Source organism: Gordonia sp. AC31, assembly GCF_031844505.1.
GTDB classification, from domain to species: Bacteria; Actinomycetota; Actinomycetes; order Mycobacteriales; family Mycobacteriaceae; genus Gordonia; species Gordonia hongkongensis.
In genome coordinates this window covers 1-56667 of record NZ_JAUZVK010000008.1, presented here as the reverse complement: position 1 = coordinate 56667, position 56667 = coordinate 1, and the positions used below count along the sequence as shown (strand labels likewise).

The following is a 56667-nucleotide window of genomic DNA, read 5'->3' as shown; positions in this document are numbered from 1 at the left end:
ATGTACCGGCGCTGATCCCGGACGGCTATTACACGGGGCTGTACGTCAAGACCCGCATCACGTGGCTCAACTGGTTCACGGTCAGCCCCTATCTGTGGGCCTACCTCGGCGTGCTCGTCGCGACGGTCGTCGGCCTGCGGATGGTCGGCAGCCGTGGCTACTCCACGCCGACGCCCGCCGACCCGATCATCCCGCCCGGCGTCGCGGCTGCGGTGATCGCCGAGGGCGGGCTGCCGACCGGCGATGCGGGCGGCACCGGCAGTGAGGGCACACGACGGCCGGACACGGGTGGCGAGGAGTCCGGGCCGCGCGACTCGCGAGGCACGTCCGGGCACACTTTGCGTCCTTCGGAAGACACCCGCGGGATGGCCGATGACCTGGTCGGAACCGATGGCGAACCCGTCACCGAGACACCCGATCAGGGGCCCGCTGCACCAGTGTGAGGCACACTCATCGACTGTCACGGGTCGCCGGTAGTCTCGACGCGTGGCTCTGTATCGCACCTATCGCCCGGCTACCTTCGCCGACGTCGTGGGGCAGGAGCACGTCACCGATCCGTTGAGCCGTGCCCTGGATTCCGGTCGCATCAATCACGCGTATCTCTTCTCCGGTCCCCGCGGTTGTGGCAAGACGTCGTCGGCGCGGATCCTGGCTCGTTCGCTGAACTGTGTGCAGGGCCCCACCTCCACACCGTGCGGAACGTGTGTCTCCTGTGTGGCGCTCGCGCCGGGGGGTCCGGGCAACCTCGACGTCATCGAGCTCGATGCCGCCAGTCACGGCGGTGTCGACGACACCCGCGAGCTGCGTGACCGCGCCTTCTATGCGCCCGCCGAGTCGCGCTACCGCGTGTTCATCGTCGACGAGGCGCACATGGTGACGAACGCGGGATTCAACGCGCTCCTCAAGATCGTCGAGGAGCCGCCGGAGCATCTGATCTTCGTGTTCGCGACCACCGAACCCGAGAAGGTGCTGCCGACCATCCGGTCGCGCACCCACCACTACCCGTTCCGGCTGCTCGCGCCGCCGGTCATGCGCGGTCTCCTGGAGACGATCTGTGAGCGCGAGGGCGTGACCGTCGCGTCCGAGGTGTACCCGCTCGTCATCCGGGCGGGTGGCGGTTCGCCTCGTGACTCGCTGTCGATCCTCGATCAGCTGCTGGCCGGCGCCGACGACCAGGGTGTCGCCTACGAACGCGCACTCGCGCTGCTCGGTGTCACCGACGTGGCGCTGATCGACACCGCGGTCGACGCTCTCGCCGACGCCGACGGTTCGGCATTGTTCGGCACGGTGGAGAAGGTGGTCGACGCCGGGCACGATCCTCGACGGTTCGCCGTCGACCTGCTGGAACGTCTGCGCGATCTGATTCTGCTGCAGGCTGTTCCGGACGCCGCGGACCGCGGACTCGTCGAGGCGCCGGGTGACCAGCTCGCCCGCATGCGCGCCCAGATCGAGACCCTTGGGCCCGCGTCGCTGACCAGGTTCGCCGAGATCGTGCACAACGCGCTCGGGGAGATGCGCGGCACGACGTCGCCGCGACTCCTGCTCGAGGTGATGTGCGCGCGGATGCTGCTGCCCGCGGTCTCCGACGACGACGCAGCTCTGTTGCAGCGACTCGAACGACTCGAGTCGGGGATCGGCACGACGTCGATCCCGGTACCCGCGAAACCGGCTGAACCGGAACCGGAACCGAAGTTCGTTCGACCCTCGCAGCGCAAGGCGATGGAAGAGGCCAAGGCTGCTGAGGCGTCCGAGCGCGCGGCCGCGGAAGCCGTCGAGGCCGACGCCGCGCAACCCGACGCCGGCCGGGTGCCGGAACCGGTGGTGTCTGAGCCGGTTGCGCCAGAGATGGTGGTGGAGACTCCTGCGCCGGAACCCGTCGTTGCTGAAGCGGTCACGGCAGACGCGGCGCCCGAGGCGGTTGATCCCGACTCGACCGGCGTCGCAACGGGTTCGGGGGCCGAGGCGGAGGCCGTGCTGCCCGCGGAGGAGCCCGCCGACGACGAGTCGATGCTCGACGAACTGATCGCCGACCAACCGAGTGCCGAGGCGGCAGAGGTCGAACCGGCGCCGGCCGCTGACGCCTCATCGGACGACGAGACGGCATCTCTGATCGAGGTGCCCGCCCCGCCGACGCCGCCGACTCAGCCGCCGGCACGGTCCGACCGGACCCCGTCCGCGCCCGAACCGCCGTCGCGCCATCGGACCCCGTCCGCGCCCGAACCGGAACCGATTGCCGAACCGGCGTCGACCGCGGCGTACGACGACATCCCGCTGCCCGATGAGCCCGTCGACGAGGACGACGTCCCGCCACCCGACGCGATGCCGGTCCGTGCCCGTCGGCCCGAGCCCGAGCCGGTGCCCGAACCGGAGCCCGAGCCCGAGGCGACCGCCGGGCTCGACGCCGACTCGGTTCGCAAGCGGTATCAGGACATCCGGGCCGCGGTGCGGGAACGGTCGAAGAGTCTCGAGCCGATGCTGTCGGCGGCGGTCATCGCCGACGTCGACGGGACGACCGTCGTGCTCTCGCATCCGGTCGAGGTGCTGGTCGGGCGGTTGTCCGCACCGCACGCCGTGACGATCATCCGCGAGGCGCTCACCGAGGTCTTCGGCACCGAACTCGACGTGCGTACCGTGCACCAGGCGCCGGGCGCCGCCGCACCCTCCGCCACGTCGACCGCGCCGCCGACGAAGCAAGCGGCCAAGGCTCGGCAGTCGTACTCACGTCCGAGCCGCGCGCGTGACCAGTCGGCGACGCCGGCCCCCACACCGGAGCCGGTCGCCGAACCGGAGGAGCCCGAGCCGCCACGTGCCGACGAGGACATCCCGCACGACGAACGCGCGGAGATGGTGGCCGATGCACGCACCGGCAGCCCCGAGCAGCGGCTCGACCCCGACCAGGTGGCGCTGGAACTACTCAAATCGGAGCTGGGGGCACGGCCGCTCGAGTGACCGGGTGCGCTCGGGAAGCTTTGTCTGAAAACCGCCCCGCGCAACAGGTTCGACGACGATACGCCGCGTGTCCGATTTCTGAGGGCGGTTTTCAGAGGCGGGTCGGGCTCAGGCGTCCCACCACGGCCGGAGTGGCACCTGGTGGCCGCCGTCCTCGTCGAGTTTGGTGGCGAGCACGTGGTGAAGCTGGATGATGTTGCGGTCGAAGCCAATTCGGCAACCGGCCATGTAGAGGCCCCACAGCCGCGCGGTGCCCTCGCCGACCTCGGCCACCGCTTCGTCCCAGTGCTCGACGAGGTTGATGTTCCAGTCGCGCAGCGTCATCGCGTAGTGCTCGCGGAAGTTCTCCTCGTGGATGACCTCCATGCCGCCGATGTCCTGCAGCTTGGAGATGATCTTGCCGGAGCCGGTGAGCTCGCCGTCGGGGAAGACGTAGCGGTCGATGAACGATCCCGCCTTGCTGCGGCTCGCGTTGTCGGGGCGCGTGATGCAGTGATTCAGCAGCATGCCGCCGGGACGGAGCTTGTCGCGCATGAACCCGAAGTAGGACGGGTAGTTGTGGACACCGATGTGCTCGGTGAGCCCGATGGACGACACCGCGTCGAAGCCGCTCTCGGCAACGTCGCGGTAGTCGCTGTGCCGGACCTCGGCGAACTCGCCGAGCCCTTCGTCGGCGATCGCTTTCTGGGCCCACTGTGCCTGTTCGGCGGACAGCGTCGCCCCGATCGCGTGGACACCCCTACGCGCGGCATAGCGGACCATTCCGCCCCAGCCACATCCGATGTCGAGGAGGCGGTCGCCGGGCTTGAGGCGGAGCTTCTCGAAGATGAGGCGGTACTTGTTCTCCTGCGCGGCTTCCAGCGATGCGTCGCGTTCCGGGTAGACGGCGCAGGTGTACGTCATCGAAGGTCCGAGCACCCACTCGTAGAACGTGTTCGAGACGTCGTAGTGGTAGTGGATGACCTCGGCATCACGAGACTTGCTGTGCCGCAGTCCTTCCGCAAATCGACGCCAGCGCGGCAAGGCCTCCTGCGGCGGCGGTGCGATCGGCTTGAAGTGATCGATGCCCAGCGACCGCGCGATGTGGGCGAGCGACAGGGGGGAGGGGCGGTGGAACTGCAGGTTGCTGGCCAGTGCCTTCAGCGCGGGGTACGGATCACCGGGGTGCGCGCCGATGAGTTCGAGATCGCCTGCGATGTAGGCGCGCGCGAGTCCGAGATCGCCGGGTGCGGTCACCAGATACGTTGTTCCGCGCGGGGTCTTCAGGTCGAGGCCGTACTGGGCGTCGACGGGTCCGGCGCTGCTGCCGTCGTAGGCGGTGATCCGGATCGACAGGTTTCCGCCGAGGAGTGTTTCGAAGATCTCGGCGAGGGTCATCTTGCCGGCGTGCGAGTCCACACTCGACGCCGAACTCTCCTTGAACGTGGTCATTGGCGTTTCACCGCTTTCGAGTAGAGGTCCAGCAGACGACCCCGCGGGTCGTACCGCTTCTTGAGGAGCCGATAACTCTCTCCGCCGTAGAGTTCGTCGAACTCCTCCGGCGTGTAGAAACTCTCTGAATACAGCGACTTGTGGCCGTCGAGTTCGGCGACCTTGCGTTCGATGGTCTTGTTGGTGTGCCCGGGATCGCCCGGGGTGACCGGCACGGCGGACCAGAAGCCTACATTGACGTACGTGCGTTGCGGGGCAAGGGGATACAGCGGCCAGGGGCGTACCGGATCGGCGCCGGGGAGGGCGGGCTCGCGAAGCCGGAGGGGGCACAGCCAGATCGGTTCGATGGGAATCTCGGAGAGGAACCACTCGACGTAGTCGGCGGTCCGGTCGATGGGAACCTCGATGTCCTGCACGACGCGTTCACCCGCCGGTAGTCCCTTGCGGGCGTTCAACCGGTCGCCGATGTCGAATCGCTGGTCGAGACCGATCAGCTTCCAGTAGAAACTGCTGCGGAGGTACCGCTTCGGCCACCAGCGCCGGATTCGCGGATTCTGTGCGCCGAAGGCGCGTGAGCACCAGAACCAGTCGGTGTCCCAGCGCCAGAGGTAGTCGTGGATCGTCAACCTATCGGTCGTCTTCTGTTGGATGGATCGATAGAAGATGTCCATCCCGGTGTAATCGCTGACCGGTCCGTCCTCGCCGGTCTGGCGGCCGAGCGTCAGATAGGACTCGTTGGCGGAGAACACGACTCCGTCGAGGTAGTCGACCGGTTCGCCGTCGTGCGACTTCGTGGTGACGATCGTGTCCATCGCCGACTGGAGGTCGACGATGCTCGTGAACCGAAGATGGCGCAGTGCCACATACGGCTTCACCGGCTCCAGCTCGATGCGTAACCGCACCGAATAGCCGAGCGTGCCATAGGAATTCGGGAAACCGAAGAAGAGGTCGGCATGTTCGTTGGTGGGCGTCGCGGTCAGGATCTCGCCGTCGCCGGTGAGGATGTCGATCTCGAGAACCGACTCATGGGGCAGTCCGGAGCGGAAGGACGTGCTCTCGATGCCGAGTCCGGTGACCGCGCCGCCGAGGGTGATCGTCTTGAGCTGTGGGACTACCAGCGGTGCGAGGCCGTACGGCAGAGTGGCCGCGACGAGGTTCTCGTAGGTGCACATGCCGGCGACGTCGGCGGTCCGCGCTTCGGGATTCACCGAGATGACCCGGTCGAGCCCGGAGACGTCCAGTCCCGGATGCGGATTGGCGGCGCGCTTACGAAAGAGGTTGGACGTCTTCTTCGCAAGACGCACGGTTGCCTGCGGCGGGATGGCACGATAGCTGGCCAGAAGGTCGGCAACCCCCTGGTCGAATGCCGCTCCCCCCATCTCGAGCCCGTTGGTCACCCGGTTAGCCTAGGACTTGATCAGTTCGCCCGCCAATCGTTTCGTAACTGAGGAGTGTCCAATCGTGGGTCAGGTTTCCGCATCGCAGTCGCTCGACATCGCCGCCGCCCCGGACGCCGTGGTCGGAGCTCTCGCCGACTATGAGGTCGTGCGGCCGGCCATCCTCCCGGAGCAGTACCGCGACTACAAGGTGATCAGCGGCGGCAAGGGCGACGGCACCGTCGTGCACTGGATTCTGCAGGCCACGTCGAAGCGGCAGCGCGACGTGCAGGCGACCGTCAGCGTCACCCCGGACACCGTCACCGAGCGCGACGCCAACTCGACGATGGTGACCACCTACTCCGTCGCGGCATCGGGCAGCGGTTCGCGCGTCACGACCACCACCACGTGGCAAGGGGCCGGCGGCATCGGTGGGTTCTTCGAGAAGACATTTGCGCCGAAGGGTCTCAACCGGATTCAGGCCGAGGTCCTCGGCAACCTGAAGAAGCGCCTCGAGAGCTGACGGCTCGGCATCTCCGACCGCGGCGCTCGATGACCTGCTCACCCGACAGCGTGCGATGACCGGCGCGGGATCGACCGATCCCGTCCGGCGCCGCCGTGGCCGGGCAAGGCCGTCGCCCTTGCCCATGCGCGACGGCGTCGACGCCACGCGCGTGGTGTTGCGTTCGGGGCCGGAGCTGACCGTCGGTCAGGCGCTGCTGGCCGCGCCCGTGCTGGCGGGGCTGACCGCCGACGATCTGGGTCGACGCGCCGCCGCGGGCGAGATCGTCGATGCCGACGGCCGACCCGCGGATCTGGCCGCGCCGTCGAGCCGCAATGTCTCGCTGTACCTCTACCGCGACCTCGACGACGAGATCGCGGTCCCGTTCGACCTGCCGGTGATCCACCACGACGAGAACATCGTCGTGGTGGACAAGCCGCACTTCCTCGCCACGATGCCGCGGGGCCGTCACGTGACCGAGACCGCGCTGGTGCGGCTGCGTCGAGAACTGGGCTCCGACACCGTCTCGCCGGCGCACCGCCTGGACCGCCTCACCGCCGGGGTGCTGCTGTTCACTCTGCGGCCCGAGGTGCGCGCGGCCTATCAGGACCTGTTCGCGTCCCGGACCGCCCGCAAGGAGTACCTCGCGCTCGCGCCGGCCGACGAGGCGCTGGCGTCGACCGTGACCGTGCGGGACCGGATCGAGAAGACCGCGGGCGACCTGCGCGCCCTCGTGGTGGACGGGCCGGTCAACGCCATCAGCGACATCACCCTGACCGAGGTCGTCGGCGGCCTCGGCGTCTACCGAATGGTGCCGCACACCGGCCGCACCCATCAGCTCCGGTTGCACATGGCGTCGCTCGGGGTGCCCATCGTCGACGACCCGCTCTACCCCGACGTGCGGCCGGGACTCGCCGCGCTTCCCGATCACGGGGACTTCACCCGGCCGCTACGCCTGGTCGCCCGGGCGCTGGAGTTCACCGACCCGCTGACCGGCGAGGAGCGCCGGTTCGAGAGCCGACGCCCGGTGGTCGGGATAGGGCCACGATCTACCCTGGCGCCATGACCATCCGCGCGTCCTACGAACGGCATCCCGACCTGGGCTGCGAGGCCGTGGTCTTCATCGACGACGAGTCGCTGGCCTGTTTCCAGATCCAGCGCGATCTGGTCGGCGGGCCGCGCGCCGACGAATACTGCGTCACCACGGGAGCCAGTGCGCCTGTCTACGGCGGGATCACGCAGTGGCGTCGCATCGACGACCGATTCGAGTTCGCGCTCACCGCGCGCGCCGGTCGGCTGTTCGGCGACGAGGTCCTGTCCTTCGAGGTGGCCGCCGTCGAGGAGTCGACCGTCGACGACATCGCCGCGCATGTCGATCGGTTGCTGCGCTGACGCTGCGACTACCCTGGGCCGGGTGACGCAACCATTCGATCCCAGCGCGTTGTTCGGCGGCGGTCAGGGCGGGGAGAACCCGATGGCCGGACTGCTGGCCCAGGCGCAGCAGATGCAGGAGAAGCTCCTGTCGGCGCAGAACGAGATCGCGGCGGCGGAGGTGGTCGGCAGTGCGGGCAACGGGCTCGTGACCGTGACCGGCAACGGCACCGGTGAGGTGACCGCCGTGTCGATCGATGCGAAGGTCGTTGATCCCGACGACGTGGAGACCCTGCAGGACCTGTTGCTCGGTGCGTTGGCCGACCTGTCGGAGAAGCGCGAGCAGCTGGCCAGTGAGAAGATGGGCCCGCTCGCCGGGGGTCTCGGCGGCGGCCTCCCCGGATTGGGCGGCTGAGTACGCCCACCCGCGTACGACGCCGAACGACGAGTAGGAATCCCGGACACCGTGGACGCAGATCAGCATGTATGAGGGACCGATCCAGGACCTGATCGACGAGCTGGCCAAACAGCCGGGCCTCGGTCCGAAGGGCGCCCAGCGCATCGCGTTCCACCTGCTGGCCGGGGAGAAGTCCGACATCGATCGACTTGTCGCCGCGCTGGGACGGGTCCGCGACGACGTCGTCTTCTGCGCGGAGTGCGGGAACGTCTCGGCCAATCGCCTGTGCCGGATCTGTTCCGACGCCCGCCGCGACGCCAGCAAGATCTGTGTCGTCGAGGAGCCGAAAGACGTGCACGCGATCGAACGGACCAAGGAGTTCACCGGGCGCTACCACGTACTCGGTGGTGCTCTCGACCCGTTGTCCGGGATAGGCCCGGATCAGTTGCGTATCCGTGAACTGCTGCGTCGGCTGGCCAATCAGGAAGACGGCGTCGACGTCTCCGAGGTGATTGTCGCGACCGACCCGAACACCGAGGGCGAGGCGACCGCGACCTACCTCCAGCGCATGCTGAAGGACTTTCCCGGCCTGTCGGTCACCCGGCTCGCGTCGGGGCTGCCGATGGGCGGCGACCTCGAGTTCGCCGACGAACTCACCTTGGGTCGTGCACTGTCGGGTCGTCGCATCCTGGCGTGAGGTCGGTGGCCGTCGTACCCGGCAAACCGGACGGCTAGGGTCATGTGGTGATCTCGCGTACTGGGTGGCGTCGTCGTGTCCGGGGTGTTGCAGCAGGCCTGACGGTGGTGGTCGCGGGCGGCCTGGTGGGTGCCGTACAAGGCGTGCAGCCGCCCGAAGCATCCGCTGCGCCGGCGCTCGATTGGCAGGCATGCCCCGCGGTGCACGGCGTACCGGCGACGGTCCGGTGCGCGACGGTCGAAGTTCCGCTCGACCACTCCGAGCCGAACGGCGAGACCATCGAGATCGGCGTGAGCCGTATGCAGGCGCGCGACCAATCCCGGCGTCGCGGTGTCGTGATGGGCAACCCGGGCGGCCCGGGCGGCGACGGCATCGCGATGTTCAGTCAGCTGCGCCCGCCGGCGGCCATGCTCGACGAATGGGATCTGGTGGCCGTGCAGCCGCGTGGTCTGGTGTCGGGCACACCGCTGCGCTGCGATCCGATCACCGGCGACGAGCCCGAACTGATGACGGCGCTGGGCAAGCTGAATCGCGATCGCTGCGAGGCGCGTACGCCGGGCCTCGGGGCGACGCTCACCACCGAGAACACCGCCCGTGACATGGAGGTCGTCCGGCGGCTGCTCGGCGAACCGAAGGTCAGCCTCTACGGCATCTCGTACGGCACCCTGCTGATGTCGACGTACGCGACACTGTTCCCGCAGCGCGTCGACCGGATGGTCCTCGACTCCGGTTTCGACCCGGGCGTGGTGTGGAACAGCCTTCTCTCCGTGCAGACACCCGGCTACAAGGCGCGGGTGCACGAGATGATGGCGTGGATCGCGCGCCACGACCGGATCTACCATCTCGGCACGACGCCACTCGCCGTGTACCGGAAGTGGAGCGACCGGGTCAGTGCCGAGGCCGGTGTGCCGCCATCGCTGCTGGCACCTCCCGCGCAGGTCGGGGACGTGCCGCCGGGCCTGCGGGCGGTCGCGCAGCAGTACATCGCGGGAACCGATCTGACCGCCGACGCGCGTGCCAGGTTCGAGAACCTGGTGTTCACCTTGCTCCGGCCCGGGTCGCTACAGCTGACGTCGCAGCTACTGGTGCTCACCCGCGCGCTCGCTCCTGATCGCAACTCCTGGCCGACGGTGGCGCTGATGACCGCGACCCCCGGCCGGAAGCTGCCCACCCCGGGCCCCGCCGCGCTCGAGGCCGCCCAGGTCTCGCAGGACATGCAGGCCGCGGTCCTGTGCAACGAGAACCAGGTCCCCGCGCAGCCGTCGCTCGGCTTCCAGGCGTTCGTCGCGAACTACGTGACCGGGGATCCGTTCGAAGCGCCTGGTCTCGCCTACGAGTCCGGCCTCGCGTGTGCCGGAGCGCCGGCGCTTGCGCGGCCGGTCGAGATCCGCAACCGCGGGCTGGCGGTGGCGCCCCTGCAGATCCAGAGCGTCGGCGACCCGCAGACCCCGTATCGCGGGTCGCTGAAGATGCGTGAACTCATGCGCAGCCACCTCATCACCGTCGGTGGTGGCGACCACGCGCAGCTCGGTCGCGCCAACAAGCCACTCGACGACGCCATCGTCGAGTACTTCCGCACCGGCCGGACCTCGGTGCAGCGCGTCCCCGAAGCCCCGATCACGGCTCCGCTCACCCGGTTGCCCTCGGCGTTCGCGTCCGGGGCGGCCGGTCGGTGACCCACCCTGATCTGGTGAGCCCGCAGACCCGCGCCCGTGTGACCGAACTGGCCGCTCGCCTCGACGCCGGGATCGTCGCGATCGACGGACCGTCCGGAGCGGGCAAGTCGACGATCGCCGATCTCCTGGTCGCGGACCTGCGCGCTCGGGGAGTCGGGGTGACCCTGGTCCGCACCGACGACTTCGCGACGTGGGACGATCCGGTTGCGTGGTGGCCGGAGCTGGAAACCGATGTGCTGCACCCCTTCACCCGACGACGCGACTACCGGTACCGGCCCCGCGTGTGGCAGGACGGCGTCCCGGCCCCCGGGCCCCGCGTGTGGATCGAGTGGCAGCCGCTCCTGATCATCGAAGGGGTGTCGTCGGCGCGGCGCCGGATCGCCGGCCGCCTGTCCCACGCGCTGTGGCTCGACGGCGGGACCCCGAGCGAACGGCTCGAGCGGACGGTCGCCCGCGACGGCGAGGACGCGCGAGGTCATCTTCAGGCGTGGCAGGAGTTCGAGCGCGGCTGGTTCGGCGTGGATCGCACGCGGGAACGGTGCGTCGTACTGGACTGAGCCGGCTTGGACTGAGGGGTCTCGGACTGACGGTCCCGTCGGCCGACCGGGATGCCGAGCGGACGCCGCGGTTAGTGTCGAGGGATGGCCACCCGACGACGCTTCCGTGATCTGGCGGAGCTCGACGCGCAGCTGATCGAGTGCCGTGCATGCCCGCGCCTCGTCGAATGGCGGGAGTTGGTCGCGCAGGAGAAGCGACGCGCGTACGCCGACGAGGAGTACTGGGGGAGGCCGGTGGCCGGTATCGGTCCGGCGGATGCGCGACTGCTGATCGTCGGCCTCGCCCCCGCGGCGCACGGCGGGAATCGGACCGGGCGCATGTTCACGGGTGACCGCAGCGGCGATGTCCTGTTCTCGGCGCTGTATCGCGCCGGCCTTGCGAGCCAGCCGCTCTCGGTCGCGATCGGCGACGGATTGGAGCTGTTCGACACGCGGATCACCGCACCGGTCCACTGTGCACCACCGCAGAACAAGCCGACGGTCGAAGAGCGCGACACCTGTTCGTACTGGCTGCACGCCGAACTCGAGTTGCTCGCGCCGACGGTCCGTTCCGTGATGACACTCGGTGGATTCGGTTGGCAGTCAACGCTTCGTACCTTCGCGAGGCTCGGCTGGACGGTCCCGAAGCCGATGCCGAAGTTCGGTCACGGTGTCTCCACCACCCTCGTCCGCGACGGTGCCGAACTCGAGGTCTTCGGCTGCTACCACGTGAGCCAGCAGAACACCTTCACCGGACGGCTCACTGTGGAGATGGTCGTCGACGTACTCACCGCGGCGGCGCGGTCGGCGGGGATCGAGAGTGCTTGAGGGAGCCCTCGGTCAGCGGAAGGCCGTCGTCGACGTTACCGACGCCGTCCCGCGGCGAGGCGTTCCCGGCGGAGCCGGTCTACCTCGGGGAGGTCAAGCGGGGCAAGGGATTCGACGCCGAGCGCGGTGGCCAGGAGGTGATCGGCGAGTTCGGGGTTGCGGGCCAGTGCCGGACCGTGCATGTAGGTGCCGATGACGCTGCCCTGGACGACGCCCTCGGTGCCGTCGCCGACGCCGTTGCCCACGCCGTGCCGTACCCGACCCAGTGGGGCCGCGTCGGACCCGAGAGTCGTTCCGCCGCGGTGGTTCTCGAAACCGGTGAGGGACTGTGACAGTCCTGGGAGGGTCGGATCGACGAGCAATTCGCCGATACTCCGCTCCGCCTGGGGCGCCGTCGTGAGATCGAACAGGGAGATGCCGTCGACGCGTTCGCCCGCCGATGTCTCGTACCAGTGGCCGAGCACCTGGATGGCGGCGCAGATGGCCAGCACCGGCCGTCCGGCCGCCGCCGCCTGCTGCAGACCCGGGTAGCGCGTCAGGTGCCGGGTGGCGAGCCGCTGCGCGTAATCCTCGGCGCCACCGAGGGTGTAGACGTCGAGCGAGTCGGGGACCGGATCGTCGAGGGTGATGTGGATGACCTCGGCGTCGATGCCACGCATCAGTGCGCGGCGCTTCAGGACGAGGGCGTTCCCACCGTCCCCGTAGGTACCCATGACGTCGGGCAGGACGAGGCCGATCCGCAGGGTCGATTCGCTCACTGCTCCGCCTTCCGTGATCGTGCTGCGCGTTCCAGGGCGGTGCCGAGATCGCGGAACGCCGTGTAGTTCGCCAGGACCTCGACGCGTCCCGGCGGGCAGGATGCGATGGCGGCCATGGGATCCGGGATGGTGGTGTGTTCGGCGCCCGCGTAGAGCAGCCGGACCGACAGGTCGGCGGCGCGCTCGCCGGCCGCGACGACCTGCATGGTCTCGAATGCCTCGAAGCGCACGTCCCACAACCAGGACAGGTCCTCGCCGTCGGGCACCTGGCCGTTGACCGCGATCACCAGCCCGTCGGCGTCCTGGTCGATCATCGACATCGCTTCCTGCCATCCGGCCGGGTTCTTCGCGAGAAGTGTTCGGATGGAGTGGTTTCCGACCTGGTGGATGCCGTACCGGCCGGCGACCTCGCCGACGGTGCCGACGGCGGCCACCGCGTTGCGCGGGTCGGCGCCCATCGCGACGGCCGCGGCCACCGCCTGGGTCGCGTTGCCGCGGTTGGCCCTGCCCGGCACCGCGAGCTCCAGGGGAGCGCTGAAACCGTCGGGGCCGTAGATGTTCTCGTCGTCGAACCACCAGTCGGGGGTGGGGCGGCGGAAGTTGTCGTCGCCGGTCGACCGCCACCCCTCCTCGGAACGGACGATGGGCTCGCCGGTACGGGGGCAGCTGACGGAATCGCCGACCCAGCTCGCGCCGGCGGCGACCCAGACCACGTCCGGGGCGTCGAAGGCGGCCGACGTCACCAGGACGTCGTCGCAGTTGGCGATCACCGTGGTCTCGGGATGACGTGCGATGCCTTCACGCAGCCGACGCTCGATCATGTTGATCTCCCCGACTCGGTCGAGCTGATCCCGGGAGAGGTTGAGCATCACGAGGACCTCGGGGTCGACGGCGTCGCTGACGTGCGGGACGTGCAGTTCGTCGACCTCGAGCGAGCAGAACGGCGCCGTCCGGCTCAGGGTCAGCGTCGCGATGATGCCGGCGTCCATGTTGGCGCCGTCGGCCTGGGTGGCGACCTCGCCGAGTTCGGCCATCGCGGCCGCGGTCATCCGTGTGGTCGTCGACTTCCCGTTGGTGCCGGTGACGATCGCGGTGCGTTTGCCCGCGGCGAGCCGACCCATGATCTGGGGGTCGATCTTCGCGGCGACCAGCCCGCCGATCATCGACCCCTTGCCCCGTCCCGCGGTGCGCGACGCCCACCGGGCCGCGGCCGCAGCACCCAGGGCGACGGCGGTACGGGCGGGAACACGGGTGTTCGTGCGGGTTGCGGAACCGGCGGAAGAGAGTCGGTCGGGCATGCGCACGAGTGTGTCACAGGCCGATCCGACGGGAGTGGTCGTGCCGTGCGCCGACGCCGCGTAGGCTCGGCGGCTGTGAGTCGCGACACCCATCTGCGCCTGTCCCTGCCCGCCCGAGTGCAACGCGGACTGTTGCTCGCCGTCGCACGAATCCCGGCCGGAGCGTTGGCCGTTCTGGGGCGACGGGCACCGGTCAACTCCGACGGTGAGCGGGTCGCCCCCGAGCTTGCCGCGATCGGCTGGGCCAACGACAACGTGCCCGGGCTGAATCCCTTCCAGGGCGAGGTGGCGCAGTCGCGTGCGCAGACCGACGAGGTCGGCGCCGCCATGGCCGAGGCGCTGCCGCCCATGGCGGTGGAGGAGGACCTCGTCATCGACGGACCCGCCGGCCCGATCCCGGCCACCCGGTATCGCTCCACCACCGACTCGGCCGGGCTGCTCGTCTACTTCCACGGCGGCGGCTTCGTCACCGGCAGCCGGATCAGCCACGACACCTTCGTCCGGCGTCTGGCACATGGCACCGGCCTCGACGTGCTCTCCGTCGACTACCGGTTGGCCCCCGACGCCCCGTTCCCCGCGGCCGTCGAGGACGCGGTGGCGGCGTGGCGCTTCGCTGTCGAGGTGGCGCCGCGGTGGGGTCTCGATCCGGCGCGGATCGTCGTCGCCGGTGACAGCGCGGGCGGAAATCTCGCGACCGTCGTCGCCCGGGAGGTCCGTGGCGAAGCGGTCACCCCGGCTTTCCAGCTGCTCATCTACCCGGTGACCGACCAGGCCGCCGACACACCCTCGCGCCGGGAGTTCGCGTCGGGGTACTTCCTCACCGCCGACGGCATCGGCTGGTTCACCGATCGCTACCTGCCCGACGCCGCGCAGCGGAGCGACCCGCGCTGCTCGCCACTGCTTGCCGACGATCTCAGCGGTCTCCCGCCCGCGCATGTCATGGTCGCCGGCTTCGACCCGCTGCGTGACGAGGGCCTCGCGTACGCGCGCAGGCTCGAGGAGGCCGGCGTGCCGGTCACGGTCCGGCGAGAGGGCGCGATGATCCACGGGTTCGTCAACATGACCTTGATCAGTCCGGGTGCCCGGGCCGCGGTCGACCGTCTGTGCGCGGTGGTGCGCGAGGCCCTTCCGCCGGCCGGGTCCAGCTCAGCCGCCTGAGCGCACCGGTGTTCCGGCGCCCTCCCGAGCGCCCGTCACCGCCGACACGGAATCGGCCGGCGCCGGGGTGGCACTTGGAACGGTCGGGCGCCTACGGGTTCGCGGCCGGGCCATCACCCCGGCAGCGCACCCCGCGACGACAATGACCGCACCGACGATCTCCCCGACGCTGGGGACTTCGCCGAGAACGAAGAATGCTGCCGAGATCCCAACCACGGGCACGAGCAGCGACATGGGCGACACCCGGCTTGCGTCGTTGCGTCCCAGCAGCGTGGTCCACAGACCCGCACCGATGACGGTGCCGAAGATCGCGAGGTAGGCGAGGCCACCCAGGGCACGGAGTCCACTCTCGGTACCGAGCGTGGCGAGCGCGTCGAAGCCGGCGGAGGGTCCCTCGACGATCAAGCTCACCGCATACAGCGGCGGAGTGGCGACGACGGCCATCCACAACGTCATCCGCAAGGAGTCGTCGGGACGGGCGAGTCTGCCCCCGATGTTGCCCGCTGCCCAGCTCAGACCACCGAGCACGGTGAGACCGATCGGGAGCAGAGCGGCCACGCCGAGGTCGCTGCCGCGCATCCGGTCGATCGCGATGACCGCCATGCCGAGGACCGCGACCGCCAGGCCGAGGATCTGTCCGGTCGTCATCCGTTCGCGGAGGAACAGCACGCCGAGCATGACCGTGAAGGGCGCCGAGGTCTGGAGGACCAGCGAGGCGAGCCCGGTCGGCATGCCCAGGTCCATGGCCAGGAACAGCATGATGAACTGCACGCTGCCGAAGCCGGCGACGTACAGCAGGAACCACTTCAGGCGAACTTTGGGGAACCGGACGAACAGCATGACCGGTATCGCCATCACCGCGAATCGCAACGCCGCCAGGAAGAACGGCGGGAAGTGATCCAGCCCGAGGCGGATCGCGATGAAGTTCAGTCCCCACAGGACGACGACGAACAACGCGAGAAGGCGATCACGAGTGGACATGGCCCCATGGTCAACGCTGTCGAAGTGAAGAACAATCTAATTTAGACGGATTGACCATTCAGTTTTACTGAATATTCTGCGCCTCACTCCTGCGCGGCGGCGACCTTCGCGCGCACCTCGTCCATGTCGAGACCTTCGACGGCACCGATCAGTTCCTCGAGTTGCGCCGCGGGCAGCGCGCCGGGCTGATTGAACAGCAGGATGCCGTCACGGAAAGCCATGAGGGTGGGGATGGAGCGGATGCCGAGGCTGCCGGCGAGCTGCTGCTCGGCCTCGGTGTCGATCTTGCCGAACACGATGTCGGAGTGTGCTTCGGATGCCTTCTCGAAGACCGGCGCGAACTGGCGGCACGGACCGCACCAGCCGGCCCAGAAGTCGAGCAGGACGATGCCGTCCGAGGCGATGGTGTCCTCGAAGGTTTCCAGGGTGATGTCTTGGGATGCCATGCCCCCAACAACCGTATGAACGGCCCGGACATTCCTGACCGGCCGAAATGCGGTGGCCCATGGCACCGCCGGCCGGTGATGCCGGGCTGAGTACCGTTGTCGCATGGAGGTCCGGCGTCTGCGTCTGCTGCGGGAGTTCGCCGATCGGGAATCGATCGGCGCCGTCGCCGACGCGATGCACATGACCCCGTCGGCGGTGTCGCAGCAGCTGAAGGTCCTGGCCGACGAGGCGGGCGTGGCGCTGTTCGAACCCGACGGCCGCCGAATCCGCTTGACGGAGGCGGGACGTGCCCTGGTACTGCGCGCCGACGACGTGATCGCGGCGGTGGACCGGGCGCAGGAGGAGATGTCGTCGTACCGGTCCGGCAAGGCGCGTGTCCGGCTGGCGATGTTCCCGTCCGGTGCGACCCTGCTGCTGCCGGCGGTCCTGGAGCGGGCCACCGCATCGGGCATCGACGTACATGCGGTCCATCTCGACGTCGGATACCACGACGCGGCACCGGCTCTCGCCGACCACGACATCGTGGTCACCCACCGCGACGAACGGACCCCGGCGATCAACATCCCGCGGGTCCGGGTCACTGAGCTGATGCGTGAACCCGTCGACGTGATCGTCGCCGCCGGCAGCGAACTCGCCGTGCGCGACCAGGTCGCGGTCACCGAACTCGCCGATCACGACTGGATCAGCGTCGAGGGCGGCTTCCCGGTCGACGATGTGCTGCAATCGATCTCGGCGGCGACCGGGGTGGCGCCCCGGGTGACACAGCGGATGCTGGACTTCACCACCATCGAGGCGCTCGTGGCCCACGGCCACGGCATCGCGCTGATGCCGCGTTTCGCGGTCCGGCACCCGGAGGTGAAACGACTGGTGCTCAAAGGAGTTCGCGCCGCACGGGTCTACGAGGCGCTGGCCCGGCCGCGTTCGCGGGCGGCCGTGCAGCAGGTCGTCGATCACCTGCGTGCGGTGGGTGCCGAACAGGGCTGACGGCCCGACGCCACCTGAGCGGGCCCGGATACGCCGACAGCCCGGGGCTTGTGCCTCGGGCTGTCGACGATTTCGAGAACTCAGACGCCGAGACTCTTGCCGACGATGTCCTTCATGATCTCGGTGGTGCCACCGAAGATCGTCTGGATACGAGCGTCGGTGTAGGCGCGGGCAACCCGGTACTCGTTCATGTAGCCGTAGCCGCCGTGCAGCTGGAGGCAGCTGTCGATGACCCGCTTGGCGAGCTCGGTACACCACCACTTGTTCTTCGAGGCGTCGACGGCGTTCAGTTCACCATCGAGTACGCCCTGCAGGCAGCGGTCGATGTAGACCTCGGCGATGTCGAGCTCGGTCGCCATCTCGGCGAGGCTGAAGCGGTTCGCCTGGAAGGTGCCGATCGGACGGCCGAAGGCCTTGCGATCCTTGGTGTACTGCAGGGTCTCGTCGAAGATCGCACGCGCACCGGCGATGGCGCCGATGCCGATCGACAGCCGCTCCGACGGCAGGTTCTGCATGAGGTGGTAGAAGCCCATGCCCTCCTGGCCGAGCAGGTTCTCGACCGGGACGCGCACGTCGTTGAAGTGCAGCTCGGCGGTGTCCTGGGCCTTGAGGCCCATCTTGTCGAGCTTGCGACCGCGCTCGAAGCCCTCCATGCCGCGCTCGACGACGAGCAGCGAGAACGCCTTGTGGCCCGCCTCGGGATCGGGGTTGGTCCGGCAGACCACCACCACGAGGTCGGAGTTGATGCCCGACGAGATGAACGTCTTGTTGCCGTTCAGGACATAGTGATCGCCCTCGAGCTTGGCCGAGGTCTTGATGCCCGCCAGGTCGGAGCCAGCGCCCGGCTCGGTCATCGCGACGGCGAGGATCGTCTCGCCGGTGGCGATCCCGGGCATCCAGCGCTTCTTCTGCTCGTCGTTGGCGAGGTGCACGAAGTACGGTGCGACGACGTCGTTCTGCAGGCTGAGGCCGGGTGCCGCGCCGTCGAACTTCGCGAACTCCTCGACCACCACGGCGTTGAACCGGAAGTCGTCCATGGCACCGCCGCCGCCGTACTCCTCGGGGATGTTGAATCCGAGAAGACCTGCGTCACCGGCCTTCTTGAATGCGATGCGATCGACCTGACCGGCTCGCGTCCACTCCTCGGTGTACGGGGCGCATTCGCGCTGCAGGAACTGCCGCGCGGTTTCCCGCAGGGCCTCGTGCTCGTCTTCGAAGATGGTGCGTTTCATGGCTTCTGCCTTTCTGCTCTACTCGATCGTCGTTCAGGAGTTGTCGGTCGGTCAGTTGTCGTTCTGGTCGGCGTCGCGCGCGCCGACGACGCGCAGTGAGAGCAGCGCATACGACGCCGCGACCTCGGCCGGTGTCCGGGCACCCGAGGGGCGGTACCAGGTGGTGATCGCCTGGCATGCGCCGAACAGGTAGCGCAGCACGTCTTTCACGTCGTCGTCGAAGTGGAACTCACCGGATTCGACGCCACGCTCGATGACACTGGCGAGCAGCTCCTCGGTCTCGGTCCGCATCGCGACGTAGGTCTCCCGTCGCGGATCCTCGACGTCGAGGTGGCGGAACTCGCTTGCCACGCTGGCGAGTTCGACGTCGTTGGTCATGTGCAGGACGATCGACTCGATCGCGTTGGACAGCTGCTCGCTCGGCGTCCGTCCGGACTCGATGGCCGCACCCACCCACGCGAGCACAGCGGTCATCGCCGCCTCGAGCAGTTCGACCAGGATCCCCAGCTTGTTGTCGTGGTGGTAGTACAGCGTCGGCAGCGACACCCCCGCTCGCGAGGCGATGTCGCGGATCGAGGTGCCGTGGTAACCGCGTTCATAGAACGCGTGTTTCGCCGCGACGAGAGTGGCCGGCAGCGGAACCTGTTCGCGCAGCCGCCAGTCCAGACCGTCGGTCTCGATCGTGAATTTCCGGGCGGGAACCGCCCGGGCCGGCTCAGACACGTTCGATGATGGTGGCGTTGGCCATGCCCGCGCCCTCGCACATGGTCTGCAGGCCGTACCGGCCACCGGTCGCCTCGAGATGGTTGACGAGCGTGCCCAGCAGGCGGGTGCCCGACGATCCGAGCGCGTGGCCCAGCGCGATCGCGCCGCCCCGCGGGTTCAGCTTGGCCGGGTCGGCGCCGAACTCGTGGGCCCAGGCCAGGGGCACGGAGGCGAAGGCTTCGTTGACCTCGTAGGCGTCGATGTCGTCGATGGACAGTCCCGAGCGCGCGAGGATCTTGTGCGTGGCCGGGATGGGAGCGGTCAGCATGAAGATCGGATCGTCGCCGGCGACCGAGAACGAGTGGAACCGTGCGCGGGGGGTCAGGCCCAGCTTCGAGGCCATGACGTCGCTCATGATCAGTGCGCCCGACGCGCCGTCGGTCAGCGGCGACGAGTTACCGGGGGTGATGTGCCAGTTGATCTCCGGGAAGCGAGCCGCGAAGTCCTCGCTGTAGAACGACGGCTTCAGGCCCGACAAGCCCTCGGGAGTGGTGGTCGCGCGCACCGTCTCGTCGGTCTTGTGCGTGAACGTCGTGCCGTCGGCGTCAGCGACGTCGATGGGCAGGATCTCGCGATCGAAGAAGCCCTCGCCGGCCGCCGCGGCGGCACGCTGGTGGGACTGCGCGGCGAAGGCGTCGAGCGTGTCGCGGTCGAACTTCCACTTGGCGGCGACCAGTTCAGCGGAGATGCCCTGTCCGACAAGTCCATCCGGGTACCGTGCTTCGATGCTCGGGCCGTAGGGGCTGCGCCCGGCGGTGGTGAAGCCCATCGGGACGCGACTCATCGATTCCACGCCGGCGGCGATCACCACGTCGTAGGCGCCGGCGATGATGCCCTGCGCGGCGAAGTGGGCGGCCTGCTGGCTCGATCCGCACTGCCGGTCGACGGTGGTGGCGGGTACGGATTCGGGGAAGCCGGCGGACAGCAGCGCGGTCCGCGAGATGTTCAGGGCCTGCTCGCCGGCCTGACCGACGCAGCCGCCGATCACGTCGTCGACGAGTGCCGGATCGAGGTCGTTGCGCTCGACCAGGGAGCGCAGCACATGCGCGAGGAGCTCGACGGGCTTGGTCTCCGACAGCGAGCCACCGGGCTTGCCCTTTCCAGACGCGAGGCGGACGACGTCGACGATGACGGCTTCGGGCATGTGGGTTCCTCTCGGGAGCGGGTCACGGCGCAGCGCACCGCTTCGCGCGGCGTACTGTATCTAACGATCGTTATACCGGTCTAGCACGCGCCCGGCAGGGGAATCAACAACACTGGCCGCGGAAATGCGCGAAGCCCCCACCCGACAGGTCGGGTGGGGGCAGATGTCGCGGTGGGTCAGATGGTGCCTTTGTCCGGCTGACCTGCAGGAACGGCGGTGAAGGTCCGGACGTCCAGCGGTCCGGAAAGCAGGCCCCCGATCGCCTTGCCGAGCGTGGTGAGCGCCGGAGCGGAGCCGTGCGTCGCCAGGGCCTCCGTGGATTCCCAGCGCTCGATCATCACCAGGTCGGTCGAGTCGCCGGTGGCCTCGTGCAACGCGTACTTCCCGCATCCCGGCTCGCCGTGGACTTCGGGGATCGCGGCGAGCACGGCCTCCCGCACGGCCTGTTCCTCACCGGGTTTGGGGGAGATGGTGGCGACGACGATGACTTCGGACATTCGTGGAACTCCATTCGCGTCCAGCGGGTCGTGGACTCGGGACATGCCTGGCACGTGGACGCCGGACACCCCGGTGACGTTAGGTCAGCGAGACGACCCGGTGTGGCGGTTTCGTCAGGACCGCGGGTCGTCGGAGGTCAGCGCCAGCCGAGAGCCGGTGCGACGTGCGTGAGGATCGACTCGAGGACGTGTGCGTTGTACTCGACCCCGAGTTGGTTCGGCACCGTCAGCAGCAGTGTGTCGGCCGCGGCGATCGCCTCGTCCTCACGCAACTGCTCGATGAGCTTGTCCGGCTCGTCGGCGTAGCTGCGTCCGAATCGGGCCACACTGTTGTCGATGACACCGACCTGATCCGATTCAGCACCACCACGTCCGAAGTAGGCGCGGTCGCGGTCGTCGACAATTGCGAAGATGCTGCGGCTCACCGATACTCGTGGCTCACGCGGGTGTCCGGCATCGGCCCAGGCCTTGCGGAACCGCTGGATCTGTTCGGCCTGTAACTGGTGGAACGGCACCCCGGTGTCCTCGGTCAACAGCGTCGAGCTCATCAGGTTCATGCCCTGCTGGGCGGTCCATTCCGCGGTCGCCCGGGTCCCGGCGCCCCACCAGATGCGGTCCCGCAGGCCGGGGGACTGCGGCTCGATGGGCAGGAGTCCCGGCGGGTTGGGGAACATCGGACGGGGATTCGGCGTGGCGAAGCCGCCGCCCTCGATGACCTTCAGGAACACCTCGGTGTGCTGTCGCGCCATGTCCGCATCGGTCGACCCCTCGGGCGGTACGTAGCCGAAGTACTTGTAGCCGTCGATGACCTGCTCGGGGGACCCACGACTGATCCCGAGCTGCAGCCGACCGCCGGAGATGAGATCTGCGGCGCCGGCGTCCTCGGCCATGTACAGCGGGTTCTCGTAGCGCATGTCGATGACCCCGGTGCCGATCTCGATGTGACTGGTCTTCGCGCCGATCGCCGCGAGCAACGGGAACGGCGATGCGAGTTGCCGTGCGAAGTGATGGACGCGGAAGTACGCACCGTCGGCGCCGAGCTCCTCGGCGGCCACCGCGAGGTCGATGGACTGCAGCAGCGTGTCCGCGCCGGACCGCACCTGGGACCCGTGGGCGTCCGACCAGTGACCGAACGACAGGAAACCGATGTTCTTCATGCCCTCTAAATGAAACTCTGGTCCGTTTTGTTCCCGTCAGAACGATTCCGTCCCGCCGATCGGCGCGATCGACGGGACGGAATCGGGTCTTCGAAGGGGGAGGGTCAGGGCGCCCAGGTGCCCGGGGCGGCCTCGCCGTCGGCGACCGGAACCGAGGTGACCCGGTAAGCGCGGTTCACCGCCGAGACGACTGCACGCAGGCTGGCGGTGGTGATCGACGACGCGATGCCGACACCCCAGACCGTCTCGCCGTTGACCTCGGTCTCGACGTACGCCGCGGCGCTGGCGTCGCCGCCGGCGGTCAGCGCGTGCTCGCTGTAGTCGAGGACCCGGACCTCGTAGCCGACGGCGCCGAGCGCGTCGACGAAAGCCGCCAGCGGACCGTTGCCGGAGCCGGAGATCTCCCGCTCGTTGCCCTCGACCTTCACCACGGCGGTGATGTGGTCGTCGCCGCCGTCGACCTCGGCCGCGTCCACCTTCTGCCGGATGCGCTCGAGCGGCCAGATCGGGTGCAGGTAGTTCTCCGCGAAGACGTCCCACATCTCCTTGGGATTGACCTCGCCGCCCTCGCCGTCGGTGATCTTCTGGATCTCCCGGCTGAACTCGATCTGCAGACGACGCGGCAGGTTCATGCCGTGGTCGGCCTTCATGATGTACGCGACGCCGCCCTTGCCGGACTGGCTGTTGACGCGGATGACCGCTTCGTAGTTGCGGCCGACGTCCTTGGGGTCGATCGGCAGATACGGGACGGCCCAGGTGATGTCGTCGACGTCGGAGTCGGCGTTGTCCGCGTCGACCTTCATCTGGTCGAGGCCCTTGTTGATCGCGTCCTGGTGGCTACCCGAGAACGCGGTGTAGACCAGGTCGCCGCCGTAGGGATGACGCTCGGGGACGTTGAGCTGGTTGCAGTACTCGACCGTCCGGCGGATCTCGTCGATGTCGGAGAAGCTGATCTGCGGGTCGACGCCGCGGCTGAACATGTTCATGCCGAGGGTGACCAGACAGACGTTGCCGGTGCGCTCGCCGTTGCCGAACAGGCATCCCTCGATGCGGTCGGCGCCCGCCTGGTAGCCCAGTTCGGCTGCGGCGACGGCGGTTCCGCGGTCGTTGTGGGGGTGCAGGCTGAGGATGACCGAGTCGCGCCGGGCGAGATTGCGGTGCATCCACTCGATCGAGTCGGCGTAGACGTTGGGAGTGGCCATCTCGACGGTGGCCGGCAGGTTGAGGATCATCGGGCGCTCCGGGGTGGGGGCGATGATCTCGGTGACCGCGTCGCACACCTCCTTGGCGAAGCTCAGCTCGGTGCCCGTGTAGGACTCCGGCGAGTACTCGTACCGCCAGTTGGTGTCCGGGTAGTTCTGTTGTACCTCGAGGACCTTGTGTGCGGCGTCGGTCGCGATCTTGGTGATCGCCGCCTTGTCCGCGCGGAACACGACGCGACGCTGCAGGACCGACGTCGAGTTGTAGAAGTGGACGATCACGTTGGCCGCCCCGCGGCAGGCGTCGAAGGTGCGCTCGATCAATTCCTCACGGCACTGGGTCAGCACCTGGATCGTGACGTCGTCAGGGATGGCGCCGTCTTCGATGATCTCGCGGACGAAGTCGTAATCGGTCTGGCTGGCCGACGGGAAGCCGACCTCGATCTCCTTGTAGCCCATCCGTACGAGGAGGTCGAACATGCGGCGCTTGCGGGCCGGGCTCATGGGGTCGATGAGTGCCTGGTTGCCGTCGCGGAGGTCGACCGCGCACCACATCGGGGCGGTGGTGATGACCTTGTCGGGCCAGGTGCGGTCGGGAACCGCCACCTTCTCGACCTCGTCGGCGAACTGGCGATAACGATGAACCGGCATCGCGGAGCTGCGTTGCGGGTTCCATGAGGGTTGTCCGGCGGGAATCGGGCCCGCCGGCTCGACGATTCGGCTGGCGCCGGAAGTGAAGCTGTCTGCTGGTGCCATGGTGGTCATTCTCCGTGTGTGGAAGGAAAGTGACCGGCGCGTGATGAGGCCCCGCGACGGAGGGCCGGTCGGTTCAGACCCCGCCGCGGCAACCGAGGAGGAGTGCGCGCTGCATGCGCTTGACTGTACTCCCCGGCGACGAGGTGGCCAAAGCTGCAGGTGAGGCCGGGTCATGACGTCCCCCTCTTCGGGGGGTGCCGCCTCACCGGCACGAGCTCCAGACTATGACATGCCTCTCACCGCGCAGCCGGAGTGACCCAAATCATCCGAGCGGCGGACGGGGCCACCCGGACCGATGATGCCCGGGATCTCGAGCCGCCACCCCGACGCGGCCGTCTGCAGAAAGGGCGAACGCCAGTGACGACCATCCCCGCCGAACCGCCGGTGACCGAACCGCCGGAGGGTAAACGCACGAGCCTTCGACGCGTGGCCGCCGCGAGTTCCATCGGCACGACGATCGAGTTCTACGACTTCTTCATCTACGGCACCGCCGCCGCCCTGGTGTTCCCGACGGTGTTCTTCCCGGCCGCCGACGAGGTCACCGGGACCATCGCGTCCTTTGCCACCTTCGCCGTGGCCTTTTTCGCGCGGCCGGTCGGAGCGATGCTCTTCGGTCACTTCGGCGACCGGATCGGCCGTAAACGCACCCTGGTGTGGACCCTGCTCATCATGGGACTGGCGACGGTCGCGATCGGTCTTCTCCCCGGTTACGAGACCGGCGTGTTCGGCTTCGCCGAATCCGGGATCGGCATCGCGGCGCCCATCCTCCTCGTCTGCCTGCGGTTCCTGCAGGGCTTCGCCGTCGGCGGCGAATGGGCGGGCGCAACGCTTCTCACCGCCGAGTACGCCCCACCGGGCAAGCGGGGGCTGTACGCGATGTTCCCGCAACTCGGCCCGGCCTTCGCGTTCTTCCTGTCGAGCCTGACGTTCCTCATCGCGAGTTTGACGCTCGGCGAGACCAGTTCGGCGTTCCTCGACTACGGCTGGCGCATCCCGTTCATCCTGTCCTTCGCGCTCGTCGCCGTCGGGTTGTGGGTCCGGCTCGCGGTCGCGGAGACGCCGGTGTTCCGAGAAGCGCAGCAGCGCGGGACAATCGGCGGTCCCGAGGTCGACGGTCCGGCACTGCCGTTCCTCGACGCCTTCCACCACCAGTGGCGCGAGATCCTCATCGCCGGCGGCGCGCTGGCGAGCCTGTTCTCGCTGTTCTACATGGGCACGGCGTTCCTCACGAACTACGGCACCAAGTCACTGGAACTGTCGCGGACCTTCGTGCTGACCGCGGGAATGGGCGCGGCCGTGGTGTTCGGACTGTCGACCGCGGCGTCGGCGGTGTGGTCGGACCGCGTGGGTCGTCGCCGGGTCATCCTCACCTCGTGCAGCGTCGCGATCCCCTGGGCGCTGGTGCTGTTCCCGATCCTGGAGATCGGCGGCGGCTTCGCGTTCGTGGTCGGACTCTTCGGGACGCTGCTGATCTTCGGCATCGCCTACGGTCCGGCCGGTGCGCTTCTGCCCGAACTGTTCGAGGCGCGGTACCGCTACACCGGTGCGGGGATGGGTTACAACCTGGCCGGCATCCTCGGTGGGGCGATCCCGCCGCTGATCGCCGCCCCGCTGATCGCGGGTCCCGGTGCGATCTGGGTGGGTGTCCTGCTCGCCGGTCTGTCGGCACTCAGCGTCGTGTGCACGATCAAGATCGTCGAGACCAAGGACAAGACGATGCGGGCGTCGGTCTCCGACGACGAGCAGGTGCTGGTCGCGTAAGCGACCGTCCCGCAACCGCATACAAGAACTCCGCCCCGGGCCTGTCGGCTCGGGGCGGAGTTGTTGCCACCGTCCGCAAGCTACGGGCGCTCCTCAGCTCAGGGAGCGGGGGTGGAAGGGGTGTAGCGCAACCAGTCGACCGTCATGGTTGCCGGGCTCGGAGTCGTCGACGACGGGGGCCCGGGCCAGATGCCGCCGACCGCGACGTTGAGCAGCGCGTACATCGGCTTGTCGAAGACCCACCGTTCGTCGCCGGTGAGCGAGGAGCGGTTGATCGTGTAGACCGCGTTCCCGTCGATGGTGAAACGGATCTGCGACGACGACTTGGTCACCGCGTAGACGTGGAAGTCGCCCGGATCGATGCCGGTGAGGTCGTGGCCCCGCTCCCAGCGGCCGGCGAGCGGTCCCGGCAGCGGCAGTCCGGGGAGGAGATCGGCGAGCGAGAGATCGAGTGATCCCATCGCGGTGCCCAGCGCCGTCGGGCCGTGCACGCCCACGTGGACCCAGTCGGAGGTGTTGATCGTCTCGGCGATGTCGACCTCGCCGGCCGCCGGGTACCCGACGGAGTCGATGTCGCTCCCCAGCAGCCAGAACGCCGGGTGCAACCCGCGACCCTGCGGCAGGGAGATGCGCGCGGAGATCGTCCCGTAGGTGAACTCGAAGCTGTCCTTGGTGGTGAGCCGGGCCGACGTCCAGCCGCCGGTCGCCGCGCGGCGCGCCTCGATGAGCAGGTTGCCGTTGCCGTCGAGCCGCGAGTTCAGCCGATCGGCGGTGTAGTTCTGCACCTCGTTGTTGCCCCAGCCGCCGGCGCCGGTCTCGTGCTGCAGCGCCGACGGGAGAGTGCCGGCGGCGCCGTCGAATTCGAGGCTGAACGGCTCGTCGGCGTGGGCGGCCGCCGGCACGGACAGTGCTGCCGCGGCTGTCAGGGCGGTGACGGCGGCGACGGGCGCGAGGTGCGCTCCCAGTCGGCGGAGAAGTCCTCGAGGTTGAGGTGTGACAGTCATGGAGAACAAGTACCACACGTCACTTCTGTCTCATATGCCTCGTTCGTCACATTCGCCGGTCAGGCGCCTGCGGAGTCCGGGAACGCGGGACGTCCCCAGCGGCCCGCGAACGCGACCTCGGAGAGCGGGAGCCGGGTGCGGGGTTTCTCGTCGCGGGCGCGGATCTCCTCGGGAAGGGACGCCGGGTCGGCGAGCGCGCCGACCCCGAGCAGCACCAGCGGTCGTTTGTCGGCGGGGATCCCGAAGATGTCGCGGGCTGCCTCGGCGTCGAAACCGGCCATCGGATGGGCATTGAAGCCGAGGGCCTCGGACTGCAGGATCATCTGCGCCACCGCCAGTCCACAGTCGACGGCCCCGTACGTGTGGGCCTTCGCGTCGTCGGGGTCATCGGTTGTGCAGACCAGGATCAGGGCAGCCGAGCGCGGCGCCCACCCCGAGTTCCCCCGGGTCAGGACGCCGGCGAGGGCGTCGAACGTCGGGTCGCCGCGCAGTCCCGCGATGAAGCGCACCGGCTGCACCCGGCCCCAGGTGGGAGCCCAGCGCCCGGCGTCGACGATCGTGGTGACGTCGCCGAGCGAGATGGTCGCGGACGGATCGTAGCCGCGGGCGCTACGGCGGCCCGAGATGAGTTCGTGCATCCGCCCGAGGGTAATGGCGTGGCGACCGCCGGGCTCGCCGTCAGGAGTCGGCGCGTGCGACGCCCACGGGACCGGTCGCCGGGAGCGAAGCAAGCGGCACCGGATCAGCACCGTCCGGCAGTTGCACCTCGGCGACCTCGGCCTGCGGATCGGTGGGCTCGTCGCGCATCACGAACAGCAGGACCGTGCCGAGTGCGAGGAGCGCCAGACCGCTCGCCAGCGACGCCGCGTGCATGCCGTCGACGAAGGCCTGCTTCGCGGCGGTGGCCAACCCCTCTCCGGCCGAACCCATGTCGGTCGCCCGGTGCAGGGTCTCGCCCAGGGTGTCGCCGAACGACCAACCCCGGTCGCCGTCTCGGAACACGAGGGTGGCCAGCGATCCGAGAAGGGCCAGGCCCATCGCGGTCCCGAGCTCGAAGCTCGTCTCCGAGATACCCGACGCGGCGCCCGACCGCTCCGGCGGAACCGAGCCGACGACCACGACCGACACCAGGCTGAACTGGATGCCGTAGCCGACGCCCGCGATCGTCGTGCACAGCACGTACACCCAGACCGGGGTCGAGGTGCCGAGGGTCAGCATGCCGAGATTGCCTGCGGCGGCCAGGCCGACAGAACCGACGAAGGCCAGCCGGGTGCCCAGGAACGCGGCGACCCGGGTCGCGCCGATGGAGAACACCGCCACCGCGACGGCCATCGGCAGGCCGGCGATGGCCGCGGCCAGGACGTCGTGGCCCATGACCGACTGGAGGTAGACGCCGGTCAGGTACGACATGCCGCCGAGGGCCATCATGCCGATCAGCGCAACGGCGACCGCTCCGCTGAACTGCGCGTTGCCGAACAGCTTGAGGTCCAGGAGCGGTGACGTGACCCGGCGCTGGTGCAGCAGGAATGTGACGAGCAGCGCGGCACCCACCACTCCGGCGACCACCACGCCGGTCGTGGCGCCTTCGCTCGCGACCGTCTTGACGGCATAGACGAGCGGGAGGATTCCGGCCATCGAGAGCACGACGCCGACGACATCGAACGGGTCGTTCGTCGCGGCCCGGTACTCGGGGATCAGGCGCGGCCCGAAGACGAACAGTGCGGCGAGCACCGGGACGTTGATGAGGAAGACCACGCCCCACCAGAAGTGGTGCAGCAGAACGCCTCCGATGACCGGGCCGACCGCACTGCCGCCGGCGAACGCCGCGGTCCACACACCGATCGCGCGCCCGCGCTCGCGGGCGTCGGGGAACATGTTGGCGATGAGCGACAGGCTCGAGGGCAGCAGGGTGGCACCGCCGATGCCCATGAGGGCGCGCGCCGCGATCAGGATCTCGGGCGAGGGTGCGAAGGCGGCGATGACCGAGGCGATGCCGAACAGGGCGGCGCCGGCGAGGAGGATGCGTCGCCGGCCGACGCGGTCGCCGACATTGCCCATCGTGATGAGCAGCCCGGCGATCAGGAAGCCGTAGATGTCGAGAATCCACAGCTGCTGGGCCGCGGACGGCGCGAGGGCATCGGTGATCGACGGGATGGCGAGGTACAGCACCGAGACGTCCATCGAGACCAGGAACACCGGCAGGGTCAGCACGGCCAGTCCCAGCCACGTCCGCCGGTCGGCGGTACCCGAGGTGGTCGGGCGGAGCCGGTTCGACGGGCCGAGCTGGGCGGACATCATTCCTCCTTCGCGGCAGACGGCAGCTACCTACGCGTACGGTGTACGCGGGTCAGCGTACGGGGATGAGTACGCTGTACGCAATCGGATTATTCCCGCCCTGAGCAGGAGGAACGAGAACGTGACGGCCGACACCTCGAAACTGTCGACGGCGACGATCGTCGATGCCGCCATCGCCGTGGCCGACGATGCCGGGATCGGCTCGCTGTCGATGCGGCGGGTCGCCGAGAAGCTCGGGGTCGGGGCCATGTCGCTGTATCGCCACGTCGAGGACAAGGACGCGCTGCTGCAGGCGATGTCGACCGAGGTCGGCCGGCGGTTTCCGTACCCCGTCGACACCGCGCCCGAGTGGCGGACCCGGGTCGGGATCGCCGTCGACGTCGACTGGGACCTCTACACCCGGCATCCGTGGGTGGTCCTGGCCTACTCGTCGCCCCGGCACAGTTACGGCGAGGATTCGCTGGCGTGCCTCGACTGGCTGGCGGCCGGATTCCTCGAGCTCGGCGTCGGCATCGAACGCGCCACCGACATGGCGCTGTCGGTCTGGAGCTTCGTCCACGGCGTCGCCCTTGTCGCGGTGAGCGATCAGTTGCTTCACGACGACGCCCTGCTGCCGTCCGCGGGACTGGCCGAGGTGATCTCGGGGGAGTCAGAGGTCGAAGTCCCGTCGCATCTCGCCCGCCTCGCCGGCCGTCGCGATGCCGGCCGGCTGCTCGATCCCCGGGCGCGCCTCGACGCCGGAATCGATTACCTCTGCCTGGGATTCGCGGCGTCGGCGGTGTGACAACCTTCGGCTCCCTGAGAGGCGAGCGAAGAGGGTTTTTCTGCTCCCTGAGGAGCGAGCTTGCGAGCGTCACGAAGGGTTTCGCAACCTCGGTCACCGGACCCTTCGTGACGCGCCCTCCGCAGGCTCCGGGCGCTCCTCAGGGAGCAGGGGAACGTGGCTCCTCGGGGAATGGGGGTGCGCGACTCTCACATGGCGTGGGGGAACACGGTCAGCATGTGCGCGCCGAACCACGAGCTGCCGACCACGATCGGGACGACGATCAGTCCCGCGACCACCGGCCGCATCCGCGCCAGCGCCATCGCCAGCGGGATCAGCAGGACGAAGGCGGGCAGCAGCAACCGGGGCCGGCTCATCATCAGTCCGCTCGACAGCACGATCTGCGCGACCAGCAGCGAACCGTAGAGCACGACCGGCCACGGCACCCGTGACCAGACGGCGACGCCCAGCATCACCAGCGTGCTCAGCACGATCCACGACGTGGCCACCGGGGCGATCTCGGCCGAATGGACGAGCATTTCGTTGATGAACTCGAAAGCGGCCACGCCCCAGTCGAACTGGGTGTCCCAGCCCTCGGTCTGGATGCGGAACCACCCGGTCGGCGACCCGGTGTGCGCCCACACCACGCAGAGATAGGCGAGGTAACCGAGCGGGCTGATGACGATGGCGACGATCGCGCGGACGCGTGCCGCTCTCGGGACGTCGGTCCCGCGCGCCTGCCACAAGAACACGAGGGCCGCGAGCATCACGACCCCGATCAGGACCGCCGCCGTCGGCCGGCACAGACCGCAGAGCGCGGCGACGACGCCGGCGAGGAGCCAGCGTTTCTCGAGGACCCCCACCAGCGCCCACACCGCGAGCGCGCAGAACAGCGCCTCGGTGTAGGCCATGTTCAGCACGATCGACATCGGCGTCGCCGCGAAGAGCACCACCAGGAACAGTCCGGTTCCGCGTTCGGGTGCCGGGCCGATCGGGGACCGTCGTGCCATGAGTCGGGCGCACACCATTCCGAGACGTGCCGCACCGACCGCCGCCACGCATCCCAGGACCAGGTTCACCGTGATCGCCGCACCGAAGGGGCTCAGGCCCGGCAACTTCGCGATCAGGCCCACCAGGTACGGGTAACCGGGAAAGAAGGCGTACGCGGTGTCGACGGTGTGCAGACCCCGGGCGTCGGTGAGGGTGTAGGGCACGCCGTCGTAGCCGTGGGTCGCGATCGCGATCATCCACTGCCCGTCCCAGACCGCCAGGGAGTCGCCCAGCGTGGTGCCGCGGAGATCGGCGAACCGCGCCAGGACGAGGATGCCGATGGCGCGGATGACGAGAAAGACGAGCAGCGCGTCGAGCCACCAGCGATGGCTGCGGACCGCGGCGGGAGACGAACCGAGCGGACCGAAATAACCGCGGGTCATCGACGCCAGTCGACGACCGTACCCGTTCGTACCGACGGGACCGGTTCCGGTGTCACCGACGTCGGTTGGGGAGGCCACGCGAGCGATCCTAGGGCGGATCACCTCGGTCCGGTCCCGTCGGGTGGGGCGGAGACCAGGTCAGAGCGGTCGCGGCGGTCCCGGTAAGGTTGTCCCGGCAAGTTGACGTCTATCGACCGGCACACTGGCCGGCGGGAGGTAACTCGACGTGGCCCTCGTGGTGCAGAAGTACGGCGGATCCTCGGTCGCAACGGCCGAACGCATCCGTCGCGTCGCCGAGCGGATCGTCGAGACCAAGAAGCAGGGCAACGACGTCGTCGTGGTCGTGTCCGCGATGGGCGACACCACCGATGAGCTGCTCGACCTCGCCCAGCAGGTCAACCCGGCGCCGCCGGCCCGTGAGATGGACATGCTGCTGACCTCGGGTGAGCGGATCTCGAACTCGCTCGTCGCGATGGCGATCAGCTCGATGGGCGCGCAGGCGCAGTCGTTCACCGGCTCGCAGGCCGGTGTCATCACGACGAGCAGCCACGGCAAGGCCAAGATTATCGACGTCACGCCCGGGCGCGTTCGCAGCGCACTCGACGAGGGCAAGATCGTGCTGGTCGCCGGTTTCCAGGGCGTCTCGCAGGACACCAAGGACGTGACCACACTGGGACGCGGCGGCTCCGACACCACCGCGGTCGCGCTGGCGGCCGCGCTCGAGGCCGACGTCTGCGAGATCTACACCGACGTCGACGGCGTCTACTCGGCCGATCCGCGGATCGTGCCCGACGCCCGCCGTCTCGACACCGTCTGCTTCGAGGAGATGCTCGAGCTGGCTGCCTGTGGCGCCAAGGTGCTGATGCTGCGGTGCGTCGAATACGCGCGCCGATACAACGTTCCCGTTCACGTGCGCTCGTCGTACTCGACCAAACCCGGCACCATTGTGACCGGATCGATGGAGGACATCCCCGTGGAAGAAGCCATTCTCACCGGCGTCGCACATGACCGCAGCGAGGCCAAGATCACCGTCGTCGGCCTCGATGACAAGCCCGGTTACGCCGCGCGGGTGTTCCGCGCCGTGGCCGACGCCGAGATCAACATCGACATGGTGTTGCAGAACGTCTCGAAGGTCGACACCGGCAAGACCGACATCACCTTCACCCTGCCCCGCGAGCTGGGGCCGCTCGGCGTCGAGAAGCTCACCAAGCTGCAGACCGAGATCGGGTTCACCGATCTGCTCTACGACGATCACATCGGCAAGGTGTCGCTCGTGGGCGCGGGCATGAAGTCGCACCCCGGCGTCACGGCCACGTTCTGTGAGGCCCTCAGCGAGGCCGGCGTGAACATCGAGCTGATCTCCACCTCGGAGATCCGGATCTCGGTGCTGTGCCGGGACACCGAACTCGACGACGCGGTGCGCGCTCTGCACGCCGCCTTCGATCTCGGCGGCGAAGAAGAAGCCGTCGTCTACGCCGGAACGGGGCGATAGCAGTGGGCGTACGTATCGGAGTCGTGGGCGCGACCGGTCAGGTCGGCGCCGTCATGCGAACCCTGTTGGCGGAGCGCAACTTCCCGGCCGACGAGGTGCGCTTCTTCGCGTCCTCGCGCTCGGCGGGCAAGAAGCTGCCGTGGGGCGACGGCGAGATCGTCGTCGAGGACACGGCCACCGCCGATCCGTCCGGACTCGACATCGCGCTGTTCTCGGCGGGTGCCACCATGTCGCGCGATCAGGCGCCGCGGTTCGCCGAGGCCGGCGTGACCGTCATCGACAATTCGTCGGCGTGGCGCAAGGATCCCGAGGTGCCGCTGGTGGTCTCGGAGGTCAACGGTGAGCTGGCCAAGAACCCGCCCAAGGGCATCATCGCCAACCCGAACTGCACCACGATGGCCGCCATGCCGGTCCTCAAGCCGCTCCACGACGAGGCCGGTCTGCAGCGACTGATCATCTCGAGCTACCAGGCGGTCTCGGGTAGCGGTCTGGCCGGTGTCGACGAATTGGCCACCCAGGTGCGTGCGGTCGCCGGCGACGCGGAGAAGCTCGTGCACGACGGCTCCGCCGTGGACTTCCCCGCCCCGAACAAATACGTCGCGCCCATCGCGTTCAACGTCGTGGCGCTCGCCGGTTCGCTCGTCGACGACGGTTCGGGTGAGACCGACGAGGACCAGAAGCTGCGCAACGAATCGCGCAAGATCCTCGGGCTGCCCGAACTCCTCGTGAGCGGAACCTGCGTACGCGTGCCGGTGTTCACCGGCCACTCGCTGTCGATCAACGCGGAGTTCGCGAACCCGCTGTCGGTAGCACGTGCACAGGAGATCCTCGGTGGCGCAGCGGGTGTGGAGCTCGCGGACGTGCCGACGCCACTGGCCGCCGCCGGCAAGGACGCCTCGCTGGTCGGCCGGATCCGGCAGGATCCGGGTGTTCCGGACGGCCGGGGTCTCGCGCTGTTCGTCTCGGGGGACAACCTCCGGAAGGGCGCTGCCCTCAACACGATTCAGATCGCCGAGCTGCTGGTCTAGAGCACCTCAGGTGGGGCCTTCGTGGCTCGCTGCGCTCGCACCTCAGGCAGCAGAGAGGACTACTCGGAGACGGCCGCCGCCGCCTCGGTGATGATCGCGCGCATCGACGCCTCCGCGGCCTCCGGGTCGCGGAGGCGTATTGCTCTGGCGACATCGTCGTGTAGTGCGATGGCCACCGGATTCGGTGTCGCGGGCATCATCCCGTGATGGGTGCGGCCGGCGAGGACCTCGTTCACCACCCCGGTGAGTGACCGGAACATCTCGTTGCCGCTGGCCTCCAGGAGCGTTCGATGAAAGACCTTGTCGGCCAACAGGTACGACTCGAGATCGCCGTTGCGCCCGTGCACCGACATGTCCGACACGGCTGCCGCCAGGATGCGGCACTGGTGCTCGTTCGCGCGCTCGGCGGCGAGGGCCGCCGCCACCGGCTCGAAGCCGCGTCGTAGCTCCGAGAGGGTGGCGAGGAACTCGGCGCGGTCGGCGCCGTCGAGGCGCCAGCGGATCAGCCGGGCGTCGAACACGCTCCATCGGGTCCGCGGCTGGATCGTGATGCCGACGCGGCGCCGGGATTCGACGAGGCCCATCGACTCGAGAACCCGGATCACCTCGCGGGATACCGTCCGCGACACCCCGTGGTCGGCGCTGATGGCGTCGAGGGTCAGCACGCTGCCGGCCGGCTGCGCTCCCGAGACGATGCGTCGGCCGATGGCCGCGAGGATCTCGTCGTGCCGCTCGCCTGTGCTCCGTGTGCCCTGACTCACCGTTTCATCTTCTCATTGATCGAGGTACGGACAAATGTGCGTACTTAATGGTCGCGAGGGCTTGCAAAAGTATGACTATTGAGGCAGCCTACGTGATCAGCAGCACAGCGTGGTGAGGAGTGAACATGCGATCGCCGATCGTCGTCATGGGGGTGTCGGGGTCCGGGAAGTCGACCGTCGGGGCGGCGTTGGCACAGCGCCTGCGGGTGCCGTTCGCCGACGCCGACGACTTCCACCCCGCCGAGAACATCGCCAAGATGTCGGCGGGAGAACCGCTCGACGACGACGACCGCCGACCCTGGCTCGAGTCGATCGGCGTCTGGCTCGCCGAACACGCCGACGGCGGTGTCATGAGCTGCTCCGCGCTCAAACGGCATTACCGCGACCTTCTTCGTGATCACGCACCGACGACGCTGTTCGCGCATCTGGCCGGGTCGGTCGAGGTCATCTCGCGACGGCAGGCATCACGCCCGGGGCATTTCATGCCACCGGCCCTGCTCGCCTCGCAGTTCGAGACCCTTGAACAGCTGACCCCCGACGAACGCGGCCTGACCGTCGACGTGGACCAGAGCGTGGACGCCATCATCGACGAACTGGTCGAGGCCCTCTCGAACAGTTCCGATCTCGACGCCGAGGAGAACTGATGTCGCCGACCACCACGATTCTCGCCGCGAGCACAGATCTGCCGCAGCCGGTCGCGCCCGGCTGGCAACTCATCGTCGCGGCGCTGGCGGGTATCGCCGTCATCGTCGTGGCGATCACGATCGCCAAGGTCCATCCCTTCCTCGCGTTGGTGGGCGGCGGCGCGACCGTCGGCATCGTCGCGGGTGAGTCGATCCCGACGGTCCTCGAGTCGTTCACCGCCGGATTCGGCACCACCGCAGCGGGAGTCGGCATCCTGATCGCACTCGGCGCCATGTTCGCCAAGCTGCTGGCCGACTCCGGTGGTGCCGACGAGATCGTGGACACGATCGTTGGTCACGCCTCACCGCGGATGCTGCCGTGGGCGATGGCGCTCGTCGGCGCCATCATCGGTCTGCCGATGTTCTTCGAGATCGGTCTCGTTCTCTTGATGCCGGTGATCTACCTGGTGGCCCGACGCTCGGGTCTCGGCCTGATACCGATCGGCATTCCCGCACTGGCCGGGTTGTCGGCGATGCACGGGTTCGTCCCGCCGCATCCCGGCCCGCTCGTGGCGATCGACGCCCTCGGCGCGGATCTCGGCATGACACTCGGACTCGGTGCGCTGGTTGCCATCCCGACCATCATCGTGTCGGGGCCGCTCTTCGGCGTGCTCGCCGGGCGATGGGTGACGGTCGAGGCCCCGACGACCTTCGACGTCGATCCGTCCGACGGCCCGACCACCAAGCGTCCGTCCTTCGCGATCACCATGATCAGCGTCCTGCTGCCCGTCGTGCTTATGCTCGGCAAGGCACTCGCCGAGATCTTCATCGCCGACGAGGACCAGCCCGTGCGCAAGGTCCTCGACATCCTCGGCACGCCCCTCATCGCGCTGCTCATCGCGGTGATCGTCGCGATGTTCACCCTCGGCCGCGGTTCCGGCATGGACCGCGAGACCATCTCGAAGTGCACGGGCGCGGCACTCCCCGCGATCGCGGGGATCCTGCTGATCGTCTCCGCGGGTGGCGGATTCAAGGAGGTCCTCGTCGACACCGGGATCGGCACCCTGCTCGCCGACTGGGCAACCGGCGCGAACGTCTCGGTGCTCCTGTTGGCCTGGACGCTCGCGGCACTGATCCGCCTGGCGACCGGATCGGCGACCGTTGCCACGATCACCGCGTCGTCGCTGATCCTGGGTCTGGTCGACGGGATGGGTTCGGGAGAACTCTCGCTGGTCGTCCTGGCGATCGGTGCCGGGTCGGTGTTCCTGTCCCACGTCAACGACGACGGTTTCTGGCTGGTGAAGGAGTACTTCGGCATGACCGTCGGACAGACCTTCAAGACCTGGTCGATGATGGAGACGGTCCTCTCGGTGACCGGATTGATCGTGGTACTCGCACTCGGTCTGGTCATCTGAGCCGGCCCCCTGTGCGGTAGCTTGACCACTCATGACACGGAAGATGCGGGTCCGGGCGGCGGTGGTCACCGGGGTTCTCGCGTTTGCTGCGACGCTCGCGTACCCCGCAGCGGCACAACCCGATTCGCCGAGCACCGGACTCGGACCGAGCGACACCTCGCTCATGCACGGCGACCTCGCCTCCACGGACTCCACGGCGCATCGAGGCCCCGGCCGCGGGGCTCGACTGGCCGGCTCCTCGATCCCGGGCGGCGCCTGCGCGGCAACGTTCGTGGGACGCGACGGGATGCCCGTCGCGTTGTGTACGCAATTCGTCGGATCGTCGCCACCGGCATTCGCGGTGCCGTCGGTCGTCCTCTTCGATCCCCGGACCGCGCAACCACTGGCGTCGACGCAGCTGACGAAGGGCGGACTGCTCGGCGGCGTGTACGGCTATCTCGACGATCGCGACCGGGTGGTCGTCGCCGACGGGTCCGGGTCGATTCTCCGTGTCGCGCATGCGAAGACGGCCAGCGGCTGGCGGGTGTTCGTCGACGATCGGGTCGACGTCGACCACGCGATACCGGCGGGTGACGCGATCACCGGCCTGGCGCCCGACTTCGACGGCCGCGTGTGGTTCGCGACGACGCGCGGGGTGGTCGGGACAGTCGACCGGCACGGCGCTGTGCGGTCCACCCGGCTGCCCGCGGGAGAGGAACTCGGCAACGGCCTGTCGATCCGGCGGACGGGGGCGTCGATCCTGACGACGCACGCGCTCTACGAGATGCGTGCCGATCCGGGTGCGGCACCGGAGGTCGTCTGGCGTCGCGCCTATGACCGGGGGTCGGCACGCAAACCCGGACAGCTCACCTGGGGCTCGGGGACGACGCCGACGTACTTCGGTCCCGGTGGCGATGGTTGGGTCGCCATCGTCGACAACGCGGAACCGCCGGATCTCCGCGTGCTGCGCAGCGATGACGGCTCCGAGGTCTGCCGCATGCGGGCCTTTTCGACGTCCGGGCCGGGCACCGAGAACTCGCCGATGGCCTGGGGCAACTCGCTGGTCATCCCGAGCACCTACGGCTACCAGTACCCGCCGATGGCGGTGCAGGGGCCGTCGGACCCGGCCGATGCACCGTTCGTCGGCGGCGCCACCCGCATCGATGTCGGGGAAGGCGGCTGTCGTCGCGTGTGGGAGAACGGCGACCGGATCGCGACGCTCCCCAAGTTGTCTCGCGCGGACGGTCTGATCCATGCGATCGGGTATGGCCCGATCCGGCCGAACCTCCCACAGCAGATCGGTGAAGTCGACTATGTGGCAACCGACTTCGCGACCGGCAGGCGGGTCGCGACGGTGCCGGTCGGGACGGCGCCGTTCGACGAACCACTCGAGCTGACCGGGACGATCACGGCCGACGGATCGCTGTGGCAGGCAACTCTCGGCCGCATGCTCAAGGTGACGCCGGGCCGCTAGGCCGTCGATCGGCGACACCCCTGTGGCCCTCTGCGAGGCGTCACACACTCGGAAGCGACACCAGTCACCTGACTCGTGTTACTGTGCGGTAGGTTACACGGCCATGAACTGGAAGTCGGGGAGACTCATGACCCATCGCAGGCCATCGAGACGGACGCTCGGGATCGCCGCGCTGGTGGCAGCGTGCGTCGCGTCGCTGGCCCCAACAGCGGTCGGTACTGCAGCGGCGGCGGATTTCTACACCCCGCCGGCCCGGTTCGCGTCCGAGCCGGGATCGGTGATCCGCAGTCAGCCGAGTCCGCTGCTGCTCCAGATCCCCGGCATGGCGGGTCAGTGGCCGGGGACCGCCCGCAAGGTCATGTACACCTCGCGTTACCAGGACGGAAAACCCGCCGCGGTCACCGGAACCGTCATCGAACCCACCGCGCCATGGCGCGGCAAGGGACCGCGACCGACCGTCGTCGTCGGCTCCGGGACCATCGGTCAGGGCGACCAGTGTGCGCCATCGAAGCTGATGACCGTGCCCCTCGCGGTGGACATCACGAAGCCGGGCATCTCGGTCAACTACACCGCGCCGGAGATGTATTACATGCTCGTCAACGGCGTGCGGGTGTTCATCACCGATTACATCGGGATGGGCACGCCCGGTGTCCACACCTACGTCAACCGCGCGGAGACCGGTCAGGCGATGCTCGACGGCGCCCGGGCCGCACTCGCGATCTCGGGCGCCCCGAAGGACGCCCCCGTAGGTTTCGCCGGTTACTCGCAGGGCGGCGGCGCAGCCGCGTCGGCCGCCGAACTCGCCGAGACCTACGCACCGGAACTGGACGTGCGCGCGACCTACGCCGGCGCGCCCCCGGCCGACCTCGAGAAGGTCATCCCCGCGATCGACGGCACCACCATCGCGGGGGCGATCGGCTTCGCTGTCAACGGGCTGACCGAGCGGTATCCGAACGTCGCCGAAGTGGTGCGACGAGAGACCAACCCCACCGGCAAAGCCGCGCTGAAACAGCTCTCGACCAGCTGCATCGGGGACATCATCCCGGCCTTCGGTTTCCGCCGCGTCGAGACATGGACCCGAACCGGCGAGACACTGTCGTCCCTCATCGCACGATCCCCCGGACTGCAAGAGGCTGTCCGCCAGCAGCGGATCGGTCGCCTGAAGCCGAACGCGCCCGTCTTCGTCGAAGGCGGACTGCACGACGACGTGATCCCGTACGGCCAGGTCGCGCAACTCGTGGCGGACTGGCGCGCCCAGGGCGCCGACGTCACCTTCGTCACCGACCCCACCCCGCCCATCTTGACGAAGTCGATCGTGAACCATGTCGTCCCCATGCTCGGCACATTCGTCCCCGGGATGGAGTTCGTCCTCGCCGAGTTCCGGAAGTGAGCCGCTCGCGGCCGAACCTCCTCGACGCTGGAGGCCCGCCGGGGTGAGTGGCAGGATCGGGACATGACGGATCCGAAGGACCCGGCCGGGGGCGCGTCCGGCGATTCTGCCGCGGATGACCCCGATCGCGTCCCGAGCCAGGCCGAGCTGGACGCCGAGGATCTGGCGGCCATCGAGCGGTCCTCGCGCGATCGGGACCAGTCCGCGCTCTATCCGACGCGGCCGGGCGATGCGGGACCGCCGCCGGAGGCGCTGGCGGTGCACGCACGCATCGTGTGGTGGGGCGCGGCCGTGATCGGTCTCGTGCTGACGATCTACGGCTTCTTCAACCTCGGCACCATCACCGACGATCTGCGCAACCGACTGCTCGAAGGAGTGGTCTCGGACCCGGCGAACTCTGCACCCGAGAGTGAGGTCGAGACCCTCGCCGGCTTCTTCCCGCCGTTCATGCTGGTGATGATCGTCGTCGTGCTCGCCATCGAGTACGCGTGCCTGGTGACCGCTGCGTCGCAACACAGCCGCCATCTCCGCAACTTCTTCCTGGCCGCCGTCGTCGTGCATCTGCTGTGTATCCCCGTCGGCGTCGACCTGCTGTTCCGATACCCGGACGTGTCGTCCGTCATGGTCGTCCTGAGCTACCTCCAGTTCGGTCTCCTGGTGGTCGCCGCCCTCTGCACCCTCCGGCGACCGGTCAACCAGTGGCTGCCGGAGTCGACCCGGATGAAGCCCACGCGGATGATGCGGGGACGGTGAACCGGACTCCGACACCGGTGTCGTGACCATCACGTCGCTGTGGCCGGTGTCGTCGGAATGTTCCGCGAGCGGGTCGGGTTGAACCGACCGTTGGCCCGAACCCGCACTGAGCATCCAGGAGGATTTCGAATGGCAATCGAACCGGTGTACACCATCTCGTCGAAGGCGTCCGGCGGCGGACGCGACGGCGAAGTCGTCTCGGCGAGCGGCCAGATCGATCTGGACCTGCGGCCGCCGAAGGAACTGGGTGGCAGCGGTGAGGGGACCAATCCCGAGGAATTGTTCTCGGCGGGTTATGCGGCCTGCTTCCTGAGCGCGCTGCGCGCCACCGCCAAGCAGGCCGACACCCCGGTGCCCGACGGGGCGACCGTGGACGTGGCCGTCGGGATCGGAAAAGACCCCGCGGACAACGGATTCGGTCTGACCGTCGCCATCGAGGTCTCGCTGCCCGGCCTCGACGAGGTCAAGGCCAAGGAACTCGCCGACCTCGCCTACACATTCTGTCCGTACTCGAAGGCGACCAAGGGCAACATCGACTCGTCGGTCACCGTACGCGTCTGATCGTTGAGCCGTGCGGGGTGTCGGTGTCGGCGCCCTTCGTGGCTCGTCGCTATCGCTCCTCGCACCTCAGGGAGCAGAGGTAATCCATAGGACAAGAAGGGAATTCTTGATCATGACCACCCCGATCACCAGCACACTCACCGACGAACAGCAGTCCGTCGCCGGAAAGGCGTTGCAGGACACCCTCGTCGACCTCATCGACCTGTCCCTCATCGCGAAGCAGGCGCACTGGAACGTCGTCGGCAAGCAGTTCCGGTCGGTGCATCTCGACCTCGATGAACTGGTCACGGTGTCCAGGGAGTTCACCGACGCGGCCGCCGAGCGGGCCACCGCGATCGGCGTGAGCCCGGACGGCCGCGCCGAGACAGTTGCCAAGACCGCCCACACCAAGGGATTCGGTGAGGGCTGGACCAAGGACAGCGACGTCGTCGAGTCGATCGTCGACAATCTCAAGGCAGTGGTCGCGGGTCTCCGCGAGCGAATCGGGGTCACCGAGGAGGCCGATCCGGTCACTCAGGACCTGCTGATCTCGTTCGCGTCGAAACTCGAGCAGCTGCACTGGATGTGGCAGGCGCAGATCGCGTGAGCGAATACGCCTGACCCTCTCACAGCAACGAACCCCCGTCGACTGTGACGGGGGTTCGTTGTGTCCGGGGGGCCTGATCAGTCGACGGACCGAGCAGATTCGGAGGTGCCGGGATCGGGGGCGTCGACGGCGGGCCCGGCGTCCTCGTCGGCATAGGAGTCGCTGAAGGAGACCCGAGGCGTGGTCGCCGAGTGGTAGAGCGCGATGCCGACGTACACGAGGGCGGCCACCGCGAACACCGCGGACACGAGGATCGCCGCGATGTGTGCGACGGTCGCGAACACCCCGTCGAGCGGTCCGGTCGCGAGCGCTCCCGCACCGGCCAGCGCCGCGCCGAGCAGGGCCCACGCGGCACTCCGTATCCACGGGGCCACCACCGAGACGTAGAAAAGCCGTTGATAGATGGTCAGCGAGAACTCGTCGACCGCGGCCAGCCGGACCTCGTCGCCGCCGGCGAGGTCACGCAGTTCGCGCGCCAGCTGGGTCTGACGCTGCAGACTCGTCGATTCCCGCTCGCGGTACCGCACGAACCCGATGACGCCGAGCGCCGTCGCCACGAGCCCCAACCCGACCATCACACCCCAGTAATCCACGACGTTCACGCTACAACTAGAACCTGTTGCAGCCGTGAAGCGGGTCACACACCCTGGGCGGCGGTCGGCAGATCCCGGTGGACGCGACCCGGACGCGACCGAGGGAACGTGGCGCAGATTGATCACCGATCCATCGGCGGAACTGCCGACGGGCTGGGAGAATCTTCCCTCGGAGGACTTCGTTTTCGGCGGCGTTCACCCGCGGGTTCCGACCGGGCCCGGACACACGGACCTCTGCCTGTGGCGGGCCCGCATCGACGTGAAGGAGCACTCCGTGTCGACACTCCTGTCCACTCCGCCCACCGCTGTCGAACTCGCCGAGTGCCCGACGCCGACGGAGCGGGCCGACCCGCTGCGCATCCTGGAAGCGCAGGCGCAGACCCGGGTCGCGGATCTGATCCCGGTGCGGCACGCGCGGATGTCGGCGACGCCGTTCACCTTCTATCGTGGTGCGGCCGCGGTGATGTCCGACGACCTGTCGAGAACGCCGGACACAGGGATCATCACCCAGCTGTGCGGCGATGCCCACCTGAGCAATCTGGGCCTCTTCTTCAGCCCGGAGCGTCGAATGGTGTTCGACCTGAACGATTTCGACGAGACGCACATCGGACCGTTCGAGTGGGACGTCAAGCGTCTCGCCGCGAGCTTCGCGATCGCGGGACGTAACAACGGATTCGACGACGCGACCAATCGTAGGGTCGCCAAGACCGTTGCCAAGGCGTACCGGCGGACGGTCGTGCGCAGTGCGTCGAAGACGACTCTGGAGAACTGGTACGCCGGGATCGACGTCGACCATTTCCTGGCGGAGTTCGGACCCAAGCTGGACACGTCGATGAGCGAGCGGACGCAGAAGGCGCTGAAGAAGGCGCGGCACCGCGACAGTGCGCAGGCCCTCGCGAAGCTCTGTGTGATCGGCGCCGACGGCTCCGCGCACATCCGCAGCGACCCGCCGCTGCTGGTGCCGCTGCACGAGCGGTTCCCGGCCGAGACCGCCGAGATCGTGGCCGAACGGGTCCGCGAGCGGGTCGGCGCCTACCGCGACACCGTGCCCTTGCATGTGCAGGCGCTCCTCGACCAGTTCGCGATCGTCGACATCGCGTTCAAGGTGGTCGGCGTCGGCAGCGTCGGCACGCGGGCGTGGATCATCCTGCTCACCGGAAAGGAGCTGGGTGATCCCTTGTTCTTGCAGGTCAAAGAAGCGCAGCGATCGGTGCTCGCCGACCATGTGCCGGGATCGGGCTTCGACAACCAAGGGCAGCGGGTGGTCGAGGGACAACGCCTGCTCCAGGCGACGAGCGACCTGTTCCTCGGCTGGTCGACCGGGATCGACGAGAACGGTGAGCGACGCGATTTCTACGTGCGGCAGCTCCGTGACGGAAAGGGTTCGGTCGTCGTCGAGGCCCTGAGCGCGGAGGGGATGAGGTTGTACGCACAGCTGTGCGGGCTGGTTCTCGGTCAGGCGCACGCCCGGACCGCGAGCCGGTTCCGGATCGCCGAGTACCTCGGGACCACCAAGGGTTTCAGTGACGCGATCGCCGAGTTCTCGCTCGCGTACGCGGATCTCAACGACTCCGACCACACCCGGATGATGGAGGCCATCGGTCGAGGCGAGCTCGAGGTGTACGACCTGGCGGCCGAGGGCAAGAGTTGAGTCCGACAGGGAAGGTCGCCGGTGGAACCGACTGCGCGCGAGTATGACACGTTGTTGCGGGAGCAAGTAGCCGCCCTGATGCCGCAGGCGAGATCGGATCTCGCGGAGATGGTCCGGTTCCGGTCGGTGCACGACCGGCAGCAGTTTCCCGTCGAGGAGTGTGACGGGATGGTCGACTGGCTGCTGGCGGCCTTCGGTGCCGTCGGCGTCGACGACGCCGCCGCACATGTCACCAGCGACGGCAGCAAGGCGATCACCGGGTCCATTCCCGGCCCGGAGGGTGCTCCGACCGTCCTGCTCTACTTCCACCACGACGTGCAACCGCCGCTCGGTGACGACGAATGGGACTCTCCCGTCTGGGAACTGACCGAGCGGGACGGGCGGTGGTACGGCCGCGGAGCTGCCGACTGCAAGGGCAACATCGCCGTGCACCTCACCGCGCTGCGCGCGCTCGCCGGCCGGGCCGGGGTGACGGTGAAGATCATCGGCGAGGGGTCCGAGGAGCAGGGGACGGGAGGCCTCGAGGACTTCGCGGTCCGCAATCCGGACTTGCTTGCCGCCGACGCGATCCTGATCGCGGACTCCGGCAACTTCGCGGTCGGGAAACCGAGTCTGACGACGACGCTGCGCGGCATCGCGAACGTCGTCGTCTCCGTGGAGACGCTGGGGTCGGCGATGCACTCCGGAATGTTCGGCGGGGCCGCCCCAGATGCACTCGCGGCGCTCATCTCGATGCTCGCGACCCTGCGTGACGAGCACGGCAACACCACCGTCGCCGGACTCGATGCCGACGCCCGGTGGCCGGGTGTGTCCTACCCTCCCGACCGATTCCGCAGCGATGCAACGGTTCTCGACGGGGTCGACCTGGTCGGATCGGGATCGGTGTCCGACATGGTGTGGGCGCGCCCGGCCGCGACGGTGCTCGGCATCGACTGCCCGCCGGTGGTCGGATCGTCGGCGGCGGTGCAGCCGCGTGCGCGGGCGCGCATCAACCTCCGCGTGCCACCGGGGATGGACCCGATGGTTGCGCAGGACGCGCTCGTCGAGCACCTCCGTCGCGTCGCACCCTGGAACTCACGGGTGTCCTTCGAGCGCGAGGCGGTGGGCGCGCCCTTCGTCGGATCCACCAGCGGTCCGGCGTACGACACGCTCACCGGCGCCCTGTCGACCGCCTACGACAGCGAGGTGCTGATCCAGGGGCAGGGTGGCTCGATCCCGTTGTGCAACGTTCTCCAGTCGCTGTTCCCCGACGCCGAGATCATGCTGTTCGGCGTCGAGGAACCGCGGTGCCTGATCCACGCACCCAACGAGAGCGTCGACCCGTCCGAGATCGAGCGGATCGCCCTGGCCGAGGCGCTCTTCCTGCGCGACTTCAGGTACCGCTGAAGCGGTGTAGCAGAGCTGTTTTGAGTTCCGGGCGGCTCGCGGCCACCAGGACGAACGCGGCTTCGCGGAACAACCGTTCGGTATCACTTCCGCGCACGACGCCGCGGCCGCCGTCCGCGGACACCAACGCGGCCGCGGCATCGAGCGCCAGAGCCGCGGCGTCGGCCCGGGCCGCCAGTAGTGCGGTGGCATCAGCCATCCCGGCGTCGAGCGCGGTTCGGACGACGTCGGCGCGCTCGCGCAGCGCCCGCCCCTCCCGGTGGTGGCCGCCGACATCGAGCAGTGCCGCACAGCGCCGCACCAGACCAAAGGGCAGGGTGCCGTTCAATCGGACGCCGACGTTCTGGGTCGCGAAGAACTCCGCGAGGCCCACGCGCGTGACCTCGCGATCGAACGGGACCATCAGACCGTCGACCCGGAGGGACACCGTGGTCGTCGCGGCGGCGGCGGACAGATCCACGGGTGTTGCCCGGACCGCTGCGGACGACCTGCCGCCGACCAGATCGGGCATGCGCAGGATCGCGGAGATGACGTCATCGGTCGCGGCGTCGCGCGCCGAGATCTGGAGCAGGTCGACGACACCCCAGCCGCTGACGAACGGCGCGTGCCCGTTCAGGAGCCAGCCGTCGTCGGTGCGCGTCGCGACCATCCGTGGTGGCGTGGGGACGACTCCGGCGTAGGCGACGCCCGCGCGTAGACGTCCGCTCACGGTCGCGTCGAGGAGTTCGCCACGTAGCTCGTCGTTGGTGCTCCGGGCGAGGGACAGGACGACGCCGTGGTGCTGGATCCAGGTGAAAGCGGTGGCGAGGCAACCACTGGTGAGCACTTCGAGGATCTCGGTGACCTCACCGAATTCGAGTCCCGGCCCGCCGGCCTCGACCGGCGCCGCGATGCCGTACAGGCCGGCGTCGGCCAGCGCTCGCCAGTGGGATTCGGGGACCGCTCCGGTGCGGTCCACCTCGCCGGCCGCCGGGAACAGGACCTCGTCGGCCACCCTGAGCGCTGCTGTTCGCAACTCGGCTCGTCGCTCGCCTCCGGCGTCCTGGGTGGTCACGACTCTCACAGTACGACGAGTGTCCGGGCCGGCAGGGAAGTTGGACGACTGACCGACTCCGCCGTCATGGCCGCTCACGGAAGTTCGCGTCGCGCAGCACAATCGCGGGACCGGGATCCTTGAAAGTGGGACCAAAGGCCCAAGACCGCAGGTGTGACCGTCGATAAACTCGTGTATCGGGTGGGAGCATTCTCTCGCGTGGAAGGAACCCAGGTGACCGCAGTCCTCAATGGTCGTGACGTTCAGTCGATACGTGTTGTGCCGGAATCGGTTTCGAGTGTAGTACGGTCGGACGTCCGGACGAGTGAGCGGTACCTGCGTGCCGCGGTCGCCGACCTCATCGAACAGAATTTTCGTGATCCCGACTTCAGTGTGGAGGTCGTCGCCCGGCACCTGCACGTGAGCCGCCGGCACCTGTACCGGGTGCTCGCCGGTGGCACCACGTCGCTCGCCGAGATGATCGCCGATCGACGCCTGGAGTGGGCGGAGGGGCTGCTCATGGGTCCGGGCAACCTGAAACTCGAGGCCGTCGCCCACGCGTCGGGATTCGCCTCGACGGCGACGATGCGCAACCGCTTCCGGTCGAAGTTCGGCTGCACCCCCGACGAGTTCCGCCGGATGGCGCCAGCGTCGGGACCGGACGCCGAGGCCGGCTGAAACAACTCCGGCGCAGACCTTTTCATGTCTGCGCCGGAGTCGCGTCATCGTATGGCGTTGACCGTCACACCGTGCAGAGCGGTGAATAGTCGCTGCGACCACCGGTGGTCGGCGAGACGAGGAACGCGCACGGGTTGTACCCGACCTTCTCGATCTCCTTGGTCAGGCGACGCAACTCCGAGTTGGGGACCACCTTGTCGCGCGACAGCAGGAATCCCGATCCGCGCGAGGGGTCCCCGACGACCGCGTACCGGTACGGCCCGGCGGGATCCGGCCCGTCTTCGAGGTAGGCGACGATGTAGTTCGGTGCGCCGCCCGGGTTGATGCTGCCCGGTGTCTGTGGGAACCGGACGCTCAGTTGGGCATTGGTCTGCGGGTCGACGACCGTCGCACGGCCGACGACGCCACCACGCATGCCGGTGGGCCCGGTGCAGCGGTTGTCGACGCCGATCGTCTTGGCGTCGATATAGGTGTAGGTCGCGCTGGTGTCCCGGGCGCAGGTGACCCCGAAGAAAGACGGCACGGTGGCGAGCTGCCACCACTTGCCGAGGTAGCGATCCACCTCGACCTTCGCCACGGGGGCCAGCGGTGCGGCTTGTGCCGGACCCGTCCCGGCGGCGAAGCCGACGCTGAGGAGGACGCCGGCGACAAGGGCTGCGAGGGACCGGGTGATGCGCATGGTGTTCCTTTCGGGCGGTTCGTCGTCGCGCCGCCCAGGTGGAGCAGCGTCACCAGACGATTCGGACCGCATGCGCGTCGTGGATTGGTTACCCCCGCAGCCCTCGTCTCAGCGAAGTGTCGTCACTGCGTCAGAGCGGTCGGTCACAGGTTGTATTCGTTGTTGGGGTTCCAGGTGGAGACAGCCCAGATCACGATCAGGTCCAGCACGATGATCAGGATGGCCCACGCCGGGTAGTAAGGAAGCCACAGGAACTGGGCGATGATCGACAGCGAGGCGATGATGATCGCAGAGATCCGCGCCCAGTCGGCGCCCACCGCGAGACCGCCGGCGACGAGGACCCCGACGATGCCGAGGATCAGGTGGATCCAGCCCCAGGTGGTGAGGTCGAACTCGAAGATGTAGTTCTGGCCGGCGACGAACAAATCGTCGTTCGCGATGGCCGAGATGCCCTGGAAGATCGAGACCAAGCCGGCCACGAAGAGCAGCGCGGCGGCCACGATCGCGATACCGAAGGCGAAACCCTGCTTGGCAGACGAGTTGGCCTGCTGATCGGGGGAAGCGCTCATGGTTGGCGTGTCCTTTCAGTGGTTGTACGCCGATTCCTTGGTCCCGACCGACGGCGCGGCAGCACTGGTACGGATGGACCACATCAAGGATGGGATGTGCGACGCTACTTCGCACGGGTTTCAGCCACACCGGGCACATCTTTGACCAGGCGATTTAGTAGTCGGCCGGGGCGGGGTATAAGCTATCGCAGGCTACACACGGGGTGTGGCGCAGCTTGGTAGCGCGCTTCGTTCGGGACGAAGAGGTCGTGGGTTCGAATCCCGCCACCCCGACGCAAGGTTGAGATTGCAGAAGAGACCCTGACCTGGAGAAATCCGGTCGGGGTCTCCTCGTCTCTGCGGGGTCACTCCGGTTCCTCGGCCGACGACGACCGGCCACCGATGTGGGCCAGGATGATCGGATCGTCGGTGACGACGCGGTCCACCTCCTCGCCACCGTCGCAGCGCAGCAGACCCAGGGTGATTCCATCCGGTCCGTGATGGACCACCCGCCACGACGCCCCCGAATCCTCCCAGCGCAGCAGGTCGTCGAGTGTCATCGGGACGGGCCGGTCACCGACGGGCTCAGCTGCCGCGCGAGGTCGAGGAGATCCGTCGCGTGGAAGTCGTTGTCCGGCGAGCCGGAATCATCCTTCTCGTCCCCGCCCCACTCGTCCGGCCGCTCGACGAAGGCCGTCCGCAGGCCGAAGGAGCGCGCGGCGTCGAGATCGCTCTGGTGGGTGGCCACCATCATCACCTCGGCGGGCTCCACCTCGAGCAGATCCGCCAGCCCGCAGTAGGTCTCGCGCGCAGGTTTGTAGTGCCGCCAGAGGTCGGACCCGCCGATCACGTCCCAGGGGAACGCGTTGTACCGGGCCATGTCGGTGAGCAGTGCGACAGTGCCGTTGCTCAGTGCGCAGACGATGTGATCGCGTTTGAGGAGTTGCAGACCCTCGACCGCGTCCGGCCAGGCCGGAATCGTCCGCCACGCACGGACGAGGGTGCGGGCCTGATCGTCGTCGAGTGTCAGTGCAAACAGCGAGGCGACGTCGTGCAGCGTCTCGGTCTGCAGGTCGTCGAGGCGACGCCACGGCAGTTCGCCGGATTCCACGCGAGCCAGGATCGGCGAGTACCGGCGTCGCCACTCCTTCGCGAACGCCGCTGCGTCGACCTCCGGTGCGATCGCGCCGACGGCGCCGGAGATCCCGGTGAACCAGTCGGTGACCGTCCCGAAGGTGTCGAACGCCAGGACCTTCACGCGGGGATGAAGGTCAACGCTCACATGGTCTCCCGGGCCAGCTGCGGGAGCGACTGGTCGGCGTCGTAGTCGGCATCACCGTGCGACACAGGTGTGAGGGTGAGCAGGCTGGCCTCGGGGCGGCAGCAGAAGCGTGCCGGGGCGTACGGGGACGTGCCCAGACCCGCACTCACGTGGAGCTTCATCGACGACCCCCAGCTCGACGGACCCTTGACCCGGGAGCGATCCAACTGGCAGTTCGTCACCAACGCGCCGAAGAACGGCAGGCAGAGCTGGCCGCCGTGCGTGTGTCCGGCCATCACGAGGTCGTAGCCGTCCGCGGCGAACCGGTCGAGGACCCGCGGTTCGGGGGAGTGGGTGAGTCCGAGCCGCAAGTGTGCCAGCGGGTTCGGGCGGCCCGCGATCGTCTCGTAGCGGTCTCGCTCGATGTGGGGATCGTCGACGCCGGCCGCGACGACCCGCACGCCGCTGACCTCCAGCTCGCGGACCGTGTGCGTCGCGTCGAGCCATCCACGCTCGGTGAACGCCGCACGCAGATCCTGCCACGGCAGGGGCTCGCCGTGCGTGCGCTGATGGTCCTTCTTGAAGTACTTGAACGGATTCTTCGGCTTGGGGCCGAAATAGTCGTTGGACCCGAAGACGAACAGGCCGGGCCGCGACAACAACCCACCGAGCGACTGGATGACCGACGGCACGGCCTGCGGGTGCGCGAGGTTGTCCCCGGTGTTGACGACAAGGTCGGGTTCGAGCGCCTCGAGCTCGGCGATCCACGCCTGCTTGAGGCGTTGGTTGGGCATCATGTGCAGGTCGCTGATGTGCAGGACACGTAACGGCGAGGCGCCCGGTTCGAGAACGGACAGCGTCGTGTGTCGCAACGCAAAGGCGTTGCGCTCGATCACCGTCGAGTAGAGCAGTCCGGCGGCGGCGAGTCCCGCCGCGCCGGCCAGAGCGCGCGCGGGTACCCCGGAACCGGACGGACCGAGGCGAGAGATGCCGAGGCGTGCGATGTCGAGTTCGGAGTGCTGCATCACCCCAGAATACGCATCCCCCACGACGATCCCGCCCCGGTTTCGTGAGCAGCGCGGGCGGGGCGTCGATTGTCTGATCGCGGGTCAGCCGGGTAGCTGGATCACCACCGGGCCGACACCGGGTACCACGACGGTGGTCTCGGTGGGGCCGCCCTCGTCACCGCCGGCGCGGCGGCCGTTGCTGACGTAGATCGTCACGGTGCTGCCGGGCATGGCCGAGTCGGACGGTGCGGTGAAGACCACGGTGCCCTGCGGGCGTCCGCTGTCCACGTCGAGCTCGCTGACCTTGAACCCGGCACCCTGCAGGCGCGATGTGGCCTCGCTGGCGGGCAGGCCGCTGACCTGCGGGATACGGCCCCGGTCGCTGCCGTTCCAGTACTCGCGGTCGATCGGGGGCAGGTTGACGGGGCCGAACTTCGTCGCCACCGGTTTGACGGCCTGGAACCAGGTGCGCGCCGGTTCCATGCCGCCGTAGAGGTCGCCGTCGTAGCAGGAGCGCAGCGGACTGCTGCAGACGCCCTGCGGGTTCGGGCCGTCGCTGTAGACGTACGCGGCGCCGGCGATCTGGTTGGTGAACCCGACGAATGCCGAGGAGCGGTGCGCTTCCGTCGTGCCGGTCTTACCCGACATCGGCAGCGTCCAGCCCGCGGAGCCCGCGGCACCGGCCGCGGTGCCGGCGCCCACGTCGTCCTTGCTCATGGCGTTGGCCAGCGAGTGTGCCAGGCCTTCGTCCACGACCTGCTCGCACGGAGGTGGCGTGAACGGCACCGCGGTCAGGGCGCGCCGGCCGTCCGGTCCGATGACGGGGTTGCCGTACTGGTCCCGCTTGATCTGGCTGATCGACTTGATCGGGTTGGGCGGGCACCAGGTGCCGCCCGACGCGATGGTGGCGGCGACGTTGGCGAGCTCGAGGCCGTTGAGCGGTAGCGGGCCGAGGGTGAAGGAGCCGAAGTTCCCGTCCTTGACGTACTGGGCCATGCTCTTCTCGCCGTAACCCGACGACCCGGGGATGGTGTACGAACGCAGGCCCAGGCGGACGGCCATGTCGACCGCCGGCTTGACGCCGACCTGCTGCAGCAGCTTCACGAAAGCGGTGTTCGGCGACTGTGCCAGGGCGTTCGTCACCGACATCGACGCCGGGTAGCGGCCGTCGTTCTTGACGCAGTACGCATTGGCCGGACATCCGTTGGCCCCGCCGCTGTTGCCCATGCCCTCGACGGCGATGGACCCGGGGACGGGGATGTTCGAGCCGGCGCCGAGACCCTTCTCCATTGCGGCGGCGACGGTGAAGATCTTGAACACCGAGCCGGCACCGTCGCCGACCATCGAGAAGGGTTGTGGCTGCATCGTCTCGCCGCGGTTGAGATCGAGACCGTAGTCGCGGCTCGACGCCATCGAGAGCACGTCGTGCGATTTCTTGCCCGGACGCAGGGTGCTCATCACGTCGGCGACGCCGTCGGCGGTCGGGCTGGCCTGACTCTTCACCGCCCGCACCGTGGACCGCTGGATCTCGGGGTCGAGCGTGGTCTGGATGATGTAGCCGCCGCGCAGGACCGAGTTGCGGGACATGCCGTTCTCGGCCAGGAACTGCAGGGCGTAGTCGCAGAAGAAGCCGTTGTTGTCGGCCGCGATGCAGCCCTGGGTCGGGGTCCGCGGACTCGGGAGCACGCCCAGGGGCGCCTCCTTGGCCGCGACGAGCTCGGCGCGTCGTTCCGGGAAGTTGTCGATCATCGTGTCCAGCACGATGTTCCGGCGCGCGAGGGAGGCTTCGGGGTTCGAGTACGGATTCAGCGCGGAGCTGGACTGCACCATGCCGGCCAGCAACGCGGCCTGCTCGACCCGCAGGTCCTTGGCGGGGATGCCGAAGTAGGTCTGCGCGGCGGCCTCGATGCCGTAGGCGTTGTTGCCGAACGGGACGACGTTCAGGTACCGCGTGACGATCTGCTTCTTCGCCTCCTGCTTGGCAGCGGCGTCGTCGAGGCCCTTGTCGCGTTTCGCCTGATCGATCAGGGTCTGCTCGAGGGTCAGCGCCATGCGCACCTCGCGGAGCTTGCGCGCGGGTGTGGTCTCGATCGCGGCCTGGCGGTCCGCCTCGGTCCGTGCGAGCACCAGGAGCTGATAGTTCTTGATGTACTGCTGGTCGAGCGTCGACGCACCCTGCTGGACCTCGCCCGACGATGAGTTCTTCAGCGCGGCACGGATGGTGCCCTTCCAGTCGACGCCGTCGTGTTCCAGGAACCGGCGGTCCTCGACGGAGATGATCGCCCGGATCATGTCGGGCGAGATGTCGTTGTAGCCGACCTGATACCGGTACTGGTCGAACAGCACCGCGATCGGCTTCCCGTCGACGTCGGTCATCGTGGTGACCTCCGGCAACGTGCCGTTGAGCAGTTCGGAGGACACGTTCTCGACAGCGGCCGCCGCCCGGTTGGAGACGACGCCGATTCCGCTGGCCACGGGGTAGAGCAGGCCGGCGACGAGAACTCCGGCCAGCAGGCTCGCCCACGCCAGCGACCACAGTTTCTTCGACATCACCCCGACAGGATACGTGCGTTGGTTCCGAACATCGTCCTGCCTCGCCCGCGGCATCGGCGCAGCGTGGTCCCGAGCCGACGGTCGGGGTGCCCGCGGGTCGCCGGGCGGAGGTGCCGGAGGCCGCCGTCCGCGGGCCGTCCGTTCGGGTGAGTTTGCACGGTTGTCCCACTTTGTTCGCTCCAGGGGTTGCGCCCCCAAGCACAGATCCCTAGATTGAGTGCAGAATGTGACTCACTTAACAGTTCGCTGCAAATGTGGCTTGAGCAGCGAGGTCGAGACGTTCTCGCAGCTACGCAGATACGACAGGTAGGGGTGGCGGATGGCGACAGCGGCAGTTTCCAACGAAGAGGATCGCTTGGCGTGGGTTGCTCAGGCGCGTTGCCGAGGGGGAGACCCTGATGATCTGTTCGTGCGGGGCGCGGCCCAGCGCAAAGCCGCCACGATCTGCCGCCACTGCCCGGTGCAGCTCGAATGCGGTGCCGATGCACTCGACAACCGCGTCGAGTTCGGCGTCTGGGGCGGACTGACCGAACGTCAGCGTCGCGCACTCCTCCGCCAGCACCCCGAGGTCACGTCCTGGTCGGCGTTCTTCGCCGCGCAGCGCCGGCGGCACCGCGACGCCGTCTGACCTCTTCTCCGCCGAGCCGTGTCGAGTTGTTTCGACACGGCTCGTCGCACGCTCCTCGCCTGCTCAACCAGCAGGAGGCGGCTCGTCGCACGCTCCTCGCCTGCTCAACCAGCAGGAGGCGGCTCGTCGCACGCTCCTCGCCTGCTCAACCAGCAGGGGGCGGTCTCGGCGCACGCCTCGCCTGCTCAACCAGCGGGTGACTGCTGGTCGCGCTCGGTGATCAGCCGCGGCCGGTGATCTGCTCGGCCACCGCGCGCAGGGCGGTCACATCGGCCACCTCGAACGGCAGCGCCGGGACCCCGACGATCGGCACCCGCGGGTGCGACGCCGTGAACCGTTGCAGCAGATGGAGTTCGCGCTTCCCGGTGGCGGCCCGATCCGCGTGAATCCGGAGTACACCGCGAGCCAGTTCGTCGTTGACCGATTCGAGGGCGACCAGCGCTGCCTCCTCGTGGATCGACGTCAGGTTCGGGTGGGTCCGGTTGAGGATCAGTCCGGCAAGCGGCATCGACTCCTCGGACAGGCGGTCGACGAAGAACGCGGCCTCCCGCAGGGCATCGGCTTCGGCCGCAGCCACCACCGCGAACTGGGTGCCCGGCTGTTTCAGCAGGGCATAGGTCTTCGCGGCGCGGTCCTGGAAGCCGCCGAACATCGAGTCCAGTGACTGCACGAAGGTCGCCACGTCGCGGAGCATCTCGCCGCCGATGATCGTCGAGACACCCCGCATGGCCAGGCTCATCGCGCCGGTCACCATCCGGCCGACGCCGCGACCGCCGCCGACCAGCACCTTCATCAGACGCCCGGACAGGAACGACCCCAACCGCTGCGGGGCGTCGAGGAAGTCCAGTGCGTTGCGCGACGGCGGGGTGTCGACGACGATCAGGTCCCAGTGGTCCTGCTCGAGAAGCTTGCCGAGCTTCTCCATCGCCATGTACTCCTGCGTCCCGGAGAACGACGAGGCGACCGTCTGATAGAAGGCGTTCTGCATGATCGCCTCGGCGCGTTCGGGAGTGGAGTACTCGAGCACCATCTCGTCGAACGTGCGCCGCATGTCGAGCATCATCGCGTCGAGCGTGCCCTTGCCGTCGATCGCGACCGGCTGCGGGTCGTTGGTGAGTTCGGACATCCCGAGCGACTGCGCCAGGCGCCGGGCCGGGTCGATCGTCAGCACGGCCACGGTCCGGCCCTGTTCGGCGGCGTACATCGCCATCGCGGCAGCAGTCGTTGTCTTGCCGACTCCGCCTGCGCCGCAACAGATCACGACGCGGGTCGCGGGGTCGGTGAGCACCGCGCCCATCTTGAGGTCGAGTGGCATCACGCACCCGCTTTCTGGAGGAGGTCGGCCAGCTCATAGATCGACCCCAGGTCGACGCCGTCACCGAGGGACGGCAGTTCGAGTGTCGGCATCTCCACCTCGTCGAGCTGCGCCTTGGCGATCTGCTGCGCCTGCAGGCGGGTCGCGTGCTCGATCGTCTCGGTGAGCAGGCCGGCCAGGTCCCCGTCGGCGAGCTTGAGTCCGGCGGCGGTGAGGCCGTCCTCGACACGCCCCGCGTCGACCCGACCTTCGGCGATCTCGTCGATCACCTCGGCGGGCAGGTGGGGTTCGCTGACGCGGTTGATGACGAGACTGCCGAGGTTGAGGTTCTTGCCCCGCAGTTCGTCGATCGCCTCGATCGTCTCCTGGATCGGCATCGCCTCGAGGAGCGTCACCAGGTGGATGATCGTCTCTTCCGAGTGGAGCAGGCGGACGACACCTTCGCTCTGGTTGCGGATCGGGCCGGTCTTGGCGAGGTCGGCCATGGCCTGGGTGACGTCGAGGAAATTGCCGATCCGGCCGGTCGGCGGCGCGTCGACGACCACCGCGTCGTACACGCGGTTGCCCTGCTTGTCGGTGTGGATGATGCGCTCTTTGATCTTGCCGGTGAGCAGGACGTCGCGGAGTCCGGGAGCGACCGTCGTCACGAAGTCGATCGCGCCGATCCGCTTCATCGCGCGGCCGGCGAAGCCGAGGTTGTAGAACATGTCGAGGTACTCGAGAAGGGCGTGCTCGATGTCGATGGCCAGCGCGGACACCTCGCCGCCGCCCTCGGCGGTCGCGATGCGGGTGTCGGTGGGTGGCAGCGGCGGGATGTCGAAGACCTGCGCGATGCCCTGGCGACCCTCGGTCTCGACGAGGAGGACCTTCTTGCCGTCGGCGGCGAGCGCGAGTGCGAGCGCCGCGGCGATCGTGGTCTTGCCGGTGCCGCCCTTGCCTGTCACGAAGTGCAGGCGAGCTCGCGCGGCGGCCGCCGGCCACTCGTTCTCGCGCGCGACGGAGGAGTTGTCTGTCACGCCGGAATCGAGCGCCTCACCCGACCCGGATCGTGAGCCCTGTTCGTTGGCCACCGCAACACCTTATCCATTGACCGTCGCCAGATAGGGTGAGTCCATGAGTGAAGTGACCGCGTGGGAATACGTGACCGTGCCGCTGCTGACGCACGCCACGAAGCAGATCCTCGATCAGTGGGGCGCAGACGGTTGGGAACTGGTTTCGGTTCTGCCCGGTCCCACCGGCGAGCAGCACGTCGCTTACCTGAAGCGACCGAAGGGCTGACCATGGCGACCACGTGGACCGATCGTCTGGCCGAACTGGGCATCGAACTCCCGTCGGTGGTGCCACCGGTGGCGAGCTACACCCCGGCCGTGCGCACCGGCAACCTCGTCTACACCTCGGGACAGCTGCCCATCGTCGACGGCGAACTGTCGGCGCGGGGCAAGGTCCATGAGGGCGCCGAAGGCGTCGTTCGGCCGGATGAGGCGACTGCGGCAGCTCGGGTCTGTGCGCTCAATGCCCTCGCCGCGATCCACGCGCTGGTCGGGATCGACTCGGTCGTCCGGGTGGTCAAGGTCGTGGGGTTCGTCTCGTCCGCACCGGGTTTCACCGGGCAGCCGGCGGTGATCAACGGGGCGTCGGACGTCCTCGGTGAGATCTTCGGCGACGCCGGCGTGCACGCCCGGTCCGCTGTCGGGGTCGCCGAACTCCCGCTCGGTGCACCGGTCGAGGTGGAACTGATCGTCGAAGTGGCCTGACGTCTCCGTTGGACGTCGCGCTGCTGATCGCGGCGGCCGCCGCGGCCGGGTGGGTCGACGCCGTGGTCGGCGGCGGTGGCCTCGTGCTGATCCCGGCGATGCTGATCGCCCAGCCGGGGTTGCC

General features: G+C 68.4%; 56 protein-coding genes and 1 tRNA gene (1 of these 57 only partly in view). 30 read left to right on the top strand and 27 right to left on the bottom strand.

All coding sequences use genetic code 11. From position 1 onward, the window contains the following. Both Q9R39_RS11700 and Q9R39_RS11695 read left to right on the top strand, forming a co-directional pair. A protein-coding gene (locus Q9R39_RS11700) for a glycosyltransferase 87 family protein (protein WP_058251039.1) crosses the window boundary here: on the top strand, positions 1-443 show its 3' end. Its footprint begins 1066 nt before the window's first position; only the last 443 of its 1509 coding nucleotides appear in the window; its start codon lies beyond the left edge, outside the window; it ends in the stop codon at positions 441-443. Positions 444-486: 43 nt separating this feature from the next. Then, entirely contained in the window at positions 487-2949 is a 2463-nt protein-coding gene (locus Q9R39_RS11695; RefSeq protein WP_078111805.1) for a DNA polymerase III subunit gamma and tau, read from the top strand. Between the two features lie 108 nt (positions 2950-3057). On the opposite strand, the gene Q9R39_RS11690 is transcribed toward Q9R39_RS11695, so the two are convergent. Both Q9R39_RS11690 and Q9R39_RS11685 read right to left on the bottom strand, forming a co-directional pair. Beyond that, positions 3058-4380: a class I SAM-dependent methyltransferase gene (locus Q9R39_RS11690; protein WP_078111804.1), complete on the bottom strand. Its 1323-nt coding sequence runs from the start codon at positions 4378-4380 to the stop codon at positions 3058-3060. Continuing rightward, on the bottom strand, positions 4377-5759 hold the full coding sequence (locus tag Q9R39_RS11685; RefSeq protein WP_058251142.1) for an FAD-binding oxidoreductase: 1383 nt from the start codon (positions 5757-5759) through the stop codon (positions 4377-4379). The genes Q9R39_RS11690 and Q9R39_RS11685 overlap by 4 nt, the downstream gene beginning before the upstream one ends. An 82-nt stretch (positions 5760-5841) precedes the next feature. Between Q9R39_RS11685 and Q9R39_RS11680 the strand changes: the two genes are divergently transcribed. From Q9R39_RS11680 to Q9R39_RS11645, 8 genes are all read left to right on the top strand, one after another. Next, a complete protein-coding gene (locus tag Q9R39_RS11680) occupies positions 5842-6279 on the top strand; it encodes an SRPBCC family protein (protein WP_058251042.1) in 438 nt (145 codons plus the stop codon). A gap of 124 nt (positions 6280-6403) precedes the next feature. After that, a complete protein-coding gene (locus Q9R39_RS11675; RefSeq protein WP_189340148.1) occupies positions 6404-7324 on the top strand; it encodes a pseudouridine synthase in 921 nt (306 codons plus the stop codon). Beyond that, on the top strand, positions 7321-7650 hold the full coding sequence (locus Q9R39_RS11670; protein ID WP_058251043.1) for a hypothetical protein: 330 nt from the start codon (positions 7321-7323) through the stop codon (positions 7648-7650). The genes Q9R39_RS11675 and Q9R39_RS11670 overlap by 4 nt, the downstream gene beginning before the upstream one ends. Further along, on the top strand, positions 7628-8044 hold the full coding sequence (locus Q9R39_RS11665) for a YbaB/EbfC family nucleoid-associated protein (protein ID WP_388028923.1): 417 nt from the start codon (positions 7628-7630) through the stop codon (positions 8042-8044). The genes Q9R39_RS11670 and Q9R39_RS11665 overlap by 23 nt, the downstream gene beginning before the upstream one ends. A gap of 67 nt (positions 8045-8111) precedes the next feature. Continuing rightward, positions 8112-8723, top strand: coding sequence for a recombination mediator RecR (gene recR, locus Q9R39_RS11660; protein ID WP_058251045.1), 612 nt, complete (start codon positions 8112-8114; stop codon positions 8721-8723). Positions 8724-8767: 44 nt separating this feature from the next. Then, on the top strand, positions 8768-10399 hold the full coding sequence (locus Q9R39_RS11655; RefSeq protein WP_058251046.1) for an alpha/beta fold hydrolase: 1632 nt from the start codon (positions 8768-8770) through the stop codon (positions 10397-10399). Between the two features lie 14 nt (positions 10400-10413). Next, positions 10414-10956: a (d)CMP kinase gene (locus tag Q9R39_RS11650; RefSeq protein ID WP_091344307.1), complete on the top strand. Its 543-nt coding sequence runs from the start codon at positions 10414-10416 to the stop codon at positions 10954-10956. Positions 10957-11040: 84 nt separating this feature from the next. Then, on the top strand, positions 11041-11763 hold the full coding sequence (locus Q9R39_RS11645) for a uracil-DNA glycosylase (protein WP_058251048.1): 723 nt from the start codon (positions 11041-11043) through the stop codon (positions 11761-11763). Positions 11764-11798: 35 nt separating this feature from the next. Here the strand turns inward: Q9R39_RS11645 and Q9R39_RS11640 are convergent, their stop codons facing one another. Both Q9R39_RS11640 and Q9R39_RS11635 read right to left on the bottom strand, forming a co-directional pair. Beyond that, complete coding sequence (locus Q9R39_RS11640; RefSeq protein WP_058251049.1) at positions 11799-12521, bottom strand: type 1 glutamine amidotransferase; 723 nt, start codon at positions 12519-12521, stop codon at positions 11799-11801. Continuing rightward, entirely contained in the window at positions 12518-13819 is a 1302-nt protein-coding gene (locus Q9R39_RS11635; protein ID WP_058251050.1) for a MurT ligase domain-containing protein, read from the bottom strand. The genes Q9R39_RS11640 and Q9R39_RS11635 overlap by 4 nt, the downstream gene beginning before the upstream one ends. A 75-nt stretch (positions 13820-13894) precedes the next feature. Between Q9R39_RS11635 and Q9R39_RS11630 the strand changes: the two genes are divergently transcribed. Then, a complete protein-coding gene (locus Q9R39_RS11630; RefSeq protein ID WP_058251051.1) occupies positions 13895-14977 on the top strand; it encodes an alpha/beta hydrolase in 1083 nt (360 codons plus the stop codon). Here the strand turns inward: Q9R39_RS11630 and Q9R39_RS11625 are convergent. Then, a complete protein-coding gene (locus tag Q9R39_RS11625; protein ID WP_311277530.1) occupies positions 14966-15958 on the bottom strand; it encodes an EamA family transporter in 993 nt (330 codons plus the stop codon). The two genes, Q9R39_RS11630 and Q9R39_RS11625, sit on opposite strands and share 12 nt — an antisense overlap. 83 nt (positions 15959-16041) lie before the next feature. Continuing rightward, entirely contained in the window at positions 16042-16404 is a 363-nt protein-coding gene (gene trxA / locus Q9R39_RS11620) for a thioredoxin (RefSeq protein WP_078111799.1), read from the bottom strand. 103 nt (positions 16405-16507) lie between these two features. On the opposite strand from trxA, the gene Q9R39_RS11615 reads away from it, so the two are divergent. Further along, positions 16508-17389, top strand: a complete 882-nt coding sequence (locus Q9R39_RS11615; RefSeq protein ID WP_078111798.1) for a LysR family transcriptional regulator — start codon at positions 16508-16510, stop codon at positions 17387-17389. A gap of 80 nt (positions 17390-17469) precedes the next feature. On the opposite strand, the gene Q9R39_RS11610 is transcribed toward Q9R39_RS11615, so the two are convergent. The 6 genes from Q9R39_RS11610 to leuA all read right to left on the bottom strand — a co-directional run bounded on the left by Q9R39_RS11610 (position 17470) and on the right by leuA (position 24139). Beyond that, the gene (locus Q9R39_RS11610) at positions 17470-18621 is read right to left on the bottom strand and encodes an acyl-CoA dehydrogenase family protein (protein WP_058251055.1); all 1152 of its coding nucleotides are present in this window, start codon (positions 18619-18621) and stop codon (positions 17470-17472) included. 51 nt (positions 18622-18672) lie between these two features. Then, positions 18673-19344 carry a TetR/AcrR family transcriptional regulator gene (locus Q9R39_RS11605; RefSeq protein WP_058251056.1) on the bottom strand — a complete coding sequence of 224 codons (672 nt, stop codon included), beginning with the start codon at positions 19342-19344 and terminating at the stop codon, positions 18673-18675. Beyond that, complete coding sequence (locus tag Q9R39_RS11600) at positions 19337-20530, bottom strand: acetyl-CoA C-acyltransferase (protein WP_068972280.1); 1194 nt, start codon at positions 20528-20530, stop codon at positions 19337-19339. Before Q9R39_RS11600 ends, Q9R39_RS11605 begins: the two co-directional genes overlap by 8 nt. A gap of 176 nt (positions 20531-20706) precedes the next feature. Further along, entirely contained in the window at positions 20707-21027 is a 321-nt protein-coding gene (locus tag Q9R39_RS11595; protein WP_068972281.1) for a putative quinol monooxygenase, read from the bottom strand. 137 nt (positions 21028-21164) lie between these two features. Then, positions 21165-22184, bottom strand: a complete 1020-nt coding sequence (locus Q9R39_RS11590; protein ID WP_068972282.1) for an LLM class flavin-dependent oxidoreductase — start codon at positions 22182-22184, stop codon at positions 21165-21167. 104 nt (positions 22185-22288) lie between these two features. Then, on the bottom strand, positions 22289-24139 hold the full coding sequence (gene leuA, locus Q9R39_RS11585; RefSeq protein WP_068972287.1) for a 2-isopropylmalate synthase: 1851 nt from the start codon (positions 24137-24139) through the stop codon (positions 22289-22291). 357 nt (positions 24140-24496) lie between these two features. Here leuA and Q9R39_RS11580 point away from each other — a divergent pair, with 357 nt between their 5' ends. Further along, a complete protein-coding gene (locus tag Q9R39_RS11580; protein ID WP_068972283.1) occupies positions 24497-25900 on the top strand; it encodes an MFS transporter in 1404 nt (467 codons plus the stop codon). Between the two features lie 98 nt (positions 25901-25998). On the opposite strand, the gene Q9R39_RS11575 is transcribed toward Q9R39_RS11580, so the two are convergent. Genes Q9R39_RS11575 through Q9R39_RS11565 form a run of 3 tightly spaced genes read right to left on the bottom strand, consistent with a single transcriptional unit; the run spans position 25999 to position 29199 of the window. Continuing rightward, the gene (locus Q9R39_RS11575; RefSeq protein ID WP_065630689.1) at positions 25999-26904 is read right to left on the bottom strand and encodes a glycoside hydrolase family 16 protein; all 906 of its coding nucleotides are present in this window, start codon (positions 26902-26904) and stop codon (positions 25999-26001) included. A 59-nt stretch (positions 26905-26963) separates the two neighbouring features. Continuing rightward, positions 26964-27542, bottom strand: coding sequence for a nitroreductase family protein (locus tag Q9R39_RS11570; protein WP_068972284.1), 579 nt, complete (start codon positions 27540-27542; stop codon positions 26964-26966). 40 nt (positions 27543-27582) lie between these two features. Continuing rightward, positions 27583-29199 (bottom strand): MFS transporter, encoded by a 1617-nt coding sequence (locus Q9R39_RS11565; protein ID WP_205333202.1) that lies wholly within the window; start codon positions 29197-29199, stop codon positions 27583-27585. A 121-nt stretch (positions 29200-29320) separates the two neighbouring features. On the opposite strand from Q9R39_RS11565, the gene Q9R39_RS11560 reads away from it, so the two are divergent. Next, positions 29321-29983: a TetR/AcrR family transcriptional regulator gene (locus Q9R39_RS11560; protein ID WP_058251062.1), complete on the top strand. Its 663-nt coding sequence runs from the start codon at positions 29321-29323 to the stop codon at positions 29981-29983. A 188-nt stretch (positions 29984-30171) separates the two neighbouring features. Here Q9R39_RS11560 and Q9R39_RS11555 read toward each other — a convergent pair whose 3' ends face one another. Continuing rightward, positions 30172-31473 (bottom strand): mannosyltransferase family protein, encoded by a 1302-nt coding sequence (locus Q9R39_RS11555; protein ID WP_396275662.1) that lies wholly within the window; start codon positions 31471-31473, stop codon positions 30172-30174. A 148-nt stretch (positions 31474-31621) separates the two neighbouring features. Here Q9R39_RS11555 and Q9R39_RS11550 point away from each other — a divergent pair, with 148 nt between their 5' ends. Together Q9R39_RS11550 and Q9R39_RS11545 are read left to right on the top strand one after the other, a co-directional pair. Next, positions 31622-32887 carry an aspartate kinase gene (locus tag Q9R39_RS11550; protein ID WP_065630659.1) on the top strand — a complete coding sequence of 422 codons (1266 nt, stop codon included), beginning with the start codon at positions 31622-31624 and terminating at the stop codon, positions 32885-32887. A gap of 2 nt (positions 32888-32889) precedes the next feature. Further along, a complete protein-coding gene (locus Q9R39_RS11545; RefSeq protein WP_311277529.1) occupies positions 32890-33915 on the top strand; it encodes an aspartate-semialdehyde dehydrogenase in 1026 nt (341 codons plus the stop codon). 59 nt (positions 33916-33974) lie between these two features. On the opposite strand, the gene Q9R39_RS11540 is transcribed toward Q9R39_RS11545, so the two are convergent. Next, positions 33975-34676, bottom strand: coding sequence for an FCD domain-containing protein (locus Q9R39_RS11540; protein ID WP_311277528.1), 702 nt, complete (start codon positions 34674-34676; stop codon positions 33975-33977). A 125-nt stretch (positions 34677-34801) separates the two neighbouring features. Here Q9R39_RS11540 and Q9R39_RS11535 point away from each other — a divergent pair, with 125 nt between their 5' ends. From Q9R39_RS11535 to Q9R39_RS11505, 7 genes are all read left to right on the top strand, one after another. After that, positions 34802-35320 carry a gluconokinase gene (locus Q9R39_RS11535; RefSeq protein WP_137808655.1) on the top strand — a complete coding sequence of 173 codons (519 nt, stop codon included), beginning with the start codon at positions 34802-34804 and terminating at the stop codon, positions 35318-35320. Continuing rightward, positions 35320-36714 (top strand): gluconate:H+ symporter, encoded by a 1395-nt coding sequence (locus Q9R39_RS11530; RefSeq protein WP_311277527.1) that lies wholly within the window; start codon positions 35320-35322, stop codon positions 36712-36714. The genes Q9R39_RS11535 and Q9R39_RS11530 overlap by 1 nt, the downstream gene beginning before the upstream one ends. A 31-nt stretch (positions 36715-36745) precedes the next feature. Next, positions 36746-38167 (top strand): hypothetical protein, encoded by a 1422-nt coding sequence (locus tag Q9R39_RS11525; RefSeq protein WP_311277526.1) that lies wholly within the window; start codon positions 36746-36748, stop codon positions 38165-38167. Positions 38168-38294: 127 nt separating this feature from the next. Continuing rightward, positions 38295-39557 carry a lipase family protein gene (locus Q9R39_RS11520; RefSeq protein ID WP_311277525.1) on the top strand — a complete coding sequence of 421 codons (1263 nt, stop codon included), beginning with the start codon at positions 38295-38297 and terminating at the stop codon, positions 39555-39557. A 63-nt stretch (positions 39558-39620) separates the two neighbouring features. Next, positions 39621-40310 carry a hypothetical protein gene (locus Q9R39_RS11515; RefSeq protein WP_058251070.1) on the top strand — a complete coding sequence of 230 codons (690 nt, stop codon included), beginning with the start codon at positions 39621-39623 and terminating at the stop codon, positions 40308-40310. A gap of 129 nt (positions 40311-40439) precedes the next feature. After that, positions 40440-40871: an organic hydroperoxide resistance protein gene (locus Q9R39_RS11510; RefSeq protein ID WP_058251071.1), complete on the top strand. Its 432-nt coding sequence runs from the start codon at positions 40440-40442 to the stop codon at positions 40869-40871. Between the two features lie 112 nt (positions 40872-40983). After that, positions 40984-41457, top strand: coding sequence for a Dps family protein (locus Q9R39_RS11505; RefSeq protein ID WP_280360458.1), 474 nt, complete (start codon positions 40984-40986; stop codon positions 41455-41457). A gap of 77 nt (positions 41458-41534) precedes the next feature. Here Q9R39_RS11505 and Q9R39_RS11500 read toward each other — a convergent pair whose 3' ends face one another. Then, positions 41535-42059: a hypothetical protein gene (locus Q9R39_RS11500; protein ID WP_311277524.1), complete on the bottom strand. Its 525-nt coding sequence runs from the start codon at positions 42057-42059 to the stop codon at positions 41535-41537. A 265-nt stretch (positions 42060-42324) separates the two neighbouring features. On the opposite strand from Q9R39_RS11500, the gene Q9R39_RS11495 reads away from it, so the two are divergent. After that, the gene (locus Q9R39_RS11495; RefSeq protein WP_311277523.1) at positions 42325-43701 is read left to right on the top strand and encodes a DUF2252 domain-containing protein; all 1377 of its coding nucleotides are present in this window, start codon (positions 42325-42327) and stop codon (positions 43699-43701) included. A gap of 21 nt (positions 43702-43722) precedes the next feature. After that, positions 43723-45087, top strand: a complete 1365-nt coding sequence (locus Q9R39_RS11490; RefSeq protein ID WP_311277522.1) for a dipeptidase — start codon at positions 43723-43725, stop codon at positions 45085-45087. Here Q9R39_RS11490 and Q9R39_RS11485 read toward each other — a convergent pair. Further along, positions 45074-46141, bottom strand: coding sequence for an acyl-CoA dehydrogenase family protein (locus Q9R39_RS11485; protein ID WP_311277521.1), 1068 nt, complete (start codon positions 46139-46141; stop codon positions 45074-45076). The genes Q9R39_RS11490 and Q9R39_RS11485 overlap by 14 nt on opposite strands. Before the next feature lie 213 nt (positions 46142-46354). Between Q9R39_RS11485 and Q9R39_RS11480 the strand changes: the two genes are divergently transcribed. Beyond that, positions 46355-46798, top strand: a complete 444-nt coding sequence (locus Q9R39_RS11480) for a helix-turn-helix transcriptional regulator (protein WP_058251150.1) — start codon at positions 46355-46357, stop codon at positions 46796-46798. Positions 46799-46862: 64 nt separating this feature from the next. On the opposite strand, the gene Q9R39_RS11475 is transcribed toward Q9R39_RS11480, so the two are convergent. Beyond that, the gene (locus tag Q9R39_RS11475; RefSeq protein ID WP_058251075.1) at positions 46863-47477 is read right to left on the bottom strand and encodes a lipocalin family protein; all 615 of its coding nucleotides are present in this window, start codon (positions 47475-47477) and stop codon (positions 46863-46865) included. Between the two features lie 143 nt (positions 47478-47620). After that, complete coding sequence (locus Q9R39_RS11470; protein WP_058251076.1) at positions 47621-48046, bottom strand: hypothetical protein; 426 nt, start codon at positions 48044-48046, stop codon at positions 47621-47623. 199 nt (positions 48047-48245) lie between these two features. Between Q9R39_RS11470 and Q9R39_RS11465 the strand changes: the two genes are divergently transcribed. Beyond that, a tRNA-Pro gene (locus Q9R39_RS11465) sits at positions 48246-48319 on the top strand. A 71-nt stretch (positions 48320-48390) separates the two neighbouring features. Here Q9R39_RS11465 and Q9R39_RS11460 read toward each other — a convergent pair. The 4 genes from Q9R39_RS11460 to Q9R39_RS11445 form a co-directional block, all read right to left on the bottom strand. Continuing rightward, on the bottom strand, positions 48391-48585 hold the full coding sequence (locus Q9R39_RS11460) for a hypothetical protein (RefSeq protein ID WP_058251077.1): 195 nt from the start codon (positions 48583-48585) through the stop codon (positions 48391-48393). Continuing rightward, the gene (locus Q9R39_RS11455) at positions 48582-49307 is read right to left on the bottom strand and encodes a haloacid dehalogenase type II (protein WP_058251078.1); all 726 of its coding nucleotides are present in this window, start codon (positions 49305-49307) and stop codon (positions 48582-48584) included. Before Q9R39_RS11455 ends, Q9R39_RS11460 begins: the two co-directional genes overlap by 4 nt. After that, positions 49304-50311, bottom strand: a complete 1008-nt coding sequence (locus Q9R39_RS11450; protein WP_058251079.1) for a metallophosphoesterase — start codon at positions 50309-50311, stop codon at positions 49304-49306. Before Q9R39_RS11450 ends, Q9R39_RS11455 begins: the two co-directional genes overlap by 4 nt. Positions 50312-50395: 84 nt before the next feature. Further along, entirely contained in the window at positions 50396-52843 is a 2448-nt protein-coding gene (locus tag Q9R39_RS11445) for a penicillin-binding protein (protein ID WP_058251080.1), read from the bottom strand. A gap of 322 nt (positions 52844-53165) precedes the next feature. On the opposite strand from Q9R39_RS11445, the gene Q9R39_RS11440 reads away from it, so the two are divergent. Beyond that, positions 53166-53474, top strand: a complete 309-nt coding sequence (locus Q9R39_RS11440; protein WP_004022078.1) for a WhiB family transcriptional regulator — start codon at positions 53166-53168, stop codon at positions 53472-53474. 220 nt (positions 53475-53694) lie between these two features. Here the strand turns inward: Q9R39_RS11440 and Q9R39_RS11435 are convergent, their stop codons facing one another. Next, entirely contained in the window at positions 53695-54789 is a 1095-nt protein-coding gene (locus Q9R39_RS11435) for an ArsA family ATPase (RefSeq protein ID WP_058251081.1), read from the bottom strand. Next, positions 54789-55859 (bottom strand): ArsA-related P-loop ATPase, encoded by a 1071-nt coding sequence (locus Q9R39_RS11430; RefSeq protein WP_058251082.1) that lies wholly within the window; start codon positions 55857-55859, stop codon positions 54789-54791. Before Q9R39_RS11430 ends, Q9R39_RS11435 begins: the two co-directional genes overlap by 1 nt. Positions 55860-55902: 43 nt before the next feature. On the opposite strand from Q9R39_RS11430, the gene Q9R39_RS11425 reads away from it, so the two are divergent. Both Q9R39_RS11425 and Q9R39_RS11420 read left to right on the top strand, forming a co-directional pair. Beyond that, complete coding sequence (locus tag Q9R39_RS11425; RefSeq protein ID WP_004022081.1) at positions 55903-56067, top strand: DUF4177 domain-containing protein; 165 nt, start codon at positions 55903-55905, stop codon at positions 56065-56067. A gap of 2 nt (positions 56068-56069) precedes the next feature. After that, positions 56070-56543 (top strand): RidA family protein, encoded by a 474-nt coding sequence (locus Q9R39_RS11420; RefSeq protein ID WP_058251083.1) that lies wholly within the window; start codon positions 56070-56072, stop codon positions 56541-56543. Positions 56544-56667: the final 124 nt, after the last annotated feature.

What these genes read in the sequence shown, in the direction of transcription:
- Q9R39_RS11690 (WP_078111804.1), bottom strand. Translation starts at nt 4,380, where the DNA reads ATGACCACGTTCAAGGAGAGTTCGGCGTCGAGTGTGGACTCGCACGCC.
- Q9R39_RS11685 (WP_058251142.1), bottom strand. Translation starts at nt 5,759, where the DNA reads ATGGGGGGAGCGGCATTCGACCAGGGGGTTGCCGACCTTCTGGCCAGC.
- Q9R39_RS11675 (WP_189340148.1), top strand. Translation starts at nt 6,404, where the DNA reads ATGCGCGACGGCGTCGACGCCACGCGCGTGGTGTTGCGTTCGGGGCCG.
- Q9R39_RS11670 (WP_058251043.1), top strand. Translation starts at nt 7,321, where the DNA reads ATGACCATCCGCGCGTCCTACGAACGGCATCCCGACCTGGGCTGCGAG.
- Q9R39_RS11665 (WP_388028923.1), top strand. Translation starts at nt 7,628, where the DNA reads ATGTCGATCGGTTGCTGCGCTGACGCTGCGACTACCCTGGGCCGGGTG.
- recR (WP_058251045.1), top strand. Translation starts at nt 8,112, where the DNA reads ATGTATGAGGGACCGATCCAGGACCTGATCGACGAGCTGGCCAAACAG.
- Q9R39_RS11645 (WP_058251048.1), top strand. Translation starts at nt 11,041, where the DNA reads ATGGCCACCCGACGACGCTTCCGTGATCTGGCGGAGCTCGACGCGCAG.
- Q9R39_RS11635 (WP_058251050.1), bottom strand. Translation starts at nt 13,819, where the DNA reads ATGCCCGACCGACTCTCTTCCGCCGGTTCCGCAACCCGCACGAACACC.
- Q9R39_RS11625 (WP_311277530.1), bottom strand. Translation starts at nt 15,958, where the DNA reads ATGTCCACTCGTGATCGCCTTCTCGCGTTGTTCGTCGTCGTCCTGTGG.
- trxA (WP_078111799.1), bottom strand. Translation starts at nt 16,404, where the DNA reads ATGGCATCCCAAGACATCACCCTGGAAACCTTCGAGGACACCATCGCC.
- Q9R39_RS11615 (WP_078111798.1), top strand. Translation starts at nt 16,508, where the DNA reads ATGGAGGTCCGGCGTCTGCGTCTGCTGCGGGAGTTCGCCGATCGGGAA.
- Q9R39_RS11610 (WP_058251055.1), bottom strand. Translation starts at nt 18,621, where the DNA reads ATGAAACGCACCATCTTCGAAGACGAGCACGAGGCCCTGCGGGAAACC.
- Q9R39_RS11600 (WP_068972280.1), bottom strand. Translation starts at nt 20,530, where the DNA reads ATGCCCGAAGCCGTCATCGTCGACGTCGTCCGCCTCGCGTCTGGAAAG.
- Q9R39_RS11595 (WP_068972281.1), bottom strand. Translation starts at nt 21,027, where the DNA reads ATGTCCGAAGTCATCGTCGTCGCCACCATCTCCCCCAAACCCGGTGAG.
- Q9R39_RS11590 (WP_068972282.1), bottom strand. Translation starts at nt 22,184, where the DNA reads ATGAAGAACATCGGTTTCCTGTCGTTCGGTCACTGGTCGGACGCCCAC.
- leuA (WP_068972287.1), bottom strand. Translation starts at nt 24,139, where the DNA reads ATGGCACCAGCAGACAGCTTCACTTCCGGCGCCAGCCGAATCGTCGAG.
- Q9R39_RS11575 (WP_065630689.1), bottom strand. Translation starts at nt 26,904, where the DNA reads ATGACTGTCACACCTCAACCTCGAGGACTTCTCCGCCGACTGGGAGCG.
- Q9R39_RS11570 (WP_068972284.1), bottom strand. Translation starts at nt 27,542, where the DNA reads ATGCACGAACTCATCTCGGGCCGCCGTAGCGCCCGCGGCTACGATCCG.
- Q9R39_RS11565 (WP_205333202.1), bottom strand. Translation starts at nt 29,199, where the DNA reads ATGTCCGCCCAGCTCGGCCCGTCGAACCGGCTCCGCCCGACCACCTCG.
- Q9R39_RS11535 (WP_137808655.1), top strand. Translation starts at nt 34,802, where the DNA reads ATGCGATCGCCGATCGTCGTCATGGGGGTGTCGGGGTCCGGGAAGTCG.
- Q9R39_RS11530 (WP_311277527.1), top strand. Translation starts at nt 35,320, where the DNA reads ATGTCGCCGACCACCACGATTCTCGCCGCGAGCACAGATCTGCCGCAG.
- Q9R39_RS11525 (WP_311277526.1), top strand. Translation starts at nt 36,746, where the DNA reads ATGACACGGAAGATGCGGGTCCGGGCGGCGGTGGTCACCGGGGTTCTC.
- Q9R39_RS11520 (WP_311277525.1), top strand. Translation starts at nt 38,295, where the DNA reads ATGACCCATCGCAGGCCATCGAGACGGACGCTCGGGATCGCCGCGCTG.
- Q9R39_RS11515 (WP_058251070.1), top strand. Translation starts at nt 39,621, where the DNA reads ATGACGGATCCGAAGGACCCGGCCGGGGGCGCGTCCGGCGATTCTGCC.
- Q9R39_RS11510 (WP_058251071.1), top strand. Translation starts at nt 40,440, where the DNA reads ATGGCAATCGAACCGGTGTACACCATCTCGTCGAAGGCGTCCGGCGGC.
- Q9R39_RS11505 (WP_280360458.1), top strand. Translation starts at nt 40,984, where the DNA reads ATGACCACCCCGATCACCAGCACACTCACCGACGAACAGCAGTCCGTC.
- Q9R39_RS11475 (WP_058251075.1), bottom strand. Translation starts at nt 47,477, where the DNA reads ATGCGCATCACCCGGTCCCTCGCAGCCCTTGTCGCCGGCGTCCTCCTC.
- Q9R39_RS11470 (WP_058251076.1), bottom strand. Translation starts at nt 48,046, where the DNA reads ATGAGCGCTTCCCCCGATCAGCAGGCCAACTCGTCTGCCAAGCAGGGT.
- Q9R39_RS11460 (WP_058251077.1), bottom strand. Translation starts at nt 48,585, where the DNA reads ATGACACTCGACGACCTGCTGCGCTGGGAGGATTCGGGGGCGTCGTGG.
- Q9R39_RS11450 (WP_058251079.1), bottom strand. Translation starts at nt 50,311, where the DNA reads ATGCAGCACTCCGAACTCGACATCGCACGCCTCGGCATCTCTCGCCTC.
- Q9R39_RS11445 (WP_058251080.1), bottom strand. Translation starts at nt 52,843, where the DNA reads ATGTCGAAGAAACTGTGGTCGCTGGCGTGGGCGAGCCTGCTGGCCGGA.
- Q9R39_RS11440 (WP_004022078.1), top strand. Translation starts at nt 53,166, where the DNA reads ATGGCGACAGCGGCAGTTTCCAACGAAGAGGATCGCTTGGCGTGGGTT.
- Q9R39_RS11435 (WP_058251081.1), bottom strand. Translation starts at nt 54,789, where the DNA reads ATGCCACTCGACCTCAAGATGGGCGCGGTGCTCACCGACCCCGCGACC.
- Q9R39_RS11425 (WP_004022081.1), top strand. Translation starts at nt 55,903, where the DNA reads ATGAGTGAAGTGACCGCGTGGGAATACGTGACCGTGCCGCTGCTGACG.
- Q9R39_RS11420 (WP_058251083.1), top strand. Translation starts at nt 56,070, where the DNA reads ATGGCGACCACGTGGACCGATCGTCTGGCCGAACTGGGCATCGAACTC.